This window comes from Cupriavidus sp. 05T42, from assembly GCF_056396345.1.
The window spans coordinates 1-52,729 of sequence record NZ_JBFTLH010000027.1; the positions used below are offsets into that span (position 1 = coordinate 1).

Below are 52,729 nucleotides of genomic sequence, written 5' to 3' on the forward strand. Positions count from 1 at the left end.
GCGTGGATAGCCGGCCTGCTAGCAGCATTGTCACTGGCAGTGTCCGGTTGCGGCGAGGAGCCAATCTCAGTGTCAATGGTTGGATACAACCACACCGATGTGGGCATCTATGCGTTCGAAGTCAATGGCTATGGCGGTCCAAATATTGGAGCGCACGAGGGCGGCGGAAAGTTCACCTGTTGCGTCACGGTGCCACGGATCTACAAGCCTGGCACGACGGTGAAGGTTCGATGGGTCAATCGCATCGACGATGTTCCGCAGGAGCGGATCGTCGCCGTGCCGCCCTACGGGCCGGAGGAAATCGGAAGGTTCGCGGTGCATTTTCTGCGCGACGGCAACGTCAAGGTGTTCGTGACCATGATGGCTCTGCGTCATCCTGACTATCCGTTGAAGGGCGACGAGGCACGCAGATAAAAACATTTAGAGAGGAGAGGAACCATGCCTTACAGCATTACGATGCCGTTGAAAATTCCTGCGAGTGGCACGCGCGATCTCACAGCACGGGAGACTGCCCAGCGGGCCAGGGCAATGGCGTGTATCCGGCAGAAGGCTCCTGGCCAATGCGGTGGCCAGGTGTTTGTGGGTCTGTACTTCGACGGCACCGGCAACAATATGCACTGGGAGGAGCCAGGTCTCGGAGCTACGCAGATGGCGGCCGGGAAACATAGCAATATTGCTCGCCTTTACAAGGCCGGGATCGATGTCCCTGACGAAGGATTCTTCTCCCACTACATACCAGGGGTCGGTACTCCTTTCCCTGAGATTGGCGACGTCGGTGGGATGCTTGGTCTGGCTGCAGGMCACATGGGAGCGGACAGGATCAACTGGGCAATTACCCGGATCCTCGATTCGGTGCACGAGTACCTGACCGGAGTGTCCTTGTTTGGTACTGGGCAAGCCCGAACCGTCGTCAACAACGCGAGCAAAACCGGATTCGAAACCTGGGTTCGCCGCCAAGTCCTGAGCACCTGGGAGAAAAAGCTGGAAGCGGTCGTGAAGAACCGCGAACGCAAGGTCACGCACATCAACATCGCCGTGTTCGGCTTCTCTCGTGGCGCAGCCACAGCGCGCGTGTTCGCCAACTGGCTTCTCCAGTGGCTGGAACAGGAGGATGGTGGCTACCGCCTCGCCGGCATTCCGTTGCGCATCTATTTCATGGGTCTGTTCGATACCGTGGCGTCGGTCGGCGTGGCCGACATGCTGCCCGGTTTCGATGGCCGTATGGACTGGGCGACGCCCGCGAATCTCGAGATCCATCCCGCCGTGGAGCAGTGCGTCCACTTCGTAGCGCTGCACGAGCAGCGCGCGAGCTTTCCGCTCGAGCTTGCCGCACGGGCCACGCAGGTAGCGTATCCAGGCATGCATTCCGACGTGGGTGGCGGCTATCGTCCCGGGGAACAGGGCAAGGCGATGCCCGGCGGCGGTCTGTCGTCGCCACATTTGTCCCAGGTTCCGCTTATCGACATGCATCATGCCGCGCTCGTCGGCGGTGTACCGCTCAGGAGCATGGAGGAAATCAAGGAAACGCCTGACGTTGCCCCAGACTTCGATTGCCCGCCGGCACTGGCGGCCGCAGTGAACAATTTCTTCGACCATTGCGGGATCAAGACGTCGGCGAAGGGCAAGGATGGCGTGGTGGCCGTCCTACGATCCCACACGCTGCAATACCTGCAATGGCGAGACGGCCTTCTCCGGCCAGGTCGTCTAATGGAGAACCGACGTTTCTTCAGAGAGGCACACCTGAGGACCGACCGGGCGCAACTACGGGAAGCCCTCAAGGATTTCACCGCGCAGCTTGTCGATCTCCGCGTCTGGGCCCAGGACACCGGGGTTGCAGCAGTGGCGCTCGATGGCGTGGCGAGATTGAATCCCATTGCCGGCGCCGTGCTTCGCACTACGCGAGGCMGGCGCGCCGGACCCGTGGATGCCGAGACGCTCCGCATGCTCGAAGCGGTCAGCCTTGGCGCCACATTGCCCCCCGCCGTGCAGCACCTGATGGATGACTACATCCACGACTCGCGGGCCGGCTTCCGGATTGGCGGAATGATGGAGCCGAGGGAGCTGACCGACGGCTACTTCCGCTATCGCCGTGTTTTCTGAATCGGGAGGACGGACATGAGTGATCTCATCCGATTGGGCGACGCCACCGATCACGGCGGCAAGGTGGTCAGCGCCTCCGCCACCATGCGCTACGACGGCCGCGCGGTGGCACGCATGGGCGACAGCGTGTCGTGCCCCCGGCATCCGGAAGTGCGTCCCAACCTGATCATCGAGGGCGATGCTTCCATGCAGGATCATGGCGTGCCCATCGCGCGGCACGGCCATCGCGCCACGTGCGGGTGCAAGCTGATTTCAAGTCTTCTGTGAGGCCCGGCCCATGACAGTGGAATTGCCGCGTTCAACGCTCGACGCCGAGCCACCGGTGCGGCCAGCAACAGCCGTGTGGTTGTGCTTGCTGGCCGCGTTTCTGGCGGCTGGCGCCCTCTTGACCTTGCTGGCGTGGCCCAAGGCCGCACCGACAGGAACACCGTGGTTCTGGATGTGCCTGGTCGGCTTTCCGTTGCTCGGGTGGTGCGGGCTATTCGGCTTCCGGCTCCACTTCTACGAAGATGAGATGAACCGTCTGACCGCCACGGCGGACGCCCGGCAGCGCGAATTCGAAGCTGCCGTGGCATTCGGCGCCGAGCCGCTAGCGGTGCTCCACGCCGCGTATCTTTGCGCGATGCGGACCGGTTGCGCATCCGGTCTGATCCTGGAGCGGGATTCGGTTCTCGTTGCCCACTCGCCGCGCCCGCATCTGCCGCCGGTTCGCCATTCCAGGCTGCCGCTGGCCGAGGAAGTGGAGCCGGGTGGCCGCTATGCGGAAGTGTTCGAAGCCATTCTCGGACAACTGGAAATGCCGCTACGCGCGTTGCCCCCGAGCGTGCCGCTGGATGTCACGTTGCAGGTGTCCGATGGCGTCGATCCGGCGCCGCTTCGCCACGCCTGGCAGACATGCTGGACAGCCACGGGCCTCCATCACGTTGAGGCCTCGGTCCTCCCAGCCCATGATGGGCTGATGGCGCTCGATGCCTGGCTAGACGAGACGGGTGGCCCGGCGCTGGAACGATTCCGCCTCTTCGTTGCCGTCCAATTGCACGAGACGCCGCCACAGAACAGCGCCGAGGCGGCCGTCGCGCTGCTATTGGGCTGGGCGCCATTGGCGGAGCGGCTTGAGCTGCCCGCCATTGCCACGCTACATCGGCCTGTGGCCGCCGCCCATGGCCTCGCCGACACCATCCGGACAGCCGCGCTGTTCGGCCAGATAACGCCGGATGCCTTGACACACCTGTGGCAATCCGGCCTGCAGAAGGCCGAGAAGGCGGCCATGCTGACCGAGGGCTCGGATATCGCCTTGGGCGCGGTGCAGACCGATGCATTCGCCGGCGTGCATGACATTGATGCGGCGCTGGGCAACCCTGGCGTGGTCACCCCATGGCTTGCCGCTGCACTGGCTGTAGAGAATGCCCGGCAGCGTGGCGAGCCGCAATTGATTGCGTGCAGGGAAAGCACGCTTTGCCTGGCAGTCGTACGCCCCCCGGCTGGCCCCAAGGAACAGGAAACAACGTGATGACACATCCAAAGAGCCGGGGGTACACCATCGTGGTCTCCGCCATGACGGCGGCGGTCGCAGCCACGGCATACCTGATGGGCGATGGCAGCGAGGCCGCCCGGCGGCAAGCGGTCATTGCGATGATCGTGGGCGCCGCAGTGCTCCTGATGCGTGGTCCGGTCGCCGCGGCGTGGAAGGTGCTGGCCGCCCGATCGGCCCGAGACACGCCGCACCAGCGCGATCCGGCAGCGCGCCGGGGCAGGCGGGAGCCCGGCGATGTGGCACTGAAATCGACGGAATATGACAGGCTCAAGCAAGCGTTGCAGGACCCGGGCGCCCGTCATCTGCCTCGCCTGCTGCTGACGGGCGACGACGCCGTCATTGCCGAGTTGCTGCCGGGCATCGTCAACGACCGCTGGCAGATTACCGAAGAAGCGCTTCTGCTGTGGAATCAGACCGGGCCGGATGGCCAACCAGACCGCGCCTGGCTGGATCGACTCCGCAAGCTGCGGGCCGCGCCGGTGAGCGCCATTGTGTTGGTGACACATGGGGAGGCCGATTTACGACCCCAGCGCCGGGGAATCGTCACGCTGGGCATGCGGCTGGACCACATTGCGAAGTCGCTACGCTGGGCGGCGCCGGTCTACGTGCTCGACGTCGCCCGTATCCATGACGTGGCCGGCGACGGGCCCACGTCTGTGATCGGGTGCGAACTGCCGCCGCGAGCCAATGCGGCGGCCATTTCCGTTGCCTTGGGTGAACTGCGGAGCCGCCTGGCGACGCTCGGGATTGAAGCGTTGATCGAGAACGGCCGCGACCGCTTCCTTGCACAGCTATCCCAGCGCCTCGACATCCGTGGCAAGGCGCTGGCAGACTGGATCTTCGGCATGAATGCCCGGCCCGGCACTTTCATGCCGATCCGGGGTGTCGTCTTTGCGCCGGGACCAGGCGCGATGTCGGGCGGATCGGGCTACCATCCCGCTGCAGTCCTGCCGCTTTGGCGCTATGTCGGCGAGCGTGCCAACCGTATTGGCGGTCGCCGCATCGGCTTCCATCCGGTCACCGTCTTCTCGACCATCGCGCTTGTAGCCATTGGTCTGTGGAGCGCCGGGATGTTGCTCTCCGGCTTCCAGAGTGCCCGCAGCATCCATGCTGCGCAGGAAGCCGTCGATGCCATCGCCGCCGCCCCCAACACCGCCGAGCGCCTTCGTTCGCTGCTTGGCCTGCAACACGAAATCGCGCACCACGCGCCTGATGCCGGCCACCTGGCATCGATCTCCACCCGCCTCGGCCTCAATCGCGACGCCGCCATCGCTTCCGCGCTGTGGGAACTCTACGCCAAACATAGCCGGGAACTGCTTGTCGCGCCGATCCAGCAGAATCTCGAAGATGAACTCGCCGAGCTGGCGCAGGTCCAGGCCGCTGGCCTTGACACGCAAGCCAGCGATTGGGCGCTCCGTGGACGAGAGAGCCTCAAGACGTATCTCATGCTCGCCAACCCGGAACGCGTCGAGCCGGACTTCCTCAAGACCCAACTCGTCCAGTACTGGCAGACCGATGCCCGCATCACGCCGGGCGAGCGCGACGACCTGGCCGAGCGCCTGCTCAAGTTCCACGCCGACCACTTCAAGTCCCATCCTGACTGGCGCATCTCCGCACGCCCGGAGTTGGTAGCAGGCGCGCGCCGGACAGTGCTCGCGGTGATCGACCAGCGCAACGCGCAGGACACGCTCTACAGGCAGGTGATCGACGGGATTGGCGGCCGGTTTCCCGACCAGACATTGGCGTCGCTGACACTCGGCACCGATGCACGCGGGCTGATCCGCGCGAATGCGCTGGTKCCGGGCGCCTACACCCGGCAAGCCTATGAGGACCATGTGGCCGAGGCAATCGAAAGCGTCGCCAAGCGCACGCAGGTCACAAGCGATTGGGTGCTCTCGGGCGCTAGCGCGCCACAGCAGCCTACGTCACCCGCCGACCTCCATGCCGCATTGACAGCCCAGTACTTTGCCGACTATGCCGACCACTGGCAGCGCTTCATGAACAGCCTGCAATGGGAGCCGGCGCCTACGCTGCCGGCCGCCATCGATCAGTTGAAGCTGATGGCGGACGCCCGCCAGTCGCCGGTCATTGCGCTGATGACCTCGCTCGAATATCAGGGCCGGGCTGGAGTCCGGGCTGACTCGCTGTCCGACACGCTTGTAGCCAAGGCGCAGGACATGCTTGGCAAGAAGCCGGCCGGGCCGAAGCGGGTGAAGCCCGCCACCGCCGGTCCCTTGGGACCATCATTCGGGCCGATCACCCGGCTCGTGGCGCAGGATCAGGCCAGCGCCGGCGACCTGAGTCTGCAACGCTTTCTCGAGCGCGCCACGGCATTGCGGCTGCGGCTGCAGCAAGTGAGCAACAGCCCGGACGCCGACGCCCAGGCTCGTCAGATGGCGCAGGCGCTGTTCCAGGGCAAGGCGTCCGAGTTGGCCGATACCCAGGCGTATGCGCGGCTGATCGCCGCCAGTCTGGGTGCAGAGTGGGCGGGCATGGGCGAGGCGTTGTTTGTCCGCCCCATTGCCCAGGCGACGCAAACCGCGCTCCAGCCCGCCCAGGCGAGCCTCAACGCGGCCTGGCGCGAGAGCATTGCCATGGCGTGGGGCCGCTCGTTCACCGGTCGCTATCCGTTTGCCGACACCGCCAACGACGCCTCGCTGCCCGAGTTGGCGCGCTTCCTCAGGCCACAAGGGGGGCTGATCCAGAGTTTCCTCGCCGCGCAGTTGGCTGGCGTGCTGGAACTGCAGGGCGATCAATGGAAGCCAGCTGCTATGGGCGGACAGGCGGTGGCATTTGATCCGGCGTTCCTGGACGCGATCAACCGTCTGCAGCGCATAGGCGTGCGCCTGCTCGCACAGGGGGAGCCGCGTTACCAGTTCGAACTCAAGCCGATTCCCGCGCCTCGCCTGACCGATACGCTACTGACGCTCGATGGCCAGCAACTTCACTACTACAACCAGCGCGAGACATGGCAGGCCATGATCTGGCCCGCAAGCACGCCGGACAGCCCAGGCACCCGGCTGCAATGGCGTACGGAAGCGGCCGGCACCAACAAGCACTATGAGTTCACGGGGCGATGGGGGCTGGTGCGGATGCTCGAGCGCGCCAGCGTCGAGGCGATCGACAGCGCGACGTTCCAGATCACTTGGCAGGGCTCACCCGACAGACTGGTTTCGAATCTTCCGCCAGAACCCGATAGCCTGATGCCCCGCGCAGCGATGCAGCCTGTGTCGAAGGACATCGCCTATCCGATCCGCTACCTGATGCGCACCGAACTCGGCCAAGGGCCGTTGGAGCTGCTGGCATTGCGCGGATTCGTGTTGCCGTCGCGCATCTTCGCCGATCGCGCGCCGACCGCATCGGCGTCGCCCGCTTCGAACCAGACTTCAGGTCTGCGCCCCGTGCCATAAGCCAGCGGCGCTGAGAACATTTGGCACACATTTTCGGAGAATGGCGATGGTAGTGCCCGGCATGGCACTGCAGTATGCGTGGCGTTGCTTTCCAACCTCACCKGACGCGCATGCAAAGACGACATTTTCTGGCCGCATTGGCGGTATCGACCGTAGCCACCAGCGGCTGCGCCACGAGAAAGCTGTTCAAGGAAATTGACAAGCCGAGGTTCCGTGACTACCAGGAGACGGCGAGTCAGATCCTGATCTCACAAGACAAGAAGTCCCTCGTCGTCCTCGGGAAGCGCTATCACTATGTCATGGCGGCGCCGAAGGGCCTGGTCGAGGTCATCCAGTCCGCGCTCCATCCGCGTGTGCGCGCAGTGTTCAGTACCTTTACCGTGGACCTTGACGGCAACGTCATGGGACGCTTGACGCTGAAGGCCGCCGACGCGTTCACGGCGGAGGAAGTGGCGCTCGCCGTCGCCCTTGGTTTTCCGAAGAATTGCGGGACGGAGCGCTGTGGCGCCGCGCAATATACGATCAAAGGCAAGCGGTACGCCGCCGGTGATACCAAATACCCGGATCCGGCGACGCCGTTGAACCAGTCCTACACCATTCCAGTCCGCGAAGAACTCGGCGCCGGCGCCAGGAACGCGCTGGTTCTGCTGACGCCGGTTGCCGTCGCGGCGGATGGTGTGCTCGTGCTTGTCGCGATACCCCTGGTCGCAGCCTTCGCGGTTTATTACGTGGGCAAGGAGAACGTGAGGTGATGCGAGTGTGTCCTCACATCATCCGATGCGAAAACCTCCCCCGTTCCGCGTCCGACATCAGCGCCATGAACTGGTCGCGTTGCATGTGCACCAGTTCCTCGTGGTCGCCGGCTTCGAACCAGATTTCGGGTTCTTCCATCAGGCATTCATCCACATAGGTCGGCATGCCGTAGGACATGGCCACGGGCGGGATGGCGCCGAGGTCGCAATCCTTGAAAACCTCGCGGATCTCGTCCTCGTGGGCCAGTACCAGGTCACGGCCGGTTTGCTCGCAGATGTCCGAAAGCCGGAGGTGGTGGCTCGAAGGAATCACTGCGGCCACGTAGCCGGCCTGGTCCTCGAGCAGGACGGTTTTGGCCAGCCGGTTGCCGGGTACATGGGCGGCCTGGGCGGTGGCCATGCTGCTCAGGCTGTAGGGGTGACGGATGATGTCGAACTGGCTGTTCATGCGGCTGAGCCGGCCTGCCAGGGTGTTTGCGATTGCCATGATTGCCTGCCTCCTGCGCCAGCACGCGCCGGTTGTTCTAGGTCTTTTCAATATAGGCTCTGGCGTCGCGCATGCGGGGCCAGATCGCCTGGAGTTCGGTCTTCAGGAAGGTCAGCAGGTAGCGCGTGGCCATGGTCTGGTAGCGGTTCGGCATGGTCAGCAGGTACAGCTTGCTGCCGAAGACGCTGATGCGGTAGCCATCCAGCAAGGGCACGAGGGTGCCCTGCGACAGTTCCTCACCGATTGCGTACATCGGAAAAATGCCAATGCCGAGCCCGCCGACCACGGCGTCCTTGAGAAACGCGAAGTTCTCGGAACTTAGCGTCGGAGCGAGCACCACCTGTTCCCGGGCGCTGTCCTCGCCGCGCGTGCCGGAGGCCTTGAGCTTCTGGCCTATCGGAGAGGCGCAGACGATGGCGTGGGCCGTCAGGTCGCCCAGTGCCGCCGGCGCCGCGCGGCCCGCCAGGTATGACGGCGCGGCGCATACGACCCAGTCCACCTCGCCGATCTCGGTGGCCACCACGGAGTCTGGCGGCGTGGAAATGATCCGCAGCGCCACTTCCACGTCCTCGGACACAAGGTTGTGGATGCGGTTGTCGAACACCACGTCGAGCGTGATGTCCGGGTAACGCTGCTTGAACTGCACCAGCAGCGGCGACAGCAGGCTGTGGCCGAGGCCGGTGGGCACCGACAGTCGCACATGGCCCTGCAGGCTCTTGCCCATGCTGCTGATCAGCGCGTTGGCGGCGGCCACCTCGCCCAGGATGTTGCGTCCGTGCTCGTACAGGCCGGCGCCCACGGGCGTCGGCTCCACGTGTCGCGTGGTCCGCCGCAGCAGTTGCACGCCGAGTTCCTCTTCGAGCGCCTTCAGGTGGTAGCTGACGTTGGCGCGCGTCATCTTGAGCTTGCGGGCGGCGGCGCTGAGGTTGCCGGCATCGACGATGTCGACGAACAGGCGCAAGGCGTTGAGATCCATGGCGGCGGGGTGGCGGAGATGAGAAAGGGTCCGAAGGCCCACCAAAGAAAAAGGGGCCCGGAGGCCCCCTTAGTTTGCCATGCTCGCCCGGAGGCGGATGGTCAGTGCTCGTGATGCAGGTACTTCGCCTGGCGCGGCAGCCGCAAGCTGACGAAGAACGCCAGCACCATCATGCCCGTGACGTACCAGTAGAACGTGGTCTCATGGCCCATCGACTTCAGGCCCAACGCCACGTACTCGGCCGAGCCGCCGAAGATGGCGTTGGCCACGGCGTAGGCCAGGCCCACCCCCAGCGCGCGCACTTCGGGCGGGAACATCTCGGCCTTCACGATGCCGCTGATCGAGGTGTAGAAGCTCACGATCGCCAGCGCCACCGAGATCAGCACAAAAGCGAGTTCCGGGCTCGATACGGTGCGCAGCGCGGTCAGGACCGGCACCGTGACCAGTGCGCCCAGCGCGCCGAACATCAGCATGTTGTTGCGGCGGCCGATGCGGTCAGACAAGGCGCCGAAGATCGGCTGCATGCACATGTACAGGAACAGGCAGCCCGTCATGACGTAGCTGGCGGTCTTGATCGACATGCCGGCCGAGTTGACCAGGTACTTCTGCATGTACGTGGTGAACGTATAGAAAATCAGCGAACCGCCGGCGGTATAGCCCAGCACGGTGAAGAACGCCGCCTTGTGGTGGCGGAACAGTTCCGCCACGCTGCCGGCTTCCTTGCTGTTGCGGCTCTGTGCCGACGAGGTCTCGTGCAGCGTGCGGCGCAGCAGCAGTGCTACCACGGCAGTAATCGCGCCGATCACGAACGGAATGCGCCAGCCCCAGGCCCGGAGTTCGGCTTCATCGAGCAATTGCTGGAGCACCACCACCACCAGCACCGCCAGCAACTGGCCGCCGATCAGCGTCACGTACTGGAACGATGAGAAGAACCCGCGCCGGCCCTTGAGCGCCACTTCACTCATATAGGTTGCCGTTGTGCCGTATTCGCCACCCACGGACAGGCCTTGCAGCAGTCGCGCCAGCAGCAGCAGTGCCGGGGCGAGGGTGCCGATGGTGGCGTAGGTCGGCAGGCAGGCAATCAGCAGCGAGCCGAAGCACATCATCACCACCGAGATCAGCATCGAGTTCTTGCGCCCGTTGCGGTCCGCGATGCGGCCGAACAGCCAGCCGCCGATCGGTCGCATCAGGAAGCCGGCGGCAAACACGCCAGCCGTGTTCAGCAGCTGGGCAGTCGGGTCGGCTTTCGGGAAGAACGACGGCGCAAAATAGATGGCGCAGAACGCGTAGATGTAGAAATCGAACCATTCAACGAGGTTGCCGGACGAAGCGGCAACAATCGCGAAGACGCGTTTCCTGGTCTCCTCTGGGGAGGGTGCCGTGGAGGTATCGGCGGTTGAGGCGATTTGAGTCATGGACCTTCTCTTTCTTGGCGGCGAGGGGCGCCGCTGGGATCGGGGCGCGGGCGGAGCCGCGGCAGGCTGGCAAGCGGGGGCCAGACGCGCGGAACACACCCGTGGGTTGTGCCCGGGTAGCGTACTCCGAACGCAACAAGGTTGCCCAGCCGATAGCGGCGAATAAGTCACGTGGCGAATGCATCACCACTTGCCGGTATTGGGTTTCCGGGCGATTGTTCTGCAGGGTGGATTGTTTGTTCTGCATGCCGCACTAGGCGTGACAGCGAACCAGCGGCAGGCACGCCGGTGATTGTCAAATTGTTTTATCCCTTCTGTCCAAGCCTGCGTGGATTGTCAAATCGGTCAGGCGGCGTACCATTGACGCCCATTGTGTCTGACCCGCATTGACCCGGAGATTTGCCATGGCCCTCGACGCCGAATCGTTTTCCCTGCTGCGCGCCTCGGTGCAGCGTTTCATCGACGAACGGCTGAAGCCGGCGGAAGACACGCTGGAAGAACTGGACGAAGTGCCAGCCGAGATCGTCGCCGACATGAAGGAGATGGGCCTGTTCGGCATCTCCATTCCCGAGAACTACGGCGGTATCGGCCTGGCCATGTCGCAGGAATGCGATGTGGTCTATGACCTCGGCCATACGGCGTTTGCGTTCCGCTCGGTGTTCGGCACCAACGTGGGCATCGGCTCGCAGGGCATCCTGATGGACGGCACCGAGGCGCAGAAGCAGGAATACCTGCCGAAGATCGCCAGCGGCGAGCTGATCATCTCGTTCGCGCTGACCGAGCCGAACGCCGGCTCCGACGCCGCCTCGCTGCAAACGCGCGCCGAGCTGGATGGCGACCACTACGTCATCAACGGCACCAAGCGCTTCATCACCAACGCGCCGCGCGCCGGCGCCTTCACGCTGATGGCGCGCACCGGCGGTCCGGGCGCGTCCGGCATCTCGTCGTTCATCGTGCCCGCCGATACGCCGGGGATCTCCCTCGGCAAGCCGGACAAGAAGATGGGCCAGCGCGGCACCAAGACCTGCGACGTAGTGCTGGAAAACGTGCGCGTGCCGGCGGCCAACATCATCGGCGGCGTGCCGGGCGTGGGTTTCAAGACCGCGATGAAGGTCCTCGACCGTGGGCGCCTGCATATCTCGGCGCTGGCCTGCGGCATGGCGCACCGGCTGATTACCGACGCCGTGGCCTATGCGAAGGAGCGCAAGCAGTTCGGCAAGCCCATCGGCGACTTCCAGCTGATTCAGGGCATGCTGGCCGACAGCCAGGCCGAGCTATACGCGGGCCTGTCGATGGTGCGCGACTGCGCGCAGCGCTACGACGCCAAGCCTGCCGGCAAGAGCGACCCCGAAGTCAGCATGCTGGCCTCGTGCACGAAGATGTTCTGTACCGAAATGGTGGGCCGCGTGGCGGACCGCGCCGTGCAGATCCACGGCGGCGCCGGCTACATCGCCGAATACAAGGCCGAACGGTTCTACCGCGACGTGCGCCTGCTGCGCCTGTACGAAGGCACCACGCAGATCCAGCAACTGATCATCGCCAAGCAACTGCTGCGCGACTGATGGCCAGCGCCCGGCCTCCGGGCCGGGTGCCATGCAACCCGCGACGAAAACCCGCGACGATAAGCAGGGGGAGGCAGGATGAGCAAGTTCCAGGCAACGGTGCCGAGGGCATCGAGCGTGTCCGTAACGTCCGCGCCGTCAGTGGCGGCCACCAAATCGGCCGATGTGCACCGGCTGCGCGCGGTGGTGGCTACCTACCGCACGGCGTTGCAGGCGTACACGCTGATGGTGTCGCCCGACGACCTCATGGCCTTGAGCAACGGCCCCGCGCCGGCGCACTCGGCGCGTGATTACCGCGCACAGGCGCATCTGGACCGGCTGCGCGACACCGTGCGCGAGAGCGGGCTGGCGCTGCCGAATGCCATCGTGGTGGCGGTATCGGGTGGCCGCATGCAATGCGAATGTGATCATCTCTACGCGCTGGAGCTGCGCCCACAGGCCGGAGACGGCCTGATCGTGCTCGACGGGCATGAACACCTCGCCGCCCTGGCGGGTGGCGCGCGTGGTCATATCAAGACGCTGGTTACGGCGGTGCTTTGCCGGACATCGATCGACACGGCGCAGCCGGGGCTGGCCCCAGGCGCCGACGCCGATCACGCTGTGATGCACGCCTCTGCAGCCGCCCGCTGGGCTGGCGCGACGCGCGTCTGGCAGTAGCTTCCCGCCAGGTTTCCACGTCGATTCAATGCAATGACGGCCCGCGAGGCCGTCATTTGCCATGTGCGGCCGTCAGTTACCCGTCACGGCCAGACGCCGTCCACGTCGCGCAGCAGATGGCCGGCGAGAATGTAGTCGCCCAGGCGGGTCGCCTTGGCTTCCAGATCCAGCAATTCATTGTCGGCAAGCGTGCCGAGGTCGAACTGGCAATAGAGATTCCGTTGCCGGAACGTGCCTTTGGGTTTGGCGAGCCCTTCGACCAGGGCCTCGCGGKAGCGGACAGCGATGCTTTCCTGTCCGCGGTATTGCACTTTGATGCCGCGCTTTTCTCCGAGCCGGCCCAACTCGACGGCATCCTGCCATCCGGTTTCGTAATCCAGCTCAAGCGCCAGCACCTGCTCGGAGGCCAGAAGCCGAAGCGCTTCCGACTTGCTGCCAGCTCGCACGATTGACATCCACACCTCTTGTCTCAACGAATACTGTACGAATATACAGTGATTGACCGGCCGTCACAAGGACGCGGAAGGGGTAGTCACGGGCGTTTCGGCCCGCAACCCCGGCCCCGGGCCGGTCTCGCCAGAATTGGCGTTCTTCCTTATACCAGCTTCCTAGGGCTTTGATGCGTCTGGCGGCTCGATTGCCGCCGCCGGAGCCGGCATGCCGACCGGCGCCGCCGCCCCCGTGGTGGCGCCAAAGTCTCCCGCGAAGGCCTGCGTCAGCCCGGCCGGCGTGAGGTAGCGGCGGATGGCGTCGTTCACGGCGGCAGGCGTGGCAGCGCGAATGCGAGCCTCCACTTCGGCCGTATGGGCCATGGTGCGGTCCAGGAACAACTGATTGGCGAGCGCGCCGGCCAGCGCGCCGTCGCGTGTGCGGCTCATCATGCCTTGCTGGAGCAGGCCGCTCACGGCCTCCGCCAGCTCGGCGTCGGAAATACCGTCACGCGCAAAGCGTGCCATTTCCTCGTCGATGGCCTTGCGCAGCCGGCCCTGGTTCTGGGGGGCGTAGGCCGCCCACAGGCCGAAGCGCCCGGCCCGATCCAGCGCGCCCACCGAGATCGAACTCGACGCCCCGTAGCTGATGCCGTCCTGCTGGCGCAGCCGGTCCGCCAGCCGGCTGCGCATGCCGGTGCCGCCGAGCACGCGGCTGGCGACCAGCAGCAGGGGGTAGTCGGGCGAACCGTCGACGAGGTCGATCGGCAGCGACGCCAGATAGACCGCGTTGGCCTTCCCCGGCGTCTCCAGCGTGAAGCTGGCCGCCGGAATCGCGTAGAACGGGCGCTCCACGCGCTCGAACGGCACCTGCGCCCGCCAGTCGCCGAACAGGGCGGTGGCCTGCCGCACGGCCTCATCGGCATCGAATTCGCCGACCAGCGCCAGTTGCGCGTGCTCAGCGCCGTAGAAGCGCGCATGGAACGTGCGGATCTGCGCCGGGGTGACGGCGCGCAGCGCGGCGATGCTTTCGTCGAAGGTGGGGGTGTAGCGCGGGTCCTCGGGCGGGTAGGGGTTGCCATGGCGGCCTAGTGCGTTCGGCGCGAGCGCGTTGGGCTGGCGTTGCTGGCTCTCGATGCCGGCGACACTGCTCGCGCGCAGCGTCTCGAACTCGCTGGCCGGGAACGTCGGCATGCGCAGCACCGTGCKGAGCAACGCCATCAGGTCCGGCAGGTACTGGCGCCGCGTCTCGAAACGCACCGTCAGCCGCTCGGCGTTGCCCGAGATCGACACACTGGCCTTGAGCGCCTCCAAGCGGTCGGCAATGCGCTGGCGGTCGAACGCGCCGGCGCCACGGTCGAGCATGCCCGCCGCGAGCGACCCCACCGAGGACTGGCCCTGCAGCGCCTGCGTGTTGCCAAAGCGCAGGACCAGCGTGCCGTTGACGGCCTCCCCGCGCGTGGGCTTGGACAGCAGCGCCAGCTGCATGCCGTTGGGCAGCGTCTGGCGCACCGTGTGGGCGTCGATATTGGCCGGGCTTGGGTCGAACGTCGGCACCGGCGCGGCGGCCGGGCGGCCCGCGTAGTCGCGCACCAGCGCGGCCACGTCGGGCGCCTTCGGCACGTTGGCAAGCTGCGGCTTGTCGCCGGGCAGGAATTGTCCGACGGTGCGATTGGTCGGCCGCAGGTACAAATCGGCCACGCGCTGCACGTCCGCCAGCGTGGCGGCCTCCACGCGGTCGCGATCGAGCAGGAACAGCCGCCAGTCGCCCTTGGCGATGGCTTCGGACAGCAGCACGCCGTACTGCGCCGGATTGTTCAGCACCTGCTCGTAGCCGTTGCGCACCCGCGTGCGCGCCCGGTCGAGTTCCTCCTGGGTGACCGGCCGCGTGGCCAGCCCCTCCACCTCGGCCAGCAGGGCGGCCCGCACGGCGTCGAGCGGGCGATCCTTGCTCGTGCCGGCCGCGAACACGATCAGCCCGGGGTCCTTCATCCCTTCGAACCGGCTGGTTTGCCATGCGGCCTTGTGGGTCTCCACCAGCGCGTGGTGCAGCCGCCCGCCCGGCGTGTCGGAGAGGACCAGGGACAGCAGGGTCAGCGCGGCGGTGTCGGGATGGGCGCCGGGCGCCACGTGGTATTGCACGGCGACGATGCTGCTGTCCCCGGGGCGCGTCAGCGTCAGTTCGCGCGCGCCTTCCTGCGGCGGCTCCACGGTGTACTCGGTCGGCAGCACGCGTGTGGGGCGCGGAATCGGCCCGAAGGCCTGCTCGATGCGCGTCAGCGTGGTGGCGGGGTCGAATTGCCCCGTCACCACCAGCACGGCGTTATCCGGCTGGTAGTAGCGGCGGTAGAACGCCTGGAGGTTCTCGATGCCCACATGCTCCACGTCGCTGCGCGCGCCGATCGGCGCCTTGCCGTAGTTGTGCCATCGGTAGGACGCCGCGTTCATCTGCTGCAGCAGCATCCGCATCGGATTGTTCTCGCCGATCTCCATCTCGTTGCGCACCACGGACATCTCGCTGTCCAGGTCCGTGCGCGAGACAAAGCTGTTGACCATGCGGTCCGCCTCCATCTTCAGCGCCCAGTCGAGGTTGTCGTCGCTGGCGGCAAAGGTCTGGAAGTAATTGGTACGGTCCTGCGAGGTGGTGCCGTTGTATTGCATGCCGCGCCGCGCGAATTCCGTGGGAATCGTCCGGCCCGGCAGCGATGGCGTGCCCTTGAACAGCAGGTGCTCCAGCAGGTGCGCCATGCCGGTTTCGCCGTAGTTCTCGTGCCGGCTGCCCACCAGATAGGTCATGTTGACCGTGGTGGTGGGCTGCGCGGCGTCCGGCGCCAGCAGGATGCGCAGGCCGTTCGGCAGCCGATATTCGGTGATGCCTTCCACGGCGGCCACGCGCGTGGCCTGGAGCACGGGGGTAGCGCCCGGCGCGGTGGCGGGGGCCGGCGACTGCGCACGGGCGGCGCTACGCGTAGGCGCGGCAAGGGCTGGCGGGGCCGGCAGGGCGGCGGCCAGCGAGACAGCAACCGCGACAAAGGCGGCAAAGGCAGCACGACGGCGAAGCATGACGTCCTCGGACGATGAACAGTGATGCGATTCTAGCCCCGTGGCACCATCCCGGAACGCGTGGGGCCGCACTTTCAGAATCGGGGACAGTTGTCTCAGGCGAATGTCCGATTCCAGCGTATTTCCCGGCGCCGGAAGCGGTAGGATGCTTCCCATGAACCTCGATCCCGACACCTGCTACAAGGCAGTCGCCTCGCACGACCGGCGCTTCGACGGACGGTTTTTCGTCGGCGTGTCGTCCACGGGCATCTATTGCCGGCCGATCTGCGCGGTGCGCACGCCCCGGCGCGAGAACTGCACGTTCTACGACACCGCCGCCTCGGCCGAGAAGCACGGCTTCCGGCCCTGCCTGCGCTGCCGGCCGGAACTGGCACCCGGGCACGGGCTGGCCGATATTTCCGGCCGGCTTGCGCAGGCCGCGGCCACGCTGATCGACGAAGGCTTCATGGCCGAGGCCGGCGTGGCGCAACTCGCCAAGCGCATCGGGGTGACGGAGCGTCACTTACGGCGCCTGTTCGATGCCCAGTTCGGCGTCTCGGTACTCGAATACGCCCAGACGCAGAAGCTGCTGCTGGCCAAGCGGCTGCTGACCGACACCACGCTGCCCGTTACGCAAGTGGCGCTGGCGGCGGGTTTTGGCAGCGTGCGGCGCTTCAACGACGTGCTGCGCCAGCGCTACGGCCTGACGCCGCTCGCCATGCGCCGCCGCGCCGCCGAGGGCATGGCCGACCAGCTCGTGTTCGAGCTGGGCTACCGCCCGCCGCTGGCGTGGTCCGCGCTGCTGGCCTTCCTCGGCGTGCGTGTCGTGGACGGTGTCGAACAAGTACGAGGGGATGTCTACCTCCGCACGCTGGCCGTTGACGTGGGCGCGCAGCGCCACCTCGGCTGGGTGCGGCTGGAGCATGTGCCGAAGCGCACGGTGCTGCGCGTGACGCTCTCCGGCACGCTGGCCCACGCGATTCCGCAATCCCTCGGCAAGGTGCGGCGGCTGTGCGACCTCGGTTGTCGGCCGGACGTGGTGGATCGCCATCTGGGCGACCTTGCCGCCGATGTGCCGGGCATGCGCCTGCCGGGCACGTTCGATGGCTTCGAGATTGCCGTGCGGGCGATCGTCGGCCAGGTGATTTCCGTGATCCAGGCGCGGCGGATTCTCACGCGGCTGGTGGCGCTGGCCGGCGAGCCCTTGCCGCCCGAGGCACTGGCCGGGCTGCCCGCCTTGGCCGGCCAGCCGCCGCTGACGCACGTCTTCCCGACCGCGCAGGCGCTGGCCGACCTGCCCGACGAGATCTACCGCGAGGCCGGCGTGACGCCGGGCAAGCTGCGCACGATCCGCGCGCTGGCGCTCAGCATCGTCTCAGGCGACATCGCGCTCGATCCGCTTGCGCCGCCCGAGGAGACCGTGGCCCGGCTGCGCGAGATCGACGGCATCGGCGACTGGACCGCGCAGTACATCGCCATGCGCGCGCTGGGCTGGCCGGACGCCTTTCCGGCCACTGACTACGCGCTGCGCAAGGTGCTCGCCGTGAGCACGGTGCGCGCGATGCACGACCGAACCGCGCATTGGGCGCCATGGCGCGCCTACGCGGCGATTCATCTCTGGCATCGCTATGGCACGCCGCCCGCGTCCGGCGAGCCCATGGAAGAAGTATCCGAAGATCACAGCAAGGAGCAGGCAGCATGACCAGCTATCAAATCATCGACAGTCCTCTCAGGGAAATACTATTGCGGGCCGACGACGGCGCGCTGACCGGCATGTTCTTCTCCGGGCAGAAGTATTACCCCGCCGGCGCGCCCGCGACCTATATCGCATCGGCGGCCGACCAGCGCGTGCTGGACCACGCGGCGCAAGAGCTGGCCGCCTATTTCGACGGTGCGCTACAGACCTTCGCGGTGCCCATCCGCTTTATCGGCAGCGCCTTTCAGCAGCGCATCTGGCAGGCGCTGTGCGACATCGAATTTGGCGATACATCGACGTACGGGCAGCTTGGCGCCGGCCTCGGGCTGCCACCGGCGCACTCGCGCGCGGTGGGGGGCGCCGTCGGGCGCAATCCGCTCTCGGTCATCGTACCTTGCCATCGGGTGCTCGGTGCGTCGGGCGCGCTGACCGGCTATGCCGGCGGCGTGGACCGCAAGCGGGCGCTGCTGCGGCTGGAGGGCGTCCGGGGCGTGGATCTCGACGTCGTGGCGCCGCGCGCGCAGGGCTTGCAGTCGGCGCTGGCGTTCGGCTGATTTCTGGCTTTGGCCCGGCTGTTCATCGCCATCGACACGCCGCCCGCTGTGGCGGCGGGCCTGCTGCATACGCTGCCCGTGCATCGCGGCGTGCGGCCCGTGCCGCCCGGGCAGTTGCACCTGACGCTGCGATTCCTTGGCGATCAGGACGAAGACTGTGCCGCGCGCATCGGCAAGGCGTTGGAGGCCATGCAGGCGCCGCCGTTGACGATGCAGGTCCAGGGCGTCGGGCGCTTCCGAGGCGGGCAGGGTGCCGTGCTGTGGGCCGGACTGGCGCACGATGATCACCTGACCGCGCTATTCGACGACATTGAGGCCGCGCTGGCCGACGTCGGCATCGCGCGCGAGCGCCGTCGCTTCCATCCGCACCTGACCGTGGCGCGCTGCCGTCCGGGCCTGCCGGAGGCGGTGCTGCGCGACTGGCTCGCCGCGCAGCACGACCTGACCCTGCCAGCGTGGACCGCCGACCGCTTCGTCCTGTTTGAGAGTTTTCTGAGCCCGGAGGGCGCGCGCCATGTGCCGCGCGCCGCCTACCCGCTGGCCGCTATCGCCCCAGGTTGCTGAGCCCCAGCGCCACCCCCAGCCCGCACAGCGCCGAGCCGAGCGTCTTGTCGATCAAACCCTGCCGGCGCAGCATCGCGGCGCGCAGCGGCGCCGCGCCGAAGCCCCACGCCACGAGGCTGAACCACGCCCAGTGCGCCACGGACATGAACAGCCCGTAGCCGAGCTGCACCGCCCACGGGGTATGGGCATCCACCACCTGCGTGTAGGTGCTGACCACGAACAGCGTGGTCTTGGGATTGAGCGCATTGGTCAGGAATCCCATCCGCAGCGAAGCCCAGGCGGAGAGCCTGGGCGCCTCGCGCGCGTTGTCCCCGGTATCCACCGTCAGCGGCGTGCGGTTGCGCAAGGTCTTGATGCCGATCCAGATCAGATAGGCCGCGCCGAGCAGCTTCACCGCCGTCAGCCAGCCGTGCGCGTGCTCGATCAGCATCGCCACGCCGAACATGGTGTAGCAGACGTGCACCTGCACCCCGAGCGCGATGCCCAGCGCGCATAGCAGCCCGGTGCGCCGGCCGAACAGGTAGCTGTTGCGCGTGACCATGGCGAAGTCGGGGCCGGGACTGATCACGGCGAGGCGGGTGATGCTGGCGACGGCCAGCGCTTCGGCAAGAGGTGACATATCGGTCAGTTTTCCGGTTCGATGGGAGGGGGATCGCGCCGCCATTCTCGCCAGAGGGAACAAGCCAGACAACCGATATATACTCGCCGAAAATGGTGAGGAAATCTGACAGATGAGCGATTTGCCGCCGATGCACTGGCTGGGCGCGATCCGGTTCTTCGAGGCCGCCGCGCGGCTTGGCAGCTTTGTGCGCGCCGCTGACGAACTCCACCTGACGCACGGCGCCATCAGCCGCCAGATCCGCCAATTGGAAGAGGCGCTGGGTGTGCCGCTGTTCGAGCGCCGGAACCGCGCGGTCTTCCTCACCGAGGCCGGCCGCACGCTCCACGCTGCCGCCACGCAATCTCTGGCCGGGCTGGCGGAGGCGGTCGCCCGGATCCGCGCGCCGGCGCCCCGGGCCGCGCTGGTGCTGTCGTGCGAGCCGACCATCGCCATGCGCTGGCTGATTCCAAGGCTGTCGCGCTTTGCCGACGCTCATCCGGACATCGCGTTGCACCTGATGGCGGCGGGCGGGCCGATCGATTTCCGGAGAAGCGGGGTGGATGTAGCGCTGCGCCGCAACGATTTCCCGTTCGATGCGCGCTGGCACACGCGCGAACTGGCGCTGGAGCGCGTCGGGCCGGTCTGCCGGCCGGACCTGGCCACGGCTGACCCGGCGGCGGTCACGCGCCTCCACACCCGCACCCGGCCCGATGCCTGGCAACGCTGGCAGCAACTCAAAGGGGATGAAAAAACCGGTCCCACCGTCCAGATCGGCCGGTCAGACCCGTGGTATGAACACTTCTACCTGAGCCTRCAGGCGGCTGCGGCCGGCCTGGGCTGGGCCATGGCGTCGCGGCTGATGGCGGCCGACGAACTCGCCGATGGCCGGCTGGCCGCGCCGTTGGGGTTTGTACCGGACGGGTCGTCCTACCACCTGATTTCGCCGGCGCCGTTCGCCCAGGATGCCCGGCTGGAGGCCCTGCACGGCTGGCTCCGCGCGGAGATGGAAACCGGCTGAAAAGGCCTTGCAACCGCTACCCCCCGGAAGTCGGTTGCTAAAGTTACGTCGTATTTTGCCGAAGGCCTAGGCATGACTTGCGCCATCCCCGGGCGGCGCTTACCATGCGGCGCTGGCCGCCGCCAGATCCACAAGCGTTGCCCGCCCCGGGCAAGACGGCGAGTAACCACTTTCGACGTAGCGTATTCCCCATGAGTGTCCAAGATTCCCGAGGGCCCGAGCAGGCCCAAAACCGGTCCCAGATCGAGGGCGAACCTGACGAGCAGGAAGGCTCGCATTCGGACGAACGCTACCGGCTCACGCATAGCTCGCAGATCGGCACGGTCCTGCGCGACCTGGCCTGGCAGAAGTGCCTGTTGAACGTGCGTTCGGCGCGCGGCTCTGAGATCGTGACGTCGATCCTGCACGTGGATCCGGCCAACCGCACCTTTATCTTCGACTGGTGCCGCGCGGATGCGGAGCGCCAGGCGCTGATGGCCTCGGACAAGAATGCGTTCTCGGGACTGCTGCGCGGCGTGCCTGTGAACTTCGTGGTCGGCGTGCCCGGCGCCACGCGCTTCGAGGGCGGGCCGGCCTTCATCGCCGATTTCCCGGACAAGCTCTACCACTTCCAGCGCCGCCGCCATTTCCGCGCGCGCACGCTGCTGACCAAGGGCTACCGCTGCCAGATCCATCTGCCGGAGACGGCCGACAAGCGCACGCTGCACCTCGATATTGCCGATCTGTCGCTGTCCGGCGCGGGCCTGCGCTCGCGCTCGGTGGGCGCTGACCAATTGCCGGTGGGCACGGTCGTCAAGAAGTGTGTGCTGGATTTTGCCGAACTGGGCCGGCTGGAACTGGACATGCAGGTGGTGGGCCACTGGCTGGTCGGCTTCGACGACAACACCGTGCACCACTACGGCTGCGCCTTCCTGAACCCGGATGGCCGCATGGAGAACTTCCTCCAGCGGCTGGTGTTCCAGCTCGAACTGGCGCACCKGGGCTGATTTTTCGGCATCGCCCCCCTGATCCGGACGCTTAAGTCCCGATCAACTTCCCGATGGCAACGGCGGCCTCCCGCATGGGGGTCAGCAGCCGCGCCACCATCTCCGCCTCGGACACCCGGGTGGCCTTCACGCTGACGCTGATGGCCGCCACCACGGTGCCCGAGAGCGACCGCACCGGCACGGCAATCGCCCGCAAACCCGGTTCCAGTTCCTCGTCGATCAGCACGTATTCCAGTTCCCGTGCGCGCCGGAAGGCTGCTTCCAGTTCCGTGCGCGAGATCTTGGTCTGCAAGGTGCGCGGACGCAGTTCGGCATGTTCGAAGAACGCCTCGAGCACTGCCTCGGGCTGGTGGGCCAGCAGCAGCCGGCCCGTGGACGTGCAATAGGCCGGCAGCCGGCTCCCCATTCCAAGTGCGTGAGTCAGCACACGTTGCACTTCCGAGCGCACCAGGTAGAGGATGTCCGTGCCGTCGAGAATGGCCAGGGCCGAGGTCTCGTGGATGCGCGTGCTCAGGTTGTCGAGGATGGGCTGCGCCGCCGAGACCAGCGACGTCGAGGAGAAATACGCGTGCCCCAGATGGAGCACGCGCGGCCGCAGCGCGAAGTGCCCATCCTGCTGGCTCACGTAGCCCAACTGCTCCAGCGTATAGAGACAGCGCCGCACCGAGGCGCGCGACAACTGCGTGCGCTGCGCCACCTGCGAGATAGTGAGTGGGCGCTTGCGTTCGGAGAAAGCCTCCAGCACCGTCAGGCCGCGCGCCAGCGACAGCATGAAATTCGGGTCGCCGGCGAAGCTGGACAGGATGTCGGCCGGCGGCCGGGCGGCGCGGACGGAGTCGGCCTGTGCAGGCTTGAGGCTGATGGGGGCGGGGGCGTCCATATGGGAATTCGGCAGGAAATACGATGCGGGGGGCGTTCGATAATCGCGCATCTTAACGTCCCACGGCGGGGCCTGCCGGGATTCGCCCAAAAAAATGTCGCCGATTGGGGCGGCGACTGGGTAAGGGGTGTCGTCCGGGACGGGGGTCCCAACGACGAGGCCAGTATAGGCAGCGGCACTTCCTGCCGACATGCCACCTCGGTGGGGGTTGGCCGTAGCGCACTTTGCGCTAGGGCCGTCACATCTCCGCAGGATTTGTCCCCTGAGTGTCCCTAAGGCTTGCCCAGGAACAGGTAGAACGCGTACTGACCGCCTGCCGCGCGGCCATAGGCGAGGTAGAACGGCCCGATCGGGCTGTCCAGGCCGAGGAAGGCGGCCCCCGACTTGAGCACCCCGGTGGGGTTGCCCGGTACCAGCGGATCGCCTACGCGGCCGACCTCCAGCGAGAACCCGGCGTAGACCCCTTCGAGGAAGGTCTGCCGCACGAGCTTGTTGTAGTAGACCATCCGCGCGAACTGGATATTGCCGCCAATCAGCTGCCCGGTGGAGTAGCCGGACTGCTGCAGGAAGCCGCCCCACTGGAACATCGCGTACGGCGGCAGCGCCGGCCCGCCCAGGTTGGAGCCCGCCCGCACGCCAAAGTTGATGGTGTTGTTGCCGAAGGAGTGCGCATAGGTGGCCGTCAGGTCGCCCTTGGTATAGGTGTCGGTGGCGCCCATTGCGCCTTGCGACGAGTAGACGTTCATCGTCGCCCCGTAGCCGAAGCGCGGGAAGTTGATGCTGTCGACCTGATCCACCAGTATCCGGGCCGTGAAGGCACGGCGCTCGATGCTTTCATGGCCCGGGTCCAGGAACGCCGGCCCGGTGGAGAGCGACGCGTTCTGGTGGCCGAGCACGAAGCCCAGGCGTCCCTCGCCATATTTGGTGATCTGCGTGCCTACATCCAGCGCCAGGTCCGTGCGGCGCAGGTCGTACTGGGCGATCCGCTGGCTGCCGCTGAAGACATTGATGGGGCGGCGTTCCAGTTCGAAGCGCGGGGCGATGAAGAACAGCTGGCGGGTGTCGAGCGGCTGGTAGAACTCGCTGGTCAGGCTGGAGGTCTGGCCCACCTGGGCGTCCGTGCGCCATTCGGCGCCGAGCGAGTTGATCCACGTGCGGCGGTAGCTCGCCAGCAGGTTGAAGTAGGCGTCGCCGCGGAAGTCGGAACTGAGGCCAAGCCCGAAGCGCAGGTAGTTGGGCCCGTACGATTTCTCGATGGCTTCCACGCCGAGCACGCGCTTGCCCGGTTCCTCGAGGAAGCGGTAGTTCACGTGCTCGAAGTCGCCGGTGCCGAACAGCCGGCGCATGTCGCGGTCCAGCGTGGCCTGCGAGATCGGCTCGCCGGGGTGGGTTTCCATCGTCGCGGCGGCAAACCCGGGGCTCACGCGCTCCATCGGCGCGAAGCGGATTTCGTCCACGGGGCGCAGGTCCGGTGGCGCCAGGTTGCGCTGCGCGGCGCGCAGGGTGGCGTACTCGTCGGGTGGAATCGCCAGCGCGGCGAGCCGGGTGTGCTGGCGCCGGGCGGCTTCCTCGCCAATCGGAATGGTCTTGGGCAGGTGGTCGAAGTCGCCGGCGGAGAATTCGCCGAGTTCGGGCAGGATCAGGATGTCCATGGGCCGCAGCGAGGCCAGCGAGCTGCGCACGTTCTGCTCGGTCAGGATGTTCAGCATCTGGCTGGTTACGCCGATCAGCGAGGTCAGGTCCTCGCGCTTCATCAGCGGCGTGCCGAGGTTGACCGCGATGACGATGTCGGCCCCCATGGCGCGCGCCACGTCCACGGGCAGGTTGTCGGTCAGGCCGCCATCGACGAGCAGCTTGCCCTGGTACTCGGTGGGCGCCACGGCGCCGGGCACGGACATGCTGGCGCGCATCACGTTCGCCAGCTCGCCCTCGGTGAACACCACGGCGGTGCCGGCGACAAGGTCGGTGGCGACGGCGCGGTAAGGAATCGGCAAGGTATCGAAATTCCGATAGCCGGGGGTGTTGGAGAGCTTGCGCAGCACCGTTTCCAGCTGCACGCCGGAGACCGCACCCTTGGGCAGCAGCAGCCCGTCCCCGCGCACGCCAATCTCGGGCGTGAACAGGTTGGTGTGGTCGTCCAGCTTGCGGCGGACGGCCAGATCCTGACGCGGTGGCCGTTCCTTGAAGAGCGCGCTGGTGGACAAGCCGCCGACCAGTTCCTCCATTTCCTTGATGCTCATGCCGCTGGCATACGCGCCGCCGACCAGCGAGCCCATGCTGGTGCCGGCGATGCAGTCCACGGGCACACGCAGTTCCTCGAGCACCTTCAGCACGCCGATATGGGCGGCACCGCGCGCGCCACCGCCGGACAGCACCAGGCAGATCTTGGGGCGGCCCACCGGGTGGGTCTTGGCCGCAGCCCCTTCGACCGTGCCGCCGGGCGTGGCCGGGGCGAGGAGGGCGGGCGCGGGGAACGGCGGATTGGGTGCGGGGACGATGTTGCTGGGGGTGTAGGCGGGCAGGCGGAGGGTCCCGCCCTGCGGCGGCGGCTCCTCGGCCGTGGCCGGGCCCGGCGCGACCGCCAGCGTGGCCAGCATCGCGGCAAGCAGGCTGCATAGGGAAGGGAGTCGCGTCGCAACGCRCATGGCAGCGTATCCGATCATCCACGCCTCAGAGGTGGCCGGCGGCAACCTTGCCACAAGGCTAGCAGCCTGCCGCCGCAATCGTGTGCGCGATGGGCCACCTTCGAAACAATTCAACATCGGATTGGAACGATGCAGATCAGGCCGGCGCCGGAGGGGCGGTCCGCGGACCGAACCGGACAGGCGGCATATACTGGCGCCGTAACATTTCCTTCAGGTCTTGAGCCGTGTCTTCCCCCGTTTCCGATGATCCGCGTCCGCTCCCGCCCGAGCGCCCTGGCGACAACGAGTGCTGCCAGAGCGGCTGCGATCCGTGCATCTTTGACTACTACAACGACGAAATGGACCGCTACCGGCAGGAACTGAGGGCGTGGGAGGCGCGCCAGGCTGCGCGCGCCGAGGCCTCTTCTACATCGTCCACCTCGTAACCCCCGGCCGGTGGAAGACCTTCTCGACTTCGTGCAGCGCCATCCGCGCCTGTTTGTGCTGACCGGCGCCGGCATCAGCACGGACTCCGGCATTCCGGGCTACCGCGACGAGCAGGGCCGGTGGCAGCGCTCCGCGCCGATGACCATCACCGCCTTCCTGAGCGGCCACGCGGCGCGCCAGCGCTACTGGGCGCGCAGTATGGTCGGCTGGCCCGTGGCGGACGGCGCGCAGCCGAACGTGAGCCATCGCGTGGTGGCGCGGCTGGGCGATGCCGGGCGCGTGGCCGGGCTGGTCACGCAGAACGTGGATGGCCTGCACCAGCGCGCTGGCAGCCAGGGGGTGATCGAGCTGCACGGCAGCATCGGCCAGGTCATCTGCCTGTCCTGTGCCACGCGCTACCCGCGCGCGGACATCCAGCGCTGGCTGTGGCAGCACAATCCCGAATTCCGCGATGTGTCGGCCCTGCCGGCGGCCGATGGCGACGCCCATCTGGAATCGCCGCTATTCGACAATTTTTCGGTGCCGGTGTGCGAGCGCTGCGAAGGGCTGCTCAAGCCCGATGTGGTGTTCTTCGGCGAATCGGTGCCGCGCGAGCGCGTGGCGGCCGGGCGGCTGGCGCTCGATGCAGCGGACGCCATGCTGGTGATCGGCTCGTCGCTGACGGTGTTCTCGGGGTATCGCTTCTGCGTCTGGGCGCACGAGCGCGGCTTGCCGATTGCCGCCCTGAACCTTGGCACCACGCGGGCCGATCCCCTGCTGACGTTGAAGGTGCTCGCGCCGATCGGGCCGACGCTGGCGGCGCTTGCCACCGCGCTGGGGCTGGAAGCCGGGGCGGGTTAGCTCGGACTACCTCGGACTAACGCAGATCGAGCTTCACCCGGATACCGTCCGCCGCGACGGTGATCGCGCCCGGCTGCACGTCCTTGCCGTTGAAGCGCAACTCCTCGGGCTTGAACGTATAGAGCGGATAGTCCTTCAGCAACTGCTGCGCCACCACCGCGCCGATGGCGTTGAGCTGCTCGTTGTACTGGCTCATGCCCTGCACCTGTACCTGCTGGACCGTGGGATTGTCGAGCAGCACGGCACGCTGCGTGGCGTCGTAGCGCACGCCGCTGTTCAGCGCCAGCGTGCCGTTGACCGGCGGGGACGGCAGGATGGTGTTGCTGATGGCCGCATCCATCTGCGTGGTGATGCGGTTGGTGGCCTCATCCAGCACCAGGCGCGGGTGCGACAGCTGCACGCTCACCAGTTCGCCATAGCGCAGCGTGGTGGGAAAGCGTTTCTCGACGGCACTCTGCAACTCGGCCTTGGTGAAGGTGTACTCGCCCGTCCATACGTTGTAGGCGGCGTGGGCGAGGGCGAAGCTGCCCAGCGCGGCGACTGCGGCCGTGGCCAGCAGCGCGCGGCGGGCGTGGAAGAAGCGATTGATCAAGGGACGGGCCATGGGCTCGGTTCGGTTGGCATCGTTGCCGGTCAGACCGGGCCCGGGGGGCATCGTTCCTGTGTGATGAGTGCGCCGCATGGCTGCTGCCGCCTCAATAGTGCGGCGGAATCTCATGCTGCGGATTGGACTCGGCGGCGGCCGAGGCACTCGTCCGGACCTGCTGGTACAGCGCCCGGAACTGGGCCTGGAGCAGGTCCAGTTGCTGCTGCTGGCGCGCGACGGCCAGGTTCAGCGTCTCGATCAGGTCTTCCTGGAAGGCGAGCTTGATCTCGAGGTCGGTCAGGCGGGATTCCATGGCATGTCTCCGGTTGGCCGCGCATTTTACGGCACGGCCATGCCGGGACAGTGCCATCGGCGCTTATTCGCTCGCCACCAGGACCATCCAGGTCACGCCGAACTTGTCCGCCACCATGCCGAAGCGCTCCGAGAAGAAGGTCTTCATCGCCGGCATGACCACGTTGCCGCCCGCGCTCAGCGCGCCAATCGTCTTGTCGACCGTCGCGGCGTCCGGCACGGTGATGGAGAGCGCGAAGCCCTGGAAGGCGGTCTGGCCCTTGCAGTCGCCATCGGACGCCATGATCGTGGTGTCCCCAATCTGCAGCGCCATATGCATGACCTTGTCATCGTTGCCGGCACCGGGCCCGCAACCGGGGCTGGCGTCCTGCGGCTCGGGGTTGTCACGGAAGCGCAGCAGCATTTCCACCTTGGCACCGAGCGCGGTCTTGTAGAACTCGGCCGCTTCCTCTGCGCGACCGTCGAAGAACAGATAGGACTGGACTTTCTTGGACATCGACATCTCCTGGTTTGGCGTTGGCCGGCGATTTGTGTACGCCGTCCACAAGAGACTAGCAAATAAAATGGACAACGTCCACATTGTTACTTTTCGTGTCCGTCACCGCCGGACACGTTTTCACGCTGGGCACCGGGCTAGGATAGGCGCTCCATGCCAGGGCGACCCGATTTCTTCCCGTCCACAAGCCGCCCTCTTCCCTGGCGTTCGTCACTCCCACCGCAATGAAATCAGCGTCCATTTCGGTTGCTAATTTTATTTGCGGATTACTTAGCGATAAGCTAATATGACGCACGTCCATGAAGTTGACCTTTCCAGACAGGCGCGCCGGGCTTTGAAGGCCAGGCCGCGCAACGTTGCCACCCAGATCCGCAGCAAGATCGACATGCTGCGGGGAATCCGTCTCAATCCGCGCGGGGGCGCCTATCAATGACCGACATCCAATTTATCKAGCAAGATGGCCAGCGGGCCTTTGCAGTCGTGCCGATCGACGTTTGGGACAAGGTGAAGCACCTGTTCGAGGATCTCGACGATGTAGCCCTGTATGACCGTGCCAAGGCGGCCGATGACGGTGTACGCATTCCGGCCGCCGTGGTCGACGCGGAGTTGGCGGGCGACCATCCAGTCAAGGCCTGGCGCGATTACCGTCGCATGACCCAGGAGGCATTGGCCCAGGCGGCCGGGCTCAGCACCCCCTACCTGAGCCAGATCGAAAACCGCAAGCGCGACGGCACCGTGGACGTGCTGCAGCGGCTGGCGCTGGCACTTGGCGTTCCCATGGACCTGCTCGTGGACGACGCCGACTGAGCGCCGAGTGAACCCCGCCCGGGCCCCGCAGTTTGGCGCTACCGCCCGGGCGTGTCACAATTCAAGGTTACGAGTTCGGGCGCCGCATCGGCTGCCGTGTGGGGGTTTCACGCGGGAGCGCCCCAAGAGCCGACAAATTCACCTAGATTTCTGGCGATGACTACCATCCTGCAGCACATTCCTTCCGGCCAGCGCGTCGGAATCGCCTTCTCGGGCGGACTCGACACCAGCGCCGCGCTCCTCTGGATGCGCCAGAAGGGCGCCATTCCCTACGCCTACACGGCCAACCTGGGTCAGCCCGACGAGCCGGACTACGACGACATTCCCCGCCGCGCCAAGGCGTACGGCGCCGAAGAAGCGCGTCTGGTGGATTGCCGCGTGCAGCTGGTGTCCGAAGGGATCGCCGCGCTGCAGTGCGGTGCATTCCACATTTCCACGGCTGGCGTGACGTACTTCAACACCACGCCGATCGGCCGCGCCGTGACCGGCACGATGCTGGTGGCCGCGATGAAGGACGATGGCGTCAACATCTGGGGCGATGGCAGCACGTTCAAGGGCAACGACATCGAGCGTTTCTACCGCTACGGCCTGCTGACCAACCCGGGCCTGCAGATCTACAAGCCGTGGCTGGACCAGCAGTTCATCGACGAACTGGGCGGCCGCGCCGAAATGTCCGAGTTCATGCGCCAGAGCGGCCATGACTACAAGATGTCGGCCGAAAAGGCGTATTCGACGGACTCGAACATGCTTGGCGCCACGCACGAGGCCAAGGATCTCGAGCACCTGAACTCGGGCATCCGCATCGTCCAGCCGATCATGGGCGTGCAGTTCTGGCGCGATGACGTGGAAGTGAAGCGCGAGGAAGTGACCGTGCGCTTCGAGGAAGGCCAGCCCGTGGCCCTGAACGGCAAGACCTTCGCGAACAGCGTGGACCTGTTCATGGAAGCCAATGTCATCGGCGGCCGCCACGGCCTGGGCATGAGCGACCAGATCGAGAACCGGATCATCGAGGCCAAGAGCCGCGGCATCTACGAAGCCCCGGGCCTCGCGCTGCTGTTCATCGCCTACGAGCGCCTGATCACCGGCATCCACAACGAAGACACCATCGAGCAGTACCGCGACAATGGCCGCCGCCTGGGCCGCTTGCTGTACCAGGGCCGCTGGTTCGACCCGCAGGCCATCATGCTGCGCGAAACCGCCCAGCGCTGGGTGGCGGGCGCCGTGACCGGCGAGGTGACMATCGAACTGCGTCGTGGCAACGACTACTCGATCCTGAACACCACGTCGCCGAACCTGACCTACAAGCCGGAACGGCTGACGATGGAAAAGGGCGAATCGATGTTCACGCCGCTGGACCGCATCGGCCAACTGACGATGCGCACGCTGGACATCGTGGACACCCGCGAGAAGCTCCAGACGTACGCGAAGAGCGGCCTGCTGTCGACCAAGACCAGCGCCGCGCTGCCGAAGCTCGAAGACTGAGCGCGGGCAGGCATCGCCAGAAAAGCCGGCAAGGGCAACCTTGCCGGCTTTTTTCATGGCTGGCGCGCAGGCAGCAGCGCGGCGGGGTCGATGGCGCCGGCCATCGCTGCGTAGCCCCGGTCGCCAGGGTGGAGGTGGTCGCCGCTGTCGAAGGCTGTCTGCAGGGCGTCCGGGCGGGCCGGGGCGCGCAGGGCGGCGTCGAAGTCCGCTACGGCATCGAAGGCGCCGCTGGTGCGGATCCAGTGGTTCACCTGCTGGCGCAGCGCGTCCTTCTCCGGGCTGGCGTAGCCGTGGATCGGCGACCCTTCCACAGCCAGCGCGTCCGCAAACGGCGTGATCGTGGCGCCGATCACGCGCACCCCGCGCCGGTGCGCGCGGTCGATCAGGGACTGGTAGCCGGCGATCAGGTCGGGGGCGGCGGGCAAGCGGGTCGTCGGCAGGAAGGTCGAGCCGGGCCAGCCGATGTCATTGATGCCCAGCGCGACGATGACCGCCTGCACGCCGGGCACATCGAGCACGTCGCGCTCGAAGCGCGCGCGGCCCGCTTCGCCCATGCCGGCGCGCAGCAGTTGCCCGCCCGAGATGCCCGCGTTGAGGACCGCGATGCCGTCCCCGGCCAGCCGGGCGGCGAGAACGTCAGGCCAGCGCCGGTTGGCGTCGGGCGTGGCGCCGTTGCCTTCGGTGATCGAATCGCCGAGCGCGACGATGACGGGCGCCGGCTGGCGGGCTTCCACCTCGATGGCGGACAGCAGCAGCCTTGCCTGGAAGGTCTCGGGCCGGGGCAGGGCGGCGTCCGTCACGTGGTGGCCATCGGCGATATAGGCGGTCTGCCGGCCATCCCAGTGGAAGGTGGCGATCCGCACCGGCGCCGGCAGGTGGAGGCTGACCGCCACCTCGGCCAGTGCTGGCACCGGCAGCGACACCGGGTCGCTGGTCGCCGTGGCGCCGGGCGGGATGGAGATCGCGGGTTTGCCGGCGAAGGTCACCGCATGATTGGTGGTCGGATCGATCACGCCGCCGCCGGCATGACGAGCGAGCTGGATGGCATCGACAGTCAGCGGCACCCGGCCGTACTGATTGGATAGCACCACGCGCACCCGACTCGCGCCGATGCTGACGCGGGCGACCTGCCGCACCGTGCGGTCATCAAGCCGGGCCGGCAAGCCAGTCGGCAAGGGCAGTTCATCAGGTCGCCAGACCGGTTGTTGGCTGGCCACCCAGGTCGGCACCCATTGCGGGGCGGCCATGGCGGGGCCGGCGGCGATGCAGCCCGTCAGGGCAACCATGCGAAGCAGCGAATAGGCAGACATCAGAAAACTCTCATCAAAGTGGGAATGGCCCCACTGTCACCTATTCCGATTCGCACGAGAACGCGGCAGAATCGCATATCAATCATTCCAATTAAGAATGACATGGACACCCTCAAGGCGATGCACGTCTTCACCCGCGCCGTGGAGCTGGGCAGCCTCTCCGCCGTGGCGCGTGAGCTGGACAGCACCCAGCCGACCATCAGCAAAACCGTAGCCGCGCTGGAGGCGGACCTTGGTGTGCGGCTGCTCGAGCGCAGCACCACCCACTTGCAGCCGACCGAGGCCGGCCGTCGCTTCTATGCCCATGCCCTGACCGTGCTCGACGCCTATGCCGAAGCCACCGCCGATGCGCGCGGCCGGGCGGATCGTCCCGTGGGCAAGGTGCGCCTCAGCGCGCCGGTCAGCTTTGGCGTGCTGCGGCTCAATGCACTGATCCTCGATTTCCTCGCCCGGTATCCGGAGGTCGATGTCGAACTGGTCTTCGACGACCGTTTCGTCGATCTGGTGGAGGCGGGCGTGGACGTGGCGGTGCGGCTCGGCGCGTCGCTGCCGCCCAATGTGGTGGCGCGGCGCATCGCGGTGTCGCCGCGCGGACTCGTGGCCGCCCCGGGCTACCTCGCGCGCCATGCCCCGGTGCGGCAGCCGGCCGATCTGGCCGGTCACGACCTGCTGCGCTTCACCTGGCTCGCCGCCGGGGACGAGATCGTGCTGACCGATACCCACGGCAACGCCGCCAAGGTGGACGCGCCGTGCCGCTATCGCGCCAACAACTCGCTGGCCATGCGCGAGAGCTTCCTGGCGGGCGCCGGGTTTGGCCTGACGCCGGCCTGGCTCGTGCAGGACCTGCTCGACACCGGCGCGCTGACCCCGGTGCTGCCCGGCTGGCAGGGCCCGGCGCAGGATGCCTATCTGGTCTATCCGTCGCGCCGCCACCAGCCGGCGCGCACGCGGGCGCTGCTGGCCTTCCTGGCCGAGCGGGTGCCGGCACTGCCCGGATTCCACCCTGTGGAAGCCTGAATCGACAGGGGTACTGCCCCGAAGTCACCCGAAAGCGCCCGAAAGCGCCTCTAGCGGCGCGTCGCCTGCAAGCCCCGCCACATCGGCGCACAATGCGCGCTGGCGGTCGCGCAGGCGCCGCCAGACCCTTTGCTTCGGCCTCGACTACCCTGGGAATTCGCCATGCCAGATTTCACCATGCAGTACCGCCGCCTCGGCGCCAGCAACCTGAAGGTTTCCGCCCTGTGTCTGGGCACGATGATGTTCGCCGACCAGACCGACGAGGCCGAGGCCGCCCGCATCGTGGGCAGCGCACGCGACCACGGCGTCAATTTCATCGACACCGCCGACGTCTACAGCAAGGGCGGTTCCGAGCAGATGGTGGGCCGCCTGCTGATCGCCGACCGCCACGACTGGGTGCTTGCCACCAAGCTGGGCAACCTGATGGGCAGCCGTCCGAACCAGTCGAACTATTCACGTACGTGGATCCTGCGCGAGGTGGAAGACAGCCTGCGCCGGCTGGCCACCGACTATGTGGACATCCTCTACCTGCACCGCGACTTCGCCGGCGCCAATCTTGAGGAACCGGTGCGCGCCATGGGCGACCTGATCCGCGCCGGCAAGATCCGCTACTGGGCCGTGTCGAATTTCCGCGGCTGGCGTATCGCCGAGATCGCCAACCTGTGCGACCGCCTGGGCGTGCCGCGCCCGGTGGCCTGCCAGCCGTACTACAACCTGCTGAACCGGATGCCGGAGGTGGAAATCCTGCCGGCCTGCGAACATTTCGGCCTGGGCGTGGTGCCTTACAGCCCGATCGCGCGCGGCGTGCTGACCGGCAAGTATTTGCCGGGCCAGAAGCCGGACGCGGACAGCCGCGCCGGCCGGGCGGACCGGCGCATGATGGAAACCGAGTTTCGCGAGGAGTCGCTGGTCATCGCCCAGCAGCTCAAGGCGCATGCCGAAGGGCGCGGCATCACGCCGGGCCAGTTCGCCACGGCCTGGGTGCTGGCCAACCCGATCATCAGCAGCGTGATCGCCGGGCCGCGCACGCTGGCGCAGTTCGAGGACTACTTCGGCGCAGTGAACGTCGCGATTTCGGCGCAGGAAGAGGCGCTGGTCGATAAGCTCGTGCCGCGCGGCCATGCTTCCACGCCCGGCTACACCGATCCGAGCTATCCGTTCGGCGGGCGCCCGGTGGCATCGGCGGCGGCATCGGCATAAGCCGGTCAGTGCAAAACTGACATGGCCGCACCGCCCGCGTGTGACGCGCGGGCGGCTCGCGGCACCCGTGTGGCGTGCCGGCCCGCCACGTGTTGCGTGCCGGGCACGGCGCCGCAAGAAATTCCGTGTTTGAAAGCGTGCGCCAGCCCACTTCGGCATGCCACTCCACGCTGGTTGCTAGTAATATCAATACAGGCCGTCGCACGCCGATGCTGGCGCGGCAGCCTGCAATGAAAAAGCTGGTGGCGCCCCGGAACTGGTGGGCGCAAGCGCAACCGGATGCCGAAACGTGTCACGTCGTCGCTGGATTCTCGCTGGCTTGGCGGTTGCCGTATGTGGCGGCGCCTACATGGTTGTGACCCTCGTCACGCACGAGGTTCGCACGTCGCAATGGCAGGCTCTGTACATGAGCCGGCTGGGCAAGTCGTTGACCTACGAAATCCAGCCCGGCGCGAGCGACAGCATCCGTTATCCCCATTCCGGTCCGTACGACGAGCGCCTGGGCTACGAGCGCCTGCCCGAGTTCGGCGAGCGCCTGCTGCGGCACGGGTTTGCCACGAGCGCGCAGGTGCGCATGTCGCCGGATCTCGTCCGGCTGATGGACGAGGGCATCTTTCCGCCCTACCGAGAGAAAAACCAGGCCGGCCTGATCGTGCGCGACTGCAACGCGCTGACGCTTGCCTTCGAACGCTATCCCCAACGCCAGTACGATAGTTTCGACGCGGTGCCGAAGGTGGTGGTGGCGTCGCTGCTCTACGTCGAGAACCAGAACCTGCTCAATCCCGAGTATCCGATGATGAATCCGGCCGTGGACTGGCGCCGGTTCTCGCGCGCGGTGCTCGACCAGGCCGTGAAGCTGGCCGACCGGCACCACGACTCGGCCGGCGGCAGCACGCTCGCCACCCAGATCGAGAAATTCCGCCATTCGCCCGAGGGGCGGACCCAGTCGATTCCAGACAAGTTCCGCCAGATGACCTCGGCCTCGCTGCGCGCCTATGTCAACGGTCCCGACACCCAGCGCGCCCGCGAAAACATCGTGCTCGACTACCTGAACACGGTGCCGCTCTCCGCGCGCGTGGGGCATGGCGAGATCAACGGCATTGGCGACGGGCTGTACGTCTGGTACGGCGAGGACTTCGGCGAGGTCAACGCGCTGATCCGCAACATGGACCCGCGCCGCCCCACCCCGCGCGAGGCCCAGGCGTACAAGCGCGCGCTGTCGCTGATCGTCTCGCAGCGCCGGCCGTCGTATCACCTGCGGCGCGACGATACCAACCTGGACGCGCTGACTGGCAGCTACCTGCGGCTGCTGGCGGCCACCAATACCATCACTCCGGAGTTGCGCGACGCCGCGCTGGCGCAGTCGCTGGACAAGGCGGCCCCGCCGCAGCGGCCCGACCCGGCGCCCTGGGTGACGCGCAAGGCGGTCAACCAGGTGCGTAACGATGTGTCGCACCTGCTGGGCGTGGACAGCCGCTACGCGCTGGACCGCCTCGACCTGACCGTCGACAGCAGCATCAACCGTGAAGTGCAACGCATGGTCACGGACACGCTGCTGCGCATCCGCAACAAGACCGATGCCCACGAGATGGGCCTGTACGGCAAGAACCTGCTGCGCGAGGGCGACGACCCGTCGCGGCTCGTGGCCAGCTTCACGCTGTTCGAGCGCGTGGGCAACGCCAGCCTGGTGCGGGTGCAGGCCGACAATGTCGACCAGCCGTTCGACATCAACGCGGGGGCGCGGCTGAACCTGGGCTCCACCGCCAAGCTGCGCACGCTGGTCACCTATCTGGAAGTCATCAACGAGATCTACGATCGCCACGTCAGCCTGAGCCGGGCCGAGCTGGCCGCGATCCAGGTGCCGCGCCAGGACGCGCTGACCCGCTGGGTGATCGACACGCTGATCAAGGCCAAGGCGCCGGCCGAGCGCTCGCGCGGGGCCATCCTCGAAGCCGCGATGGAGCGCAAGTATTCGGGCAATGCCGGCGAGGCGTTCTACACCGGCGGCGGCATGCAGAGCTTCACGAACTTCGAGAAATGGGAGGGCGAGCGCCAGATGACGGTGCGCGTGGCCTTCCAGCATTCGGTCAATCTCGTATTCATCCGGATGATGCGCGACATCGTGAAGTACGAAGTCCACCAGGCCCACCCGGAAGCCACCGCGCTGATGGAGGATCGCAGCGACCCGGGCCGCCGCCCGTACCTGGAGCGCTTTGCCGATGAGGAAGGCAGCTCCTATATGACGGCGTTCTGGCAGCGCTACCGGGGCAAGACTTCGGATGAGCGTTTGAACGTTCTGCTAGGTCGCGTGAAGCAGCCGACGCCCTACCTTGGGGCCGTGCGCCTCTCGGTGACGCTGCTGAGCGCCCGGCCGGCCACCGATTTCGACACCTACGCCGGCCTGGTGCGCGCACGGCTGCCCAAGCAGAAGCAGCCGTCCGAGGAAGACCTGCACAAGCTCTACGACAAGTACGGGAAGGACAAATTCGACCTGAACGACCGGGGCTACCTGTCGCGCATCCATCCGCTGGAACTGTGGATGGTGGAATACCTCGGCAACAACCCGGATGCCACGCTGAGCGAGGTGCTCAAGGCCAGCGCGGACGAGCGGCAATACGTCTACAAGTGGCTGTTCAAGACCCGCAGCAAGCTGGGGCAGGACGCCCGCATCCGCACGCTGCTGGAGAAGGAGGCGTTCGACAAGGTGGCCAAGCGCTGGCAGCGCCTCGGTTATCCGTTCGATTCGCTGACGCCGTCGTACGCCACGGCCATCGGTGCCTCGGGTGACCGCCCGGCGGCGCTGTCGGAGCTGGCCGGCATCATCCTCGGCAATGGCGTGGATGCCCAGCCGTCCACGATCCGCACGCTCGCCTTTGCCGCCGACACCCCCTATGCCACGACATACGCCCTGCGCCCGGGGCCAGGCAAGGTGCTGATTGCGCCGGAGATTGCCGCGCTGGTGCGGCGTTCGATGTTCGATGTGGTGGAGAGTGGCACGGCCAAGTCGATCCGGGGGGCCTTCACGCCGGTCAGCCGGCCGGGGCAGCCCGGCGCGCCACTGATGATTGGCGGCAAGACCGGTACGGGTGACCAGCGCTTCCAGACCTATGGTCCGGGCGGGCGCGTAATTTCGTCGCGCTCGGTCAACCGGTCGGCCACCTTCGTGTTCCTGCTGGGGGACCGCTATTTCGGCACGGTGACGATCCACGTGCGCGAGCCGTACGCGGCGCGCTACGCGTTCACGAGCGCGCTGGCCGTGCGCGTGCTGCGTTCGGTGGCGCCGCAGGTCGCGGCGATGGCCGCCCCGGGCAGCACCACCGCGCTGCAGCGGTGCGGCAAGGAAGGCGCTTCAGTTCTTACGGCGAACCAGGTCGTATATCACCAGTAGCACGATGGCACCGATGACCGAGGCAATCCATCCGGCGGCCTCGCCCGGCTGGTAGTACCCCATCGACCGGCCGATGTAGCCGGCCGCCAGCGCGCCAAGCACGCCCAGCAGGATCGTCATGATCCAGCCCATCTTGTCGTCGCCAGGTTTGATGGCGCGGGCGATGAGCCCCACGACAAGTCCAACCAGCACAGTACCGAGGAATGCCATCATGGTGCGCTCCCGTAGCAGTGGATGAGGCGGCGTGTGGCCGCCGGAGCATCATGCCATGAATCGATGACGGGTGGCGCATGGTGTTCTCCCCGCTCCCTCCGGGAAGGGGAGAACACCCGTGCTCAGTTCTTGCGCGAGCTGATCACCGCCTCGGCCACGTTGGCCGGGGCTTCGGCGTAGTGCTTGAACTCCATCGTGAAGGTGGCGCGGCCCTGGGTGAGGGAGCGCAGCGAGGTGGAGTAGCCGAACATCGTCGCCAGCGGCACCTCGGCGCGCACGATCTTGCCGCCGCCGCCCGCGATGTCTTCCATGCCGTGCACCATGCCGCGCCGCGAGGAGAGGTCGCCCATCACGTTGCCGGTGAATTCCTCGGGCGTTTCCACCTCCACGGACATCATCGGCTCCAGCAGCACCGGCTTGGCGCGGCGCATGCCTTCCTTGAACGCCATGGAACCCGCCATGCGGAACGCGTTTTCGTTCGAATCCACATCGTGGTACGAGCCGAACACCAGCGTCGCCTTCACGTCCACCACCGGGTAGCCGGCCAGCACGCCGGCTTCCAGCGTCTCCTTGATGCCCTTGTCCACCGCCGGGATGAACTCGCGCGGCACCACGCCGCCCTTGATGGCATCGACGAAGGCATAGCCGCCGCCCTGCGGCATCGGCTCGAGGTTCAGCACCACGTGGCCGTACTGGCCGCGCCCGCCCGACTGCTTGATGAACTTGCCTTCCACGTCCTTGGCGGTGCTCTTGATGGTCTCGCGGTAGGCCACCTGCGGCTTGCCGACCGAGGCCTCCACGCCAAACTCGCGCTTCATCCGGTCCACCAGGATTTCCAGGTGCAGCTCGCCCATGCCCGAGATGATGGTCTGGCCGGACTCCTCGTCGGTCGCCACGCGGAACGACGGGTCTTCCTGGGCCAGCCGGTTCAGGGCGATGCCCATCTTCTCCTGGTCGGCCTTGGTCTTCGGTTCCACGGCCTGCGAGATCACCGGCTCCGGGAAAGTCATGCGTTCGAGGATGATGACCTTGTCGGGATCGCACAGGGTGTCGCCCGTGGTGGCCTCCTTGAGGCCCACGGCCGCGGCGATGTCGCCGGCGCGCACTTCCTTGATCTCGTTGCGGACGTTGGCGTGCATCTGGAGGATGCGCCCCAGCCGTTCGCGCTTGGACTTGACCGGGTTGTAGACCGTGTCGCCCGAATTCACCACGCCCGAATACACGCGGAAGAAGATCAGCTGGCCGACGAACGGGTCGGTCATGATCTTGAAGGCGAGCGCCGAGAACGGCTCGTCGTCGTTCGGGTGGCGCTCGGCTTCCTTGTCGTCCTCGGTGTGGCCGAGGATGGCGGGCACGTCCGCCGGCGACGGCAGGTAGTCGATCACCGCGTCCAGCATCGCCTGCACGCCCTTGTTCTTGAAGGCGCTGCCGCATAGCATCGGCACGATTTCACCGGCGATGGTGCGTTTGCGCAGCCCGGCCTTGATCTCTTCCTCGGTCAGCGGCTCGCCGCTCAGGTAGCGCTCGAGCAGGTCCTCGCTGGCTTCGGCGGCGGCCTCGACCATCTTCTCGCGCCATTCCTGCGCGGTGGCCTGCAGCGCGGCCGGGATGTCGGTGTACTCGAAGTGCACGCCCTGGCTCGTATCGTCCCAGACGATGGCGCGCATTTTCACGAGATCGACCACGCCCTGGAAATGATCCTCGGCGCCGACCGGAATCTGGATCAGCACGGCGTTGCCCTTCAGGCGATCGGCGATCTGGGTCTGCACGCGGAAGAAGTCGGCGCCCACGCGGTCCATCTTGTTGACGAACGCGATGCGCGGCACCTTGTACTTGTTGGCCTGGCGCCAGACGGTTTCCGACTGCGGCTGCACGCCGCCCACGGCGTCGTACACCATGCAGGCGCCGTCGAGCACGCGCATGGAGCGTTCCACCTCGATGGTGAAGTCCACGTGGCCGGGGGTGTCGATGATGTTGATGCGATGCTCGGGGTAGTTCCCCGCCATCCCCTTCCAGAAGGCCGTGGTGGCGGCCGACGTGATGGTGATGCCGCGCTCCTGCTCCTGCTCCATCCAATCCATGGTGGCGGCCCCGTCATGCACCTCGCCCAGCTTGTGGTTCACGCCGGTGTAGAACAGGATGCGCTCGGTCGTCGTCGTCTTGCCGGCGTCGATATGCGCGCTGATACCGATGTTGCGATAGCGTTCGATGGGGGTCTTGCGGGGCACGGTGATTCTCCGGTTAGGGCACCACGGGCCGTTAGCGTAGCACTTCTACGAATTCCTCGTGCGGTGCCGCATGGCCGATTGGGCCCTGCCGGAGCAGGCGCCGGTCAGGGCCAGCTTTGCCGCGCGTAGTCGCCGTCCCTGGCACGCACCAAAGCGGCGCGTTCGGCGGCGCGGGCGTCGGTATAGAAGGGCGGATCGGCCAGCGGCAGGCCGTTCTCGCGCGCGGCATCGACGAGGATCTGGAGGTACTCGGTCATGTGCGACGCCGTGTAGTCGTTGGTGTCATGAAAGCTCACCACCACCGGCACCACGCCGTTCACCGGCTGGAGCCGCCGCGCGCCGATGGCCGCGCGCACCTGCTCCAGCTCGCTCACCATATGGGAGCGCCGCCGCAGGCTGATGTGCCAGCCGTAGATCTTGCCGTCGCGCGCGTTGGCGTCGGCCATGAGCATGCCCAGGCCTAGTCCCTGGTAGACGCCCCGCGTCTCATCGTTATAGGCCCAGTTGGGCGGCCGCACCAGTTGTGCCACGTGGCGGCACTGGGCGGCGATGTCCGCCTCGCCCGCGCGCAGCGACGCCGCCAGCTCGGTCGGCGCCAGCTTGGTATGGGAGACATGGCCCTCCACCACGCCGCTGTGCACGGCGAGCAGGTGGCCGGCGGCGCAGGTGTCGCGCATCTGGGCGCGCCCGGCCGCGCCGCCGCCCCGGCGCGGATGCGCGGTCTGGACGAAGAAGATGGCCTTGATGCCGGGCGCAATCGGGTTGTCGGCCAACTGGCGCAGGATCAGCGGCGTGCTGCCATCCGGGCCGGCGTCCGGGCCATCGTCGAATGTCAGCAGGAAGCGCAGCGGCGGCAGCTTGGCGGTGGGCTTGGCGAACGCCACCGGCGTGACGGCGGMAGGCGGCTCCGGGGTCTCGGACGCCGGGAAGGTGCCGTCGGCCAGCACGGACACGGGCGCGGCCAACATCAGGACCGCGGACAACAGGGATCGAACGACAGCAGCACGCATGCGGGAATCAGGGGAGCGGAGATGACGGCGCGCGGCCAGACCCGCACCGCGCGAGGCAGCACGATACCACCGGCCTGCGGCCCGGCCGTGGCCCAGTTTGTAAGCAGGTATGTGAAGTGGCGGATGCGGTACTTGTGGCGAGGGCGCGCCAGATCCTGTCAGCGTCTGTCCGAAGCCGATTTCGGCCTACGCCGCACGGTGCGGGCCGGCGGCGCTTTCTACAATGGACTGAGCAGTCCATGCGAATGATCTGAATTTCACCCGTCACCATAACAAAAGGCGGTCACGATGCGCGCCCCGGTCCTTCGTCTTACTCGTCCGATATTGCCGATGCTCGCCGCCATGGTGGCGGCCTCGGCCATGACCCTTGCCACGGCGGCCCGTGCCGACGACCCCGGCGTTGCCTTCTCGGCCAGCCGGCCCGGCGGCGCGCTGCCGGAGGGCTGGCAGAACAAGCCCGTGGTCAGCGGCAAGGCCCTCACGCGCTACGCGCTGGTGGCCGACCAGGGCACCACGGTGCTCGAGGCCGATGCCACCGGCGCCGCCTCCGGCCTGATCCACGCCGGCGACTTCGACCTCGCGGCCACGCCGGTGGTGCAATGGCGCTGGAAGGTGGCCGGCCCGATCCCGGACGCCKACAACCGCGACGCCAAGCGCGAGGACGCCCCCGCCCGGCTGGTGTTCTTCTTCGACGGCGAAAGCAGCAACCTGTCGATTGGCGAGCGCGCCGGCATGGCCATCTCGGGCGCGGTCGGCGACAAGCTGCCCTACGCCACGCTGATGTATATCTGGACCAACAGCGCGCCGGTGGGCACGGTCATCGCCAATCCGCATACCAACCGGGTGCAGATGATCGTGGTGGGCGGCGCGGCCGATGCCGGCAAATGGCAGAAGCTGCGCCGCAATGTGAGTGCGGACTTCCAGAAGGTCTTCCGCGAAAAGCCCGGCAAGCTGCTGGGCTATGGCCTGATGACCGATACCGACAACACCGGCGCCAACGCGCGCGCCTGGTACGGCGACATCCGCTTCACGGCGCGCTAGGCGCCCGGCGGCGGCGTGCGGGCGATGGCGGCGCGGATCGCCTCGGCCACGCGCGACGTCAGTTGGGGATCGTCCTCGATGCCGGCCGCCTCGCGCACGCTKACCACCTTGGCCGGGTCGTAGTGCCGGCCGCTCCCGATGGCCGCCTCGAACGCATTGGCGCGGGCATTGATCTCGACCGGGTCCGCGCTCACCAGCAGGATGGCGTGCGCCAGCACCAGATGGCGCTGGCCATCGTCCGATTGCGCGGCGGCCGGCGCGCGGCGCCAGTACTGCGCGGTGCCGGCGATCTTGCGCGCTGCATCGCCCGGCCCCCAGGCCAGGTTGTAGCGCCCGTCGCAGAACGACCCCTCCACCGCCTGCCAGTGCGTTTCCACGCCCAGCTGGCGCATCCCGTCCGCCAGCACATCGCACAGGTGGATATAGACGGGCTCCATCCACGTAGCCGCGCCCTTCGGCACCGCGTAGGCCAGGCTCACGTTCAGGATGCCCGGCCCCTGCGGCACCAGCCCGCCGCCCGACATGCGCAGCCAGACCGGGCAGCCCCGGGCGGCAAAGTCCGCGCGGGCGGCCTCGATGCCGGGCTGGCGCAGGTAGCTGCGCGGAATCACCAGTGACAGCGGCGCCTCCCACAACTGCGCCACCGGGCCGCGCAGGGCGGCGTGGTCCAGCAGCGCCAGCTCGCCCTGCAGCGGATCGGCCTCGGCGGGGTCTGGATCGATGAAGGAGAAGGCGGCGGACGGCTGAGCGGTCATGGCAGGGGGCTCCAGGTGGACAGTGCGGCGCAATTTTCCCGATCATCGCCCATCTTGGCCCCCTGGTGCTAACGGAAGCTAAGGGAATGTGGCTGCGGCGTCGTTAATCCCAGGGAATTCCCAACAGCCTCCCGATCATGAACCGTCTCACTCTGAACACCAAACTCTGGGCGGCGCTTGCCGTCATGTGGCTGCTGCTGCTCGCGCTCGGCACCTGGAACGCCTTCCACACCAGGTCCGTGATGATGGGCGAGCGGCGCGAGAGCCTGCAGTCGCTGGTCGCCACCGGCGAGGGCATCGTCAAGCTGTACGCGGCGCGTGCCGCCAAGGGCCAGATGTCGAAGGAAGACGCCCAGACCGCCGCCAAGGACGCGCTGCGCGCGATGCGTTTCGGCCAGAACGGCTACCTGTTCATCATCGATTCCAAGCCGCAGGTGATCCTGAACCCGGGCCTGCCGCAGACGGAAGGCAACCAGGTCGGCGAGTTCAAGGACCCGGATGGTGTCTACGTCTACCGCGCCATCCTGGAAGGCGCGCGCCGCACCACGGGCCCCGAGGCCGGTTTCTCGACCTACCGTGGCCGCCTGCCCGGCACCGAAAACCCGCAGCGCAAGCTGACCTACGGCCGCTACGTGGCGGACTGGGACTGGTTCGTGGCCACCGGCGTGTTCCTGGTCGATGTGGAAGACGCGTTCCGCGCCAACCTGATCAACGCCCTCGTCAGCACGCTGCTGATTGGCGCGCTGATCGCGGCGGTGATGCTCTGGCTGATGCGCACCGTCAAGCGCAGCCTCGGCGGCGAGCCGGCCTACGCGGTGGAAGCGGTCACGCGCATCGCCGGCGGCGACCTGACCGTGCCGGTGACCGTGCGCGCTGGCGACGAGCAGAGCGTGCTGGCCGCCATGCAGCGCATGCAGACCCGCCTGGCGGGCACGCTGGGCGAGATTCGCGGCGCGGCGGGTTCCATCGCCACGGCCACGGACCAGATCTCGGCGGGCAATACCGATCTCTCCCAGCGCACCGAAGAGCAGGCTTCGGCACTTGAGCAGACCGCGTCGAGCATGGAAGAGCTGACCGGCATCGTGCGCCAGAACGCGGACAACGCGCGGCAGGCCAGCGCGCTGGCCGTGAATGCCTCGGACATTGCCAATCGTGGCGGCGAGGTGGTCAGCGAGGTGGTGGCGACGATGGGCGAGATCAACAACGCCTCGCGCCAGATCGTCGACATCATCGGCGTGATCGAAGGCATCGCCTTCCAGACCAACATCCTGGCCCTGAACGCGGCCGTGGAAGCGGCGCGGGCCGGCGAGCAGGGCCGGGGCTTCGCCGTGGTGGCGGGCGAGGTGCGCAGTCTGGCCCAGCGCAGCGCCAACGCCGCGAAGGAGATCAAGACGCTGATCGACAACTCGGTGGCGCAGGTAGACAACGGCTCGTTGCTGGTGGCCAAGGCCGGCGAGACCATGCACGAGGTGGTGGGTGCGGTGCGCCGCGTGACCGACATCATGGGCGAGATCAGCGCGGCTTCCGCCGAGCAGAGCACCGGCATCGAGCAGGTGGGCCAGGCCGTGACGCAGATGGACTCGGTGACGCAGCAGAACGCGGCACTGGTCGAGGAAGCGGCTGCCGCCGCCCATTCGCTGGCCGAGCAGGCCCAGTCGATGATGCGCGCGGTGTCGGCGTTCCGGCTGGCGACGGCCTGATCGATCCGGCTCGTACGCAAACAAAAACCGCGGCCTTGGCCGCGGTTTTTGCTTTCTGGCGCTGACGGTTCAGGCCAGTTGCGTGGGCGAGAGCGACAGGGCGCGCACCGCCTTCGCGGCAATCTCGAACGACTTGAGCCGCGCCGCGTGATCGTAGATCTGGCCGGTCAGCATCAGTTCGTCGGGGCGCAGGTCATCCACGAAACGTTGCAGGCCGTCGCGCACGGCGGCGGGGTCGCCCACGACCGAGACGGCCAGCGAGCGGCGGATGTGGTCGGCCTCGCTGGCGTCCCAGAGCAGGTCCATGTTGTCCACGGGCGGCTTGAGCTGGCCCGGCGTGCCGCGCACCAGTGCCAGGAACTGCTGCTGGAGCGACGAGAACAGCCGGCGCGCCTCGTCACCKGTGTCGGCGGCGAACACGTTGACGCCGAGCATCACGTGCGGGCGATCGAGCTGTTCGGACGGACGGAAGGTGCGCCGGTACAGGTCCACGGCCTGGCGCATGAAGCCGGGCGCGAAGTGCGACGCGAACGCAAACGGCAGCCCCATCGCGGCGGACAGCTGCGCGCTGAACAGGCTCGATCCGAGCAGCCACAGCGGCACCTTCAGGCCCGCGCCGGGCACCGCGCGCAGGCGCTGGCCCGGGCGCACCTCATCGAAATAGGCCTGCAGTTCTTCCACATCCTGCGGGAAGGTGTCGGCGCTGTCGTGGCTGAGCTGGCGGCGCAGCGCGCGCGCCGTGGCCTGGTCGGAGCCGGGCGCGCGGCCCAGCCCGAGGTCGATGCGGCCCGGATACAGCGCAGCCAGCGTGCCGAACTGCTCGGCAATCACCAGCGGCGAGTGGTTCGGCAGCATCACGCCGCCCGAGCCGACGCGGATGGTGGACGTGCCATTCGCCACGTAGCCGATCAGCACGGACGTGGCTGCGCTGGCAATGCCGGGCATGTTGTGATGCTCGGCCAGCCAGAAGCGGCGATAGCCAAGGCGTTCGGCGTGCTGCGCCAGGTCCAGCGTGTTGCGCATGGCCTGGCCGGCATCGCTGCCTTCCACGATCGGTGAAAGGTCGAGCAGGGAATACGGAATCATGGATGCGGGGCGCGGCCGGGGTGACCGGCGCGCCATGTGGAGACGGGAACGGGGCTATGGTAGTCACGTGCGCCGAATCGTGCTGGCGCCCGCCGAGTAGCCCTGCTAACCGTGGGGCTACGCGCGTTACCCGAACAGCCGCTGCGCTACGGGCCCCTGGGCAATGCGCCGGCCGATGTCGAACCCCAGCGCGCGGTAGCTCTCCCACTGTGCTTCATCGAAGAACTGGTCGGCGGTGCCTTGCTGCGGGAAGTCGCGATGGACGGCGCCGTACTGGCGCACATCGGCCGGCGCGGTGGGTGTGAGGCGCGGCTTCAGCAGGATGATGCGGGTGACTGGCGGGGCGTCCGGGGCGCCGCCCTGGCCGGCCACGAAGGCATTGAGCAGCAGCCCGACCTTCATTCGGCTCTCCGGGCTGGCATCGGCGGCAAAGTCATCCATGGTGCCGAACACGGTCTTGAGCACCGGGTCGCTCGCGGCGGCGGTGTCCACCACGATTTCGAGTCCGAAGTCGATGCGGGCCAGCCGGATCAGGTTGGCGAGATCCTTGAAGCGGTAGTCGGCGTCGCAGCCGCAGTCGCACAGCACGATCAGCGCTACGCGGCGCTCCGGGCGCAGCAGTTCATAGACGGCGGTGTTCTCGAAATGGCCGCCATCGGACAGGTACTGCCAGCCCCGCCGCGTGCCGTGAAAGCGCGCGGCGAGTTCGCACCCGAGGTAGTACTGCGTGCGGAACAGGCCGGTCAGCACGCCGAGCGTGGGCCGCGCGCGCCCCGCCGCGCCGCGCCGGCGCATGGGGGCGTGCCCGCTGCCAGCATCCAGCCGCGATGGCCACCAGACGCCGAGCCGCAGGTTGGCGAACCCCATCAGCAGCGAGGTGCCCAGCGTGGAGGCGCGGCCGAGACCGGTGGAGATGGCGGCGCCCGAGATCGCCACCCAGTCGCCCACGGTGCGTGCGTGGGCCATCTCGCCGGGATGACGGCGGAAGGTGCGTTCCTGCGACATCGCGCAGCAAGGCCGCCCATCGACGCTGAATCGCACGTAGGTATCGGCGGGCAGTTGCTGCGGGGCGCCCGGCTGGGCCAGCGCGGGGCCCGGCGAGACGCACAGCGGCTTGCCTTTGCGGTCACGCTGCACGAGCTGCTCGGCCGGATCGACGGTCAGGTTCAGCGTGACGTTGATCAGGTGCAGCGGCGCCAGCACGCGGGGATCGTAATAGTCGTTGAGGCTCAGGGCGTCGTCCGGGGCGGGCTCGGCCACGCTGAAGCGCTGCCGCGCGTCCGGGCTGCCCGCCGTGGCGGTGAAGCGGTTGCCGTTGGAGGCGCCCAGATAGGCGCGCGTGAGCCGGGAGGCGTAGAACGACTGGAGCGTGGACAGGTTCAGGAAGCCCGCGAAGCGCCCCACCACCATCGCCATGACCAGCGCGAGCCCCGTCAGCACGGCCAGCGCGGGCGTGGTCCAGGCCTTGCCGAAGACGAGCCAGTCGACCGGCTCGCCGCCATCCCACCGCACCCAGAGCACGATCCACGACCAGAGCACGAAGACGAGCAATGCCAGCACGCCCGCCAGCGCCCCGGCCAGCAGCGAGACGGGCAGGCGGTTCAGCATCGCGCGCCAGGACGAATCGCCGGCGCCCTTGTGGCCGTTATCGAGCAGATTGGCGCCATAGCGGACCAGCCAGACCAGCACGCCCAGCGTGCCGGCCGGGCCGAGCGCGCCCCACGGATGCACGGTCAGATAGCTATAGAGATAGCAGGTGCGCGCGGCGGTATCGGCAAGCCCCAGCGCGGCCAGCGCGCCGGTGACCCCCATCGCCGTGCGCAGCGCCCGCGTGGCGCGCACGCGGAACATGGTCACCGAGCGCGGGGCCGGCATCACCATGACCAGGCAGGACGCCACGCCCAGCCAGGCCAGGATGCCGATGGCGAAGCAGGCGTAGGCCAGCCGTGGCGACGGCTGCAACTGCTGGAACCACCACGCGGTGGCCAGGAAGGCCGCGCCGATCAGCGCCGCGAGCAGCACGGCGTTGTTCAGCACCCGCACGGGCTGGCGCGGGTCGTCCGAACGCGGGTAGACCAGCCAGAACGCGATGCCGGGGGGCACGGCGAACAGCAGCGCGGAGGCCACCGGCAGCCAGAGCAAGGGGCTCCACCAGATGGCCAGCCGTTCGTCGTAGAACGCCAGGCGCGCGGCGTGGAGCAGGTCCATCTCGTTGCGGGCGAGTCCGTGCCATGCGCCCGTGGCCAGGTGCAGCCCCAGCGCCAGCGCGGCCAGTAGCACCAGCAGTGCACTACCAATCACATATTGCATGGCCAGCCAGTTTCGCACCACCACGGCGGCGGCGTAGAGGTTGTCGCCCGCGCCGGTGGGGGTGAGGTAGCGGCCGTTCTCGCGCAGCCACGCCACGGCGGCCCGGCCCGGGGTCTCGGCATAGGAGACCGAGGTGTGGATGCGCCCCGGCGGTTCGTATTGCATCGTCCGGTAGGCATCCTGCGCGGCCTGCACGGCACTGGTGCCGCGCCGCAGCCGTCCGGGCACGAACAGGCTGACGAAGAACGCGCCAAGGTAGCCGCCGCCGCTGACGGTGGAGAGATAGTCGAACTGGGCCAGCAGCGACTGGGTGCCGGCGACAGTGGGGGAGGGCGGGGTGTCGAGGGGCGTCCGGGCGGGCGTCTGGGCGGGATTCGGCGCTTCGGCCATCGCCTGCATCACGCCGAGGCAGAACGTGGCGCTGCGGATGCCGCCGCCGGAGAGGGCGAGCGCGTAGGTCTGGCCGGCGCTGTGCCGGGGAATATCKAGCATGCGCCGGCGGTGCGCCACGCGCGCGGCTTCATCGTCCCAACCCGGGTCTTCGCCTGGCATGCCGCCCTCCCTGCACAATGGCCTGCGCCAAGTATAGGAAGCGGCGGTTGCTCCGGGGGGTACGGCGGGTGGATTAGTGCGCGGAGGCCTGCTTGGCGGGGTCGGCCGCGTCGTTGCTGGCCTCATCGGCCGGGGTCGACAAGGCGCCCTGCAGGCGCTTCCATTCGTCGAACCCGCCCGCCAGCGCCCAGGTGTGGCGGTAGCCCGCCACACGCAGCCGCTCCGCCAGCACGGCGGCGGACATCTCATGGGGGCAGGCGCAGTAGATCACGATGTCATGTTCGGGCGAATGCTCGCCCAGCGTTTCCAGCGGCGCGTGCAGCTCCATGACCAGCGCGCCGGGAATGCGCTCGATGGGAGCGACGCCATGCGCGCGCACGTCCACCACCAGCGGCGGCGCGCCCGTCGAGCGGCGCGATTCCAACTCCATCACCGTCATCCGCGGAATCCGGCCCGTGCGGCGCAGCATGCGCCAGCGCAGCCAGAAGCGCCAGGCAATGAACAGCGCGAAGGCGCCGCCGGCAATCAGCACGGCGATATGGCCGTAGGTGCTGAAGGCGGCCAGGATCGTATCGACGAAATCGCTGAACACCACGCCCGCCAGCAGCGCGCCGCCAGCCCAGACCAGCGCGCCGAGGGCGTCGTAGAACAGGAAGGTCATGAACGGCGTGGAAGTCATGCCGGCCATGGCCGTCGAGAGCGCGCCGGCGCCGGGCAGCAGCTTGGCGAAGACGAGCGAGCGGGGGCCTACGCGCAGGTAGAGCGACTGGGTCTGCCGGATGCAGGTGTCGGGGGAGAGGGAGACGCGGCAGATCGTGCGCAGCATCGGCTGGCCCAGCCGCTTGCCGGCGAAGTACCACGCCGTATCGGCGATCAGGCAGGCGGAGATCACCGCGAACAGCACGGCGCCAATCGACGGACCAGACTCCTGCATCGACAGCGCACCCGCCACGAACATCATCGGATAGGCCGGCACCGGCAGGCCGGCCTGCTCGGCCAGCACGCTCAGGAACACCAGGGACAGCCCGTGGCTGTCCAGCAAGGCCTGCAAATCACCCACGACATGTCTCCCGCCAGAAAAAGGGTCCGGCGCGAAAAGAAGGGGGCGGCCGGATGGACCCACAGTGTGCCAGTGCCACCGGCGCCTTGCACTGCCATGATGCAGGCAGGGTCATCAAATTCACTGAATGTGGCTGGACGGCGACGTATCTTCGGCCGGATCGGGATGGCAGGCGGGGGGCGCGGCAGCCTGCAGGGCGATCAGCGCATCGTTGAATTCGGTCACGATGGCGACATAGCGCGGCAGTAGCGCGTCGATCACGGCAGGCTTGCCCTGCCGCGCCGCGGACTCCAGCGACTTGCCCGCCGCCACCAGCGTCGGGCAGCGGGACAGCGCAGCGCTCCCCTTGATGCGGTGCACGGTGCGCTGCACGCCGGTCCAGTCCCGCATCGCCACCGTCCGCTGCAGGTTGGCCATGTCCGCCTCGTTGGTCTCGATCAGCCGGGCGAGCAGCATCCGGTAGAGCACGGGGTCATCCCGCGCCGCGTTGGCCACTGCCGCGCCCATGGCTTCGCGTTCGGCGCGGGGCAACACGCGGCGGGCCCCGGCGCGGGTCACGGGGTGAGCTGGCAACGTCGGGCGAAATCGACCAGATCGACCAGGGATTCGGCACGCAGCTTGGCCATGATGCGCGCCTTGTAGCTGCTGACGGTCTTGTTGCTGATGAACAGCGCGTTGCCGATGATCTTGTTGCTCATGCCGCGTGCCAGCATGCGCAGGATGACGACCTCCTTGTCCGACAGCTTGCGCAGGCCTTCATCGTCGCTGACCATGCGGGACTCGTGCGAGGGGTCGCTGAACGTGACGGCCGTGGCGGGATTGGCGCTCGCGCCGTTCGGGAACACGGTAAAGCCGCCGAGCACGCTTTCCACGCAGCGGACGATGGCATCCATGTCCTGCGTCTTGCTGATGAAGCCCTGCGCGCCGGCCTGGTAGGCGCGCGCGGCGAACGGCGTGGGATTCTGGGCGGTCAGGATCAGGATACGCACGGCCGGATGGAGCGCGCGCATGCGTGGCGTGGCATCGAGCCCGCTCATGCGGGGGATGTCGAGGTCGAGTACGACGAGGTCGGGTTTATGTCGACGCACGGCCTCGATGGCGCTCTGGCCGTTGTCGGCTTCCAGCAGTACATTCACGCCCAGCAACTGGGAGAGATGGGCGCGCATGGCAAGCCGCAGCGCGGGGTGATCGTCGACGATCAGGATGGTGGTCATGCGTTGCTGCCTTGTGGCCGTGCCGCGTGGGCGGCTGGCCAGGGGTCATCACTGACTGGGCAGTATATGGAGATAGCGTCGCTTAATTTGTGGGAAATTTCCGCAATCGCTGCGTGAAATTTCCCCATTTGCGCCGCATTAGATCCAGATCATGTTCGCGTGACATTTTATGTCACTCATAGGCTACGGACCATCCCAAAAAAATAGCGGCCCTCCACCAACATGGGGGGCCGCAAATCGGGAATGCGAGGAGGTCAGAATCCTCAAGGAGTGTTATCGGCACATGGGGGCGCCGCTGATCCCTACTTAGGTGGGGCCAGCGTCACACTGCAGCCGGTATCAGGCGATCAGCCGATCCGGCTGGTTGGCTGGCCCCGTGGCGGCACGCACGCGGCGCACGCCGGCTTCCATCTCCGCGTGCGCGGCGTCCAGCCACGCGATGCGGTGGCGCACGGGATCATTGGGCGACAGGTCGTTGGCGGTTATCTCGCGCAGGAAATACCGCACCATGCTGCCGGCGCGCGCGGGCACCGGCATCATCCCCAGCATCTGGCCCCGATCGATCAGACCCAACCCGGCGGCATGCCGCAGCCCCGCCCACKCCGTGCGCCCCAGTCCTATAAAGAGCGCCTGCCGATGGCACTGCCCGAGCCGCGCGAGGAACAGCGACTCGAAGACGGCGCGGAGCATGGGCACATCGAGCAGTTCGTCGAGCGGGCCGTCGAATGCGAGCCCGCGTCGCGTGGTGGCATGGGGCAGCAGGGCAAGCGGCTGGATGGCGTCGAACCCATCGTTCCACAAGGCTGCCGCATGGGGTTGCCCAATCAGCTCGGGCACGCGGAAGTGGTCGAGCATGCGGATCAGGTTGGGCCGCACGAGTCGGCCGCCCAGTTCCACACGCCGCTTGTTCTCGCGCTGGATGCTCCGCCCGGGCGTATGCGCGAGCAGCAGTTCCTCCGTGACCGATGCGGCGAGCCGCACGTGGGTGTGGCCCGGCGTGGTGCTGACCAGCACCAGGCGCGCATCGGCGTTCCGATGTTCGAACGGCACGTAAGCCATGGTGTACGTCCCGTCCTGATCCACCATCACGGGTTTGTCCGCAATGGCTCGCGCGCCGCCGCGTCGGATGCGCGCGCAATACTCTTCGATGTAGTTCGCCAAGATGTCCCCGCTCCAATGCTTCCCTGCTGCTGGCTGCCATGTCTTGTTTTGGCTTCATGTTAAGCCGCAGTACATGGCCACGAAAGCGCCCAAGTGGCGTTCGGAGCGCGTTACAACACAGGCTTGGTTGGCGAGCGAACCAATGAGACGAGGGAGCCCTACGTATGAGGGATGCGTTTCGCGCTTGGGATGTGGATCTCGCTGTAGGACAACGTTGCGCGACAGGTGGGTCAGGATGATGACGGCGGGATCGGCCTTTGGGGCCGCCAGCAAAAAAGGCCGGACACGAGTCGTGTCCGGTAACCCATTTGCTGACTCAGGTCGTGTCAGAAACCCGAKAACTCAAATGATAACCATTATCATTTGTCGAGTCAATGAATGGCGGTGCCTTTAGGCGGTCAGCGTGGTTTCGATCGAAATCTGGGCGGACAGGGATTTGTGCACCGGGCACTTGTTGGCCACGCGCAGCAGATCCTCGCGCACGTTCGGCGGCAGCTCTCCATCGATCTTGACGGTGCGGATCATCTTGTAGGTGCCGGGCGCCTCTTCGTGCCGCACCGAGACGTGCACCTCGCGTAGGTCATAGCCCTTGCGCTTGGCGTACACCTGGAGCGTGAGCGTGGTGCACGCGGCCAGCGCGGAGTCGAGCAGGTCATGGGGGTTAGGGAGCGACGGGTCGCCTGCAGGGGCGTCCAGGTCCGCGCGCCAGGTGGCGGTCTCGTTGCGCAGGTCGCAGGCGCTCGCGCCCGAGGCGGCCAACCAGGTTGCTTCAATGGTCATGGGTGAGTGTCCTCTGGAGATGGGAGGGCGGGAACCGGTCCCGGATTGATGATTCTATATATAGGGGCCTGACATCGCGCTGCTGAGGTGCCGTAATCGTCATTTCCAGAAAAATCTGAAATTTTGATGACAAACCCCTTGCCAGCCTGCGTTGGCTCCCTTAATATTCGCCCCCTCGCAACACAAACCGCGCTGCAAACGCAGCAGCGACAAGGGTTGCGGGGTTGATGGGTGGTCGGGCTGAGGAGTTTTTCAGCGCTGACCGCRGCGAAAAAAACTTCGCTGACCTGTTGACGAAACGCAGGTTGTTCTTCATAATCTCGTTTCTCTGCTGCGACGCAAACGACGCAGCGCAGACAAGCAGTACMGCCCCCGGCAAAGCCGGTGTGGCCAGTTCTTTAACAACCAAACAACCGATAAGTGTGGGCGCTTGATGGCGAACGCCGCG

47 protein-coding genes are annotated in these 52,729 nt (G+C 67.1%); 23 read left to right on the forward strand and 24 right to left on the reverse strand.

Annotated features, from left to right (window positions below):
* The 6 genes from AC1EJR_RS24810 to AC1EJR_RS24835 form a co-directional block, all read left to right on the forward strand.
* A partial coding sequence (locus AC1EJR_RS24810) for a DUF3304 domain-containing protein (protein ID WP_477147717.1) occupies nucleotides 1-414 on the forward strand: 414 nt, incomplete at its 5' end.
* Nucleotides 415-438: 24 nt separating this feature from the next.
* Entirely contained in the window at nucleotides 439-2,100 is a 1,662-nt protein-coding gene (locus tag AC1EJR_RS24815) for a T6SS phospholipase effector Tle1-like catalytic domain-containing protein (protein WP_477113830.1), read from the forward strand.
* Nucleotides 2,101-2,115: 15 nt separating this feature from the next.
* Nucleotides 2,116-2,367 carry a PAAR domain-containing protein gene (locus AC1EJR_RS24820; protein ID WP_092301675.1) on the forward strand — a complete coding sequence of 84 codons (252 nt, stop codon included), beginning with the start codon at nucleotides 2,116-2,118 and terminating at the stop codon, nucleotides 2,365-2,367.
* A 10-nt stretch (nucleotides 2,368-2,377) separates the two neighbouring features.
* The gene (locus tag AC1EJR_RS24825) at nucleotides 2,378-3,610 is read left to right on the forward strand and encodes a hypothetical protein (protein ID WP_477147718.1); all 1,233 of its coding nucleotides are present in this window, start codon (nucleotides 2,378-2,380) and stop codon (nucleotides 3,608-3,610) included.
* On the forward strand, nucleotides 3,610-7,044 hold the full coding sequence (locus AC1EJR_RS24830) for an ImcF-related family protein (RefSeq protein ID WP_477113832.1): 3,435 nt from the start codon (nucleotides 3,610-3,612) through the stop codon (nucleotides 7,042-7,044). The genes AC1EJR_RS24825 and AC1EJR_RS24830 overlap by 1 nt, the downstream gene beginning before the upstream one ends.
* 110 nt (nucleotides 7,045-7,154) lie before the next feature.
* On the forward strand, nucleotides 7,155-7,796 hold the full coding sequence (locus AC1EJR_RS24835; protein WP_477113833.1) for a hypothetical protein: 642 nt from the start codon (nucleotides 7,155-7,157) through the stop codon (nucleotides 7,794-7,796).
* A gap of 13 nt (nucleotides 7,797-7,809) precedes the next feature.
* On the opposite strand, the gene AC1EJR_RS24840 is transcribed toward AC1EJR_RS24835, so the two are convergent.
* The 3 genes from AC1EJR_RS24840 to AC1EJR_RS24850 form a co-directional block, all read right to left on the reverse strand.
* Entirely contained in the window at nucleotides 7,810-8,283 is a 474-nt protein-coding gene (locus tag AC1EJR_RS24840) for an aminoacyl-tRNA deacylase (protein WP_092301669.1), read from the reverse strand.
* A gap of 37 nt (nucleotides 8,284-8,320) precedes the next feature.
* On the reverse strand, nucleotides 8,321-9,259 hold the full coding sequence (locus AC1EJR_RS24845) for a LysR family transcriptional regulator (RefSeq protein ID WP_092301667.1): 939 nt from the start codon (nucleotides 9,257-9,259) through the stop codon (nucleotides 8,321-8,323).
* A gap of 101 nt (nucleotides 9,260-9,360) precedes the next feature.
* A complete protein-coding gene (locus AC1EJR_RS24850) occupies nucleotides 9,361-10,674 on the reverse strand; it encodes an MFS family transporter (protein ID WP_092301665.1) in 1,314 nt (437 codons plus the stop codon).
* A 404-nt stretch (nucleotides 10,675-11,078) separates the two neighbouring features.
* Between AC1EJR_RS24850 and AC1EJR_RS24855 the strand changes: the two genes are divergently transcribed.
* Complete coding sequence (locus tag AC1EJR_RS24855) at nucleotides 11,079-12,236, forward strand: acyl-CoA dehydrogenase family protein (protein ID WP_441593711.1); 1,158 nt, start codon at nucleotides 11,079-11,081, stop codon at nucleotides 12,234-12,236.
* Between the two features lie 78 nt (nucleotides 12,237-12,314).
* Entirely contained in the window at nucleotides 12,315-12,893 is a 579-nt protein-coding gene (locus AC1EJR_RS24860; RefSeq protein ID WP_255371005.1) for a hypothetical protein, read from the forward strand.
* 83 nt (nucleotides 12,894-12,976) lie between these two features.
* Here the strand turns inward: AC1EJR_RS24860 and AC1EJR_RS24865 are convergent, their stop codons facing one another.
* Nucleotides 12,977-13,348: a PHA-granule associated protein 4 gene (locus AC1EJR_RS24865; protein WP_477147719.1), complete on the reverse strand. Its 372-nt coding sequence runs from the start codon at nucleotides 13,346-13,348 to the stop codon at nucleotides 12,977-12,979.
* 153 nt (nucleotides 13,349-13,501) lie between these two features.
* Nucleotides 13,502-16,384 (reverse strand): M16 family metallopeptidase, encoded by a 2,883-nt coding sequence (locus AC1EJR_RS24870; RefSeq protein WP_477147720.1) that lies wholly within the window; start codon nucleotides 16,382-16,384, stop codon nucleotides 13,502-13,504.
* A 154-nt stretch (nucleotides 16,385-16,538) separates the two neighbouring features.
* On the opposite strand from AC1EJR_RS24870, the gene AC1EJR_RS24875 reads away from it, so the two are divergent.
* The 3 genes from AC1EJR_RS24875 to thpR are packed head-to-tail and all read left to right on the forward strand — an operon-like array spanning nucleotide 16,539 to nucleotide 19,177.
* Nucleotides 16,539-18,065: a DNA-3-methyladenine glycosylase 2 family protein gene (locus AC1EJR_RS24875; RefSeq protein ID WP_092301657.1), complete on the forward strand. Its 1,527-nt coding sequence runs from the start codon at nucleotides 16,539-16,541 to the stop codon at nucleotides 18,063-18,065.
* On the forward strand, nucleotides 18,062-18,613 hold the full coding sequence (locus tag AC1EJR_RS24880) for a methylated-DNA--[protein]-cysteine S-methyltransferase (RefSeq protein ID WP_477147721.1): 552 nt from the start codon (nucleotides 18,062-18,064) through the stop codon (nucleotides 18,611-18,613). Before AC1EJR_RS24875 ends, AC1EJR_RS24880 begins: the two co-directional genes overlap by 4 nt.
* A 9-nt stretch (nucleotides 18,614-18,622) precedes the next feature.
* Nucleotides 18,623-19,177, forward strand: coding sequence for an RNA 2',3'-cyclic phosphodiesterase (gene thpR, locus AC1EJR_RS24885; RefSeq protein WP_092301653.1), 555 nt, complete (start codon nucleotides 18,623-18,625; stop codon nucleotides 19,175-19,177).
* Here thpR and AC1EJR_RS24890 read toward each other — a convergent pair.
* On the reverse strand, nucleotides 19,158-19,796 hold the full coding sequence (locus tag AC1EJR_RS24890; protein ID WP_477113836.1) for a LysE family translocator: 639 nt from the start codon (nucleotides 19,794-19,796) through the stop codon (nucleotides 19,158-19,160). The two genes, thpR and AC1EJR_RS24890, sit on opposite strands and share 20 nt — an antisense overlap.
* Nucleotides 19,797-19,926: 130 nt before the next feature.
* Between AC1EJR_RS24890 and AC1EJR_RS24895 the strand changes: the two genes are divergently transcribed.
* The gene (locus tag AC1EJR_RS24895) at nucleotides 19,927-20,796 is read left to right on the forward strand and encodes a LysR substrate-binding domain-containing protein (RefSeq protein WP_477106222.1); all 870 of its coding nucleotides are present in this window, start codon (nucleotides 19,927-19,929) and stop codon (nucleotides 20,794-20,796) included.
* Nucleotides 20,797-20,987: 191 nt separating this feature from the next.
* Nucleotides 20,988-21,782 (forward strand): flagellar brake protein, encoded by a 795-nt coding sequence (locus AC1EJR_RS24900; protein WP_477147722.1) that lies wholly within the window; start codon nucleotides 20,988-20,990, stop codon nucleotides 21,780-21,782.
* 31 nt (nucleotides 21,783-21,813) lie between these two features.
* On the opposite strand, the gene AC1EJR_RS24905 is transcribed toward AC1EJR_RS24900, so the two are convergent.
* Together AC1EJR_RS24905 and AC1EJR_RS24910 are read right to left on the reverse strand one after the other, a co-directional pair.
* Nucleotides 21,814-22,662, reverse strand: coding sequence for an IclR family transcriptional regulator domain-containing protein (locus AC1EJR_RS24905; RefSeq protein ID WP_092301644.1), 849 nt, complete (start codon nucleotides 22,660-22,662; stop codon nucleotides 21,814-21,816).
* Between the two features lie 272 nt (nucleotides 22,663-22,934).
* Nucleotides 22,935-25,307, reverse strand: a complete 2,373-nt coding sequence (locus AC1EJR_RS24910; protein ID WP_477147723.1) for a patatin-like phospholipase family protein — start codon at nucleotides 25,305-25,307, stop codon at nucleotides 22,935-22,937.
* Between the two features lie 224 nt (nucleotides 25,308-25,531).
* Here AC1EJR_RS24910 and AC1EJR_RS24915 point away from each other — a divergent pair, with 224 nt between their 5' ends.
* Together AC1EJR_RS24915 and AC1EJR_RS24920 are read left to right on the forward strand one after the other, a co-directional pair.
* Nucleotides 25,532-25,732 (forward strand): oxidoreductase-like domain-containing protein, encoded by a 201-nt coding sequence (locus tag AC1EJR_RS24915; protein ID WP_092301641.1) that lies wholly within the window; start codon nucleotides 25,532-25,534, stop codon nucleotides 25,730-25,732.
* 10 nt (nucleotides 25,733-25,742) lie between these two features.
* Nucleotides 25,743-26,573, forward strand: coding sequence for an NAD-dependent protein deacetylase (locus AC1EJR_RS24920; RefSeq protein ID WP_092301638.1), 831 nt, complete (start codon nucleotides 25,743-25,745; stop codon nucleotides 26,571-26,573).
* Between the two features lie 16 nt (nucleotides 26,574-26,589).
* Here AC1EJR_RS24920 and AC1EJR_RS24925 read toward each other — a convergent pair whose 3' ends face one another.
* The 3 genes from AC1EJR_RS24925 to AC1EJR_RS24935 form a co-directional block, all read right to left on the reverse strand.
* Entirely contained in the window at nucleotides 26,590-27,177 is a 588-nt protein-coding gene (locus AC1EJR_RS24925) for a DUF1439 domain-containing protein (RefSeq protein ID WP_092301687.1), read from the reverse strand.
* A gap of 91 nt (nucleotides 27,178-27,268) precedes the next feature.
* On the reverse strand, nucleotides 27,269-27,472 hold the full coding sequence (locus tag AC1EJR_RS24930; protein WP_092301635.1) for a SlyX family protein: 204 nt from the start codon (nucleotides 27,470-27,472) through the stop codon (nucleotides 27,269-27,271).
* 63 nt (nucleotides 27,473-27,535) lie between these two features.
* Nucleotides 27,536-27,967, reverse strand: a complete 432-nt coding sequence (locus AC1EJR_RS24935; RefSeq protein ID WP_441645526.1) for a VOC family protein — start codon at nucleotides 27,965-27,967, stop codon at nucleotides 27,536-27,538.
* Nucleotides 27,968-28,253: 286 nt separating this feature from the next.
* Here AC1EJR_RS24935 and AC1EJR_RS24940 point away from each other — a divergent pair, with 286 nt between their 5' ends.
* From AC1EJR_RS24940 to argG, 3 genes are all read left to right on the forward strand, one after another.
* Nucleotides 28,254-28,400, forward strand: coding sequence for a hypothetical protein (locus AC1EJR_RS24940; RefSeq protein WP_477113837.1), 147 nt, complete (start codon nucleotides 28,254-28,256; stop codon nucleotides 28,398-28,400).
* The gene (locus tag AC1EJR_RS24945) at nucleotides 28,397-28,774 is read left to right on the forward strand and encodes a helix-turn-helix domain-containing protein (protein WP_477147724.1); all 378 of its coding nucleotides are present in this window, start codon (nucleotides 28,397-28,399) and stop codon (nucleotides 28,772-28,774) included. The genes AC1EJR_RS24940 and AC1EJR_RS24945 overlap by 4 nt, the downstream gene beginning before the upstream one ends.
* A gap of 156 nt (nucleotides 28,775-28,930) precedes the next feature.
* The gene (gene argG / locus AC1EJR_RS24950; RefSeq protein ID WP_092301629.1) at nucleotides 28,931-30,256 is read left to right on the forward strand and encodes an argininosuccinate synthase; all 1,326 of its coding nucleotides are present in this window, start codon (nucleotides 28,931-28,933) and stop codon (nucleotides 30,254-30,256) included.
* Between the two features lie 53 nt (nucleotides 30,257-30,309).
* Here the strand turns inward: argG and AC1EJR_RS24955 are convergent, their stop codons facing one another.
* Nucleotides 30,310-31,566 (reverse strand): SGNH/GDSL hydrolase family protein, encoded by a 1,257-nt coding sequence (locus tag AC1EJR_RS24955; protein ID WP_092301626.1) that lies wholly within the window; start codon nucleotides 31,564-31,566, stop codon nucleotides 30,310-30,312.
* A 102-nt stretch (nucleotides 31,567-31,668) separates the two neighbouring features.
* Here AC1EJR_RS24955 and AC1EJR_RS24960 point away from each other — a divergent pair, with 102 nt between their 5' ends.
* From AC1EJR_RS24960 to AC1EJR_RS24970, 3 genes are all read left to right on the forward strand, one after another.
* The gene (locus AC1EJR_RS24960) at nucleotides 31,669-32,583 is read left to right on the forward strand and encodes a LysR family transcriptional regulator (protein ID WP_092301623.1); all 915 of its coding nucleotides are present in this window, start codon (nucleotides 31,669-31,671) and stop codon (nucleotides 32,581-32,583) included.
* Between the two features lie 162 nt (nucleotides 32,584-32,745).
* Nucleotides 32,746-33,783, forward strand: a complete 1,038-nt coding sequence (locus tag AC1EJR_RS24965) for an aldo/keto reductase (protein ID WP_092301620.1) — start codon at nucleotides 32,746-32,748, stop codon at nucleotides 33,781-33,783.
* A 349-nt stretch (nucleotides 33,784-34,132) separates the two neighbouring features.
* Nucleotides 34,133-37,171: a transglycosylase domain-containing protein gene (locus tag AC1EJR_RS24970; protein WP_255371002.1), complete on the forward strand. Its 3,039-nt coding sequence runs from the start codon at nucleotides 34,133-34,135 to the stop codon at nucleotides 37,169-37,171.
* Here AC1EJR_RS24970 and AC1EJR_RS24975 read toward each other — a convergent pair.
* From AC1EJR_RS24975 to AC1EJR_RS24985, 3 genes are all read right to left on the reverse strand, one after another.
* Nucleotides 37,133-37,384: a GlsB/YeaQ/YmgE family stress response membrane protein gene (locus tag AC1EJR_RS24975; RefSeq protein WP_092301614.1), complete on the reverse strand. Its 252-nt coding sequence runs from the start codon at nucleotides 37,382-37,384 to the stop codon at nucleotides 37,133-37,135. The genes AC1EJR_RS24970 and AC1EJR_RS24975 overlap by 39 nt on opposite strands.
* Nucleotides 37,385-37,506: 122 nt before the next feature.
* Nucleotides 37,507-39,612 carry an elongation factor G gene (fusA, locus tag AC1EJR_RS24980; RefSeq protein WP_092301611.1) on the reverse strand — a complete coding sequence of 702 codons (2,106 nt, stop codon included), beginning with the start codon at nucleotides 39,610-39,612 and terminating at the stop codon, nucleotides 37,507-37,509.
* Between the two features lie 104 nt (nucleotides 39,613-39,716).
* On the reverse strand, nucleotides 39,717-40,580 hold the full coding sequence (locus AC1EJR_RS24985) for a polysaccharide deacetylase family protein (RefSeq protein WP_477147725.1): 864 nt from the start codon (nucleotides 40,578-40,580) through the stop codon (nucleotides 39,717-39,719).
* 372 nt (nucleotides 40,581-40,952) lie between these two features.
* On the opposite strand from AC1EJR_RS24985, the gene AC1EJR_RS24990 reads away from it, so the two are divergent.
* Nucleotides 40,953-41,663: a DUF3047 domain-containing protein gene (locus AC1EJR_RS24990; protein ID WP_477147726.1), complete on the forward strand. Its 711-nt coding sequence runs from the start codon at nucleotides 40,953-40,955 to the stop codon at nucleotides 41,661-41,663.
* Here the strand turns inward: AC1EJR_RS24990 and AC1EJR_RS24995 are convergent.
* The gene (locus tag AC1EJR_RS24995) at nucleotides 41,660-42,418 is read right to left on the reverse strand and encodes a lipoate--protein ligase family protein (protein ID WP_441593703.1); all 759 of its coding nucleotides are present in this window, start codon (nucleotides 42,416-42,418) and stop codon (nucleotides 41,660-41,662) included. The two genes, AC1EJR_RS24990 and AC1EJR_RS24995, sit on opposite strands and share 4 nt — an antisense overlap.
* Nucleotides 42,419-42,555: 137 nt before the next feature.
* On the opposite strand from AC1EJR_RS24995, the gene AC1EJR_RS25000 reads away from it, so the two are divergent.
* Nucleotides 42,556-44,118 carry a methyl-accepting chemotaxis protein gene (locus AC1EJR_RS25000; protein WP_092301602.1) on the forward strand — a complete coding sequence of 521 codons (1,563 nt, stop codon included), beginning with the start codon at nucleotides 42,556-42,558 and terminating at the stop codon, nucleotides 44,116-44,118.
* Nucleotides 44,119-44,187: 69 nt separating this feature from the next.
* Here the strand turns inward: AC1EJR_RS25000 and AC1EJR_RS25005 are convergent, their stop codons facing one another.
* From AC1EJR_RS25005 to AC1EJR_RS25040, 8 genes are all read right to left on the reverse strand, one after another.
* Nucleotides 44,188-45,204: an LLM class flavin-dependent oxidoreductase gene (locus AC1EJR_RS25005; RefSeq protein ID WP_092301599.1), complete on the reverse strand. Its 1,017-nt coding sequence runs from the start codon at nucleotides 45,202-45,204 to the stop codon at nucleotides 44,188-44,190.
* A 126-nt stretch (nucleotides 45,205-45,330) separates the two neighbouring features.
* On the reverse strand, nucleotides 45,331-48,066 hold the full coding sequence (locus AC1EJR_RS25010; protein WP_477106220.1) for a hypothetical protein: 2,736 nt from the start codon (nucleotides 48,064-48,066) through the stop codon (nucleotides 45,331-45,333).
* Nucleotides 48,067-48,139: 73 nt separating this feature from the next.
* The gene (locus AC1EJR_RS25015) at nucleotides 48,140-49,126 is read right to left on the reverse strand and encodes a DedA family protein/thiosulfate sulfurtransferase GlpE (protein WP_092301593.1); all 987 of its coding nucleotides are present in this window, start codon (nucleotides 49,124-49,126) and stop codon (nucleotides 48,140-48,142) included.
* 120 nt (nucleotides 49,127-49,246) lie between these two features.
* The gene (locus tag AC1EJR_RS25020; protein ID WP_441593701.1) at nucleotides 49,247-49,660 is read right to left on the reverse strand and encodes an Hpt domain-containing protein; all 414 of its coding nucleotides are present in this window, start codon (nucleotides 49,658-49,660) and stop codon (nucleotides 49,247-49,249) included.
* A gap of 20 nt (nucleotides 49,661-49,680) precedes the next feature.
* Entirely contained in the window at nucleotides 49,681-50,340 is a 660-nt protein-coding gene (locus tag AC1EJR_RS25025; RefSeq protein WP_092301587.1) for a response regulator transcription factor, read from the reverse strand.
* A 339-nt stretch (nucleotides 50,341-50,679) separates the two neighbouring features.
* On the reverse strand, nucleotides 50,680-51,501 hold the full coding sequence (locus AC1EJR_RS25030; protein WP_477147727.1) for a hypothetical protein: 822 nt from the start codon (nucleotides 51,499-51,501) through the stop codon (nucleotides 50,680-50,682).
* 390 nt (nucleotides 51,502-51,891) lie between these two features.
* On the reverse strand, nucleotides 51,892-52,281 hold the full coding sequence (locus AC1EJR_RS25035) for an OsmC family protein (RefSeq protein ID WP_092301581.1): 390 nt from the start codon (nucleotides 52,279-52,281) through the stop codon (nucleotides 51,892-51,894).
* A 160-nt stretch (nucleotides 52,282-52,441) separates the two neighbouring features.
* On the reverse strand, nucleotides 52,442-52,729 hold a 288-nt coding region (locus AC1EJR_RS25040), incomplete at its 5' end, for a hypothetical protein (protein ID WP_477147728.1).

Bases quoted from the DNA above. Each gene is read 5' to 3' on its own strand.
- AC1EJR_RS24975 (WP_092301614.1), bottom strand. From the start codon at position 37,384: ATGATGGCATTCCTCGGTACTGTGCTGGTTGGACTTGTCGTGGGGCTC.
- AC1EJR_RS24905 (WP_092301644.1), bottom strand. From the start codon at position 22,662: ATGGACGCCCCCGCCCCCATCAGCCTCAAGCCTGCACAGGCCGACTCC.
- AC1EJR_RS25000 (WP_092301602.1), top strand. From the start codon at position 42,556: ATGAACCGTCTCACTCTGAACACCAAACTCTGGGCGGCGCTTGCCGTC.
- AC1EJR_RS24825 (WP_477147718.1), top strand. From the start codon at position 2,378: ATGACAGTGGAATTGCCGCGTTCAACGCTCGACGCCGAGCCACCGGTG.
- AC1EJR_RS24935 (WP_441645526.1), bottom strand. From the start codon at position 27,967: ATGTCCAAGAAAGTCCAGTCCTATCTGTTCTTCGACGGTCGCGCAGAG.
- AC1EJR_RS24880 (WP_477147721.1), top strand. From the start codon at position 18,062: ATGACCAGCTATCAAATCATCGACAGTCCTCTCAGGGAAATACTATTG.
- AC1EJR_RS24840 (WP_092301669.1), bottom strand. From the start codon at position 8,283: ATGGCAATCGCAAACACCCTGGCAGGCCGGCTCAGCCGCATGAACAGC.
- AC1EJR_RS24930 (WP_092301635.1), bottom strand. From the start codon at position 27,472: ATGGAATCCCGCCTGACCGACCTCGAGATCAAGCTCGCCTTCCAGGAA.
- AC1EJR_RS24860 (WP_255371005.1), top strand. From the start codon at position 12,315: ATGAGCAAGTTCCAGGCAACGGTGCCGAGGGCATCGAGCGTGTCCGTA.
- AC1EJR_RS24970 (WP_255371002.1), top strand. From the start codon at position 34,133: ATGGTTGTGACCCTCGTCACGCACGAGGTTCGCACGTCGCAATGGCAG.
- AC1EJR_RS25035 (WP_092301581.1), bottom strand. From the start codon at position 52,281: ATGACCATTGAAGCAACCTGGTTGGCCGCCTCGGGCGCGAGCGCCTGC.
- AC1EJR_RS24925 (WP_092301687.1), bottom strand. From the start codon at position 27,177: ATGGCCCGTCCCTTGATCAATCGCTTCTTCCACGCCCGCCGCGCGCTG.
- AC1EJR_RS24955 (WP_092301626.1), bottom strand. From the start codon at position 31,566: ATGTCTGCCTATTCGCTGCTTCGCATGGTTGCCCTGACGGGCTGCATC.
- AC1EJR_RS24940 (WP_477113837.1), top strand. From the start codon at position 28,254: ATGACGCACGTCCATGAAGTTGACCTTTCCAGACAGGCGCGCCGGGCT.
- AC1EJR_RS24875 (WP_092301657.1), top strand. From the start codon at position 16,539: ATGAACCTCGATCCCGACACCTGCTACAAGGCAGTCGCCTCGCACGAC.
- AC1EJR_RS24835 (WP_477113833.1), top strand. From the start codon at position 7,155: ATGCAAAGACGACATTTTCTGGCCGCATTGGCGGTATCGACCGTAGCC.
- AC1EJR_RS24845 (WP_092301667.1), bottom strand. From the start codon at position 9,259: ATGGATCTCAACGCCTTGCGCCTGTTCGTCGACATCGTCGATGCCGGC.
- AC1EJR_RS24855 (WP_441593711.1), top strand. From the start codon at position 11,079: ATGGCCCTCGACGCCGAATCGTTTTCCCTGCTGCGCGCCTCGGTGCAG.
- AC1EJR_RS25025 (WP_092301587.1), bottom strand. From the start codon at position 50,340: ATGACCACCATCCTGATCGTCGACGATCACCCCGCGCTGCGGCTTGCC.
- AC1EJR_RS24965 (WP_092301620.1), top strand. From the start codon at position 32,746: ATGCCAGATTTCACCATGCAGTACCGCCGCCTCGGCGCCAGCAACCTG.
- AC1EJR_RS24820 (WP_092301675.1), top strand. From the start codon at position 2,116: ATGAGTGATCTCATCCGATTGGGCGACGCCACCGATCACGGCGGCAAG.
- AC1EJR_RS24890 (WP_477113836.1), bottom strand. From the start codon at position 19,796: ATGTCACCTCTTGCCGAAGCGCTGGCCGTCGCCAGCATCACCCGCCTC.
- AC1EJR_RS24850 (WP_092301665.1), bottom strand. From the start codon at position 10,674: ATGACTCAAATCGCCTCAACCGCCGATACCTCCACGGCACCCTCCCCA.
- AC1EJR_RS24960 (WP_092301623.1), top strand. From the start codon at position 31,669: ATGGACACCCTCAAGGCGATGCACGTCTTCACCCGCGCCGTGGAGCTG.